The following is a 57427-nucleotide window of genomic DNA, read 5'->3' on the forward strand; positions in this document are numbered from 1 at the left end:
TGATAAAGGAACTCCGAAAATACGGTGGCGAAGTTTATAAGCATCGTGAAGTTACCGGTTTTGGTTTTGAAGAGGATAAACTCATTTCTGTGAAAACCCATAACGGAGAGGAGTATTTCGGCGATTTGTTTATTTCTAATATCGAGCCGAAGACCACTTTGAAAATGATTGGTGAAGATAGATTCCGGAAATCCTATTTTAGTAGGATACAGAGTTTGGAAGTGTTGCCATCGGCATTCAGCCTGTATCTGGTTTTTAAACCTAAATCGTTCAAGTATCTCAACCACAATTATTATCATTTTAGGGATAGCACAAGGGTTTGGAATGCAAATGATTATACCGAAGAGTCTTGGCCGGAGGCCTATATGGCGTCTATGAATATTTCCGAAGAAAATCAAGTGTGGGCCGAAAGTTTAACAGCCATTACATATTTGAAATTTGAGGAATTCAAAGAATGGGAAAACACTCATAACACAGTTTCGGATAAAAACGAAAGAGGTGACTCGTATGAAAAATACAAGGCGGAAAAGGCAGAACTGTTTTTAAAGGAAATCGAGAAGAAATTCCCGGGAATCCGCAATAGCATCCAATCCATACATTCTTCAACTCCATTATCCTACCGTGATTACATTGGCGGACATGAAGGAAACCTGTATGGATATATAAAGGATTCTAACAACCCAATGAAAACTTTTATTTCACCAAAAACGAAATTAGATAACCTTTATCTAACTGGACAAAGTATCAACATGCACGGTGTTTTAGGTGTAACAATTGGGGCCGTAGTAACCTGTTCTGAAATTTTGGGAAAGGACTATCTTATCAATAAAATTAACAGAGAACTAGCCGAATAATGATGAAAGCGAATGTCAAAATACTATTTTTCATAGGGATTTTATTTTTGATATTCTCTTGCGGAACTTCCAAATCCATTCATCATCAACCTAAAATCGATGGATACAATCAGACGAAACCGGTTGTTGTCAAACATTCGGACACTCTATTTTCTTCGGGTTCTAATTATCTCATCAAAAACAAGCAGCAACTTTGGGAGCTTTATATTTCAGGAGATGCATTCCAGATGGGATTATTGGCCGGAAGCCTTTCTGAGCATTTAGTTCAAAAGCAGGAAAGGGTTTTCTTTTCGAAAATTCAGGAAATTGTTCCTTCCAAATTCAAACAAAAACTGCTTAGGCAATTCCTAAAATGGTACAACCGTAAGATGTATCTTCATGTCCCAGATGAATATAAAACCGAGATATATGGCATTTCTCAGTATACTTCGGATAATTATAATAATCTGGCTCCTAAGTATTTACGAACTTTATACCTTCACGGCGCTCATGATATTGGGCATGCATTGCAAGATTTGGCCATGGTAGGTTGCTCATCAGTGGCGGCTTGGGGTGATAAAACCGAAGATGGTGAATTGTTGATAGGAAGGAACTTCGATTTTTATGCAGGCGATGAATTTGCCGAAGACAAGATTATGGCTTTTATAACTCCAAACGACGGACATCCATTTATGACCGTTACATGGGGAGGAATGATTGGAGCTGTTTCCGGAATGAACAACGAAGGTTTGACGGTAACTATAAATGCAGGAAAATCAAAAATTCCTTTAGTAGCCAAAACACCCATTTCCGTCTTGGCCAGAGAAATATTGCAGTATGCCTCAAATGTTGAACAAGCAATTGCGATAGCAAAAAAACGCGAAGTATTTGTTTCAGAATCTATTATGATAGGCAGTGCAAAGGATAAAAAGGCTATATTGATAGAGGTTTCCCCTGAAAACTTTGGTGTTTTCGAGGTTCAAAACAGCAATCAGTTGGTCTGCACCAATCACTTTCAAAGTGAAGTATATAAAACAGATAAAAGAAACAGCAATCACATTGAAGAGAGTCATAGTAAATACCGTTTCGATAGGATGAACGAGCTTTTGGCAGAAAGCCAAAGATTAAATCCGCTGAAGATGGCAGAAATCCTGCGGAACAAGAAAGGTTTGAATGATAAGGAAATCGGCTATGGAAATGAGAAAGCCTTAAATCAATTGTTGGCACATCACGGCGTTATTTTTAAACCCGAGAGCAAAATCGTCTGGGTTTCTTCAAATCCTTATCAATTAGGTGAATTTGTTGCTTATGATTTGAATAAAATTTTCAATAAGAAGAGTCAAGATTTAAAAGTGCAAAGTTCAGATTCTATGAATATTCCAAAAGATAAATTTCTTGAAGCTAAAGCTTTTAAGGATTATGAGCAATATCGAATCAACGATCGCATTATAGATGAGGCAATTTCAAAAAATAAGAACCTAACGGTTGCATTAATAAAAAACTACCAAAACCTAAATCCAAACCATTGGATGGTATATTATAAAGCAGGAAAATATTACTATGATAAAGGTTGGTACAAAGCATCAGAATTGGAGTTTCAAAAAGCTCTGACCAAAGAAATTACAACCGTTCCAGATAAAATTCAGATAGAGAAATACCTTAAAAAAATAAAACGAAGAAGATGATGATACCAGCGATAGAAAAAGCATCCGTACAGGAAATCAAACAATTTCAGGAACAAAAACTGAAAGAATTGCTGGTCTATTTATCGGAGCATTCCCCATATTACAAGGACATGTTCGCAAAACAGAACATCGAAATACAAACCATCACTTCACTCGAACATTTACGCCAGTTTCCTGTCACCACCAAAACCGATATCCAAGAAAACAACGATGCGTTTTTCTGTGTACCGATGCATAAAATCATCGATTATGCCACTACTTCCGGAACATTGGGCGATCCTGTAACATTTGGATTGACCGACAAAGACTTAGATCGATTGGCCTATAACGAAGCCGTTTCATTTGTTTGTTCCAATATAAAAGAAGGCGATGTAGTACAGCTGATGACAACGATGGACCGGAGATTCATGGCCGGATTGGCCTATTTCCTCGGACTCCGAAAACTTGGCGCAGGTGTAATACGCGTGGGTGCCGGAATTCCTGAATTGCAGTGGGATTCCATTTTAAAATACAAACCCAAACACCTCATAGCCGTTCCTTCTTTTCTTTTGAAAATGATCGAATACGCTGAGGGTAACAATATTGATTACAATGCTTCGAGTGTCGAAAGCGTCATCTGTATCGGCGAAGCCTTGCGTAATCAGGATTTTTCGCCTTCCATCTTGGCAAAAAGAATCACCGATAAATGGGACATTAAGCTTTTTTCCACCTATGCTTCTACAGAAATGAGTACGGCTTTCAACGAATGCGAACATTTTCAGGGCGGCCATCAACATCCCGAATTGATCATCACAGAAATCCTAGACGAGCAGAACCAGCCCGTAAAAGAAGGCGAAAGCGGCGAGCTCACCATCACTACACTGGGAGTTGAGGCAGTGCCGTTGTTGCGTTTCAAGACAGGCGATATCGTAAAGTTGCATTCAGAACCATGTCCTTGCGGAAGAAATACTGTCCGGGTAGGACCAGTCGTTGGCCGAAAACAACACATGATAAAATATAAAGGAACCACGCTCTATCCGCCGGCCATGCACGATTTATTGCGCTATTTTGAAGGCATACAAAGCCATCTGATCGAAATTTCTACAAATGATTTAGGCACGGATGAAATCCTGATCAAAATTGCTTCTCAACAGCCATCCGAAGAATTGATGAACCAAATCAAGGACCATTTCAGGGCAAAACTTAGAGTTACTCCAAAAGTTGAATTTGTTGCTCAAGACCTGCTGAACAAAATTATTTTTCCGCCTATGAGTAGAAAGCCGATTACTTTTTTGGATAAGCGATAAATAATAAATCTAGTTTTGTATGTATCGGGTTGCTAAAGAAATCAAATTAGCGTTTCCAAATATCCTGATAATCATCCGGACGTCTTTTAAATTGAGCATGAACATAGGGACAAAGTGGAAGAACCATCATTTTGTTACTGCGTGCATAGCTTGTCATTTCCTCCAATAGTTTTTTAGCATATCCTTTTCCTTCGCCTTCGGCTTCAACTCCCGTATGATAGACGGTAAGGAGATCTTGCTTTAAACTGACAGTCATTTCACCAAGTTTTTTTCCATCAACATAAAGATTGAAAGCTCCATGTTGCTTTTCGTCTAATTCTAATTTTATAGTTTCCATATTGTTTGTGTTGGTTATGTTTTATCTTCAGGACAAAATTAGCAATCAATTTAAAAGCTGGCATTGAACTAAGACAAGAAAAACAATCTAGCATTTTCTAAGCCTATCTTATCAGATTAAATTTATACTTTTACGGTTCACAAAAAAAACAAAATATGGCATCAGGATTTTTTGCAATTTTAGACGATATAGCTGCTTTGATGGATGATATCGCTGTTACAAGTAAGCTGGCAACTCAAAAAACAGCTGGAATATTAGGCGATGATTTGGCAGTTAATGCAGAGAAAGCCACAGGATTTTTAGCCTCTAGAGAAATACCTGTACTATGGGCCATTACCAAGGGATCCTTTATAAACAAGTTAATTATTTTGCCAGCTGTATTTCTACTCAATTATTTCTTTCCGGTTGTAATTACCATTATTTTGGTTCTAGGAGGAATGTATTTAGCCTATGAAGGTGCTGAAAAAATTGTCGAATTCCTTTTCCACCGTGCGAAAAAAGGGCATGAAGTGGTTTTGGAAAGTGGTCTGCCCGAATCGGATGAAAATTCCGAAAAGTCAAAAATCAGTTCGGCAATTAAAACTGATTTTATTCTTTCCCTGGAAATTGTTATCATCGCATTGGCCACAGTTATTGAACATGAGCATCCTTTACTCACGCAAATACTTTCAGTAAGTTTTGTTGCTATCATTGCAACCGTGGGAGTTTACGGTATCGTTGCATTGATTGTTCGAATGGACGATGCTGGTTTTTTTCTTATCAAAAAATCAGGCGATAAGGGATTTCTATCCGTGGTTGGGCAAATATTAGTAAAAGCATTGCCAATAATCATCAAGATACTTTCAGTAGTTGGAACGATTGCCCTGATATTGGTTTCGGGTGGGATATTTGTTCACAATATTGAATTTTTCCATCATCTATTGCCAAGTTTGCCTTCTATAATCAAAGAATTTGCGATAGGATTAATCGTAGGATTGATTGTGGTAGGATTGGTAACATTGGTAAAAAAGTTAGTTCCTTCTAGGCAAAAATAGATAGTAAATACACTTTTCAGAATAAAAACTTTCAGAAAGCATAATTGTACCTCCGTGGACAATTATGCTTTTTGCATTAAGCGAGTTCATATTGATCAAGGTATTTTTGATGCCAAGATTCTACATCAAAATGATATTTTAGTACAACTAAGAAGCCTCACAATTGATAACTTTACAAAATCTATCCAATAAAATTATGCAATTCATTAAAAAAGTACTTTGTTTTTTATTATTAACCACTTCGTTTATTTCTTTTTCACAGATAAAAGAAGCTGATAATCAGTTTTATAATACGCAAGGAAGAATTGAAAAGACAGTTGATAATGGTATTGTATTAATAAGTTCGGCTTCTTCGGTAATCTTCAGTTTTACAGGAAAGTCATGCCAAATCGCCCTTCAATCAATCAACGAGTACGGACACCATGCTTATGTTTCCCTTGAATTGGATGGCAAATATATCGGAAGGCTCAGGGTAGAAAAAGAGCTTAAAGAGTATCCAATAAAAGTGAATACCAATAAAAAGCATACACTCAAAATCTTCAAGGCAACAGAAGCTTCAACAGGTGGCATCTTGTTTAACGGAGCCATTGCAAAGCTGATTCCAACACAGTTAAAAGAAAAGAAAAAGATAGAATTCATCGGAAACTCAATTACCTGCGGAATGGGAGCCGATGTAATTGAAATTCCTTGCGGACAAGGTGAGTGGTTTGATCAGCACAATGCCTATCTGGCCTACGGACCGTTATTGTCAAGAAACCTGGATGTGGATTTTCAGCTGAGCTCGGTTTCAGGGATGGGAATGTACAGGAATTGGAACGACGAAACAGAACCCGTTATGCCAAACGTATATGAAAATCTATACCTGAACAATGATGCATCAAAACCTTACGGATTCAATTTCAAGCCGGACATCATCAGTATCGCCCTTGGAACAAATGATTTTTCGGAAGGTGACGGAACAAAAGAAAGAAAGCCTTTTAATGCTGAGAAATTTGTCTCCAATTATGTGAATTTCCTGAAGATGCTTTACAGCCACAACCCTGATGTGCAGATTGTATTGGCCAACAGTCCGATGGTAAATGGCGAAAAAGCGAAGGTGTTTACAGATTGTCTCGAAAAAATCAAGGATTCTTTTAAGGATGAAAACGTCAAGCCGATACAAATCTTTCAATTCACTGCCGTTACCCCGCACGGTTGCACCACGCATCCAGATGCAGACGATCATAAAATCATGGCAAGTCAATACCAACCGTTCCTGAAAAAACTATTGAAATAATGAAAAGAGTCCTTTTATTATTTTTATTTATAACCAACCTAGCTTCGGCAAATGTGGTGTTACCTAGTGTCTTTTCAGATAATATGGTGCTCCAGCGAAATTCCGAAGTGAAGATCTGGGGATGGGGAAGCCCGAAGGAGGAAATAACAATCATCACAGGTTGGAACAATCAGCAATACAATGTAATTCCAAGCAACGAGGCCAAGTGGGATATAATGGTAAAAACACCTGAAGCAGGCGGTCCTTTTGAAATCATTATAAAAGGCTACAACCAAATTACTTTGAAAAATATATTGATTGGCGAAGTGTGGCTGTGTTCCGGGCAATCAAATATGGAAATGAGCGTCTCGTGGGGAATTGAAAATGGGGAGGCTGAAGCAAAACTCGCCAACCATCACAATATCAGATTTTTCAATGTTCCAAAACTGACATCCACTACGCCACAGGACAATCTTCCTGCAAATTGGGAGGTATGTACGCCCGAAACAATGAAATATTTCAGTGCGGTGGCCTATTTTTTTGCACTGCATTTACAGGAAGATCTCAAAAATGTTCCCATCGGACTTATCAATTCTTCTTGGGGCGGAACACCTGCAGAAATCTGGATTCCCGAAGCAACTATCGCCAACGACAAAGTGCTCACGGCATCTGCAAATAAATTGAGCATTACCGAATACGGACCAAATCAACCGGGTCGCACTTACAACGCCATGATCAATCCTTTGGCTGGATTTAAAATTGCTGGTACAATTTGGTACCAAGGCGAAAGCAATGTTGGAGCTAATAATTACGAGAAAACCCTTTCTGCACTGATAACTTCGTGGAGAAAAGAATGGAAACAGGACTTTCCGTTTTATTTTGTTCAAATTGCACCATATCAATATGGAGACAATCATTTTGGAGGTGTTGAAATTCAAAATGCTCAACGAAAAACGCTTGAACTTGTTGATAATACAGGAATGGCAATGACTTCTGATATTTCTACTACAGATGATATTCATCCGAAGGATAAAAAATCAGTTGGAAATCGCTTGGCAGAAATCGCCTTAAAAAACCATTACAAAACCAAAAATACAATTGTTGATGGCCCACTTTTTAAAGCGATTGAAATTAAAAAAAGCACCATATCTGTTTCTTTTAAAAATGCGAATGGATTGTATTTTAAAAATAAAAAAAGTTCCCTTTTTGAAGTAGCTGGCGATGATAATGTTTTTCATCCAGCAGAAGCAAAAATAAAAAACGAAAAAATAGAAGTCACATCAAAATTTGTAAAAGATCCCAAGAAGGTTCGATTTGCTTGGAAAAATACAGCACAATCTGATGTTTTCAATGTTGTAAATCTTCCAGCTTCGGCTTTTATAAGTGAATAAGAATAAAAAATGGTTCAACCATTTCTGAATAACCAAAACACATGAAAAACAAAAAAATCATAGCGGGTATATTTTCCCTTTTTACTATCACAGCAATGAATGCACAAAGCAAAGCACATCTCGACAAGAAAAAACCAATCGAAGAAAGAATTACCCTCCTGATGAAGGAAATGACCTTGGAGGAAAAAGTAGGACAAATGAACCAATACAATGGTTTTTGGGACGTTACAGGACCCGCTCCAAAAGGAGGAAACGCTGAACTCAAATACGAGCATCTTCGTAAAGGATGGGTAGGTTCGATGCTTACCGTTCGTGGTGTAAAAGAAGTTCGTGCTGTTCAAAAAATTGCAGTTGAAGAAACCCGTTTGGGAATTCCGCTCATCATTGGTTTCGATGTGATCCATGGATACAAGACCTTAAGTCCGATTCCACTAGCTGAAGCGGCAAGTTGGGATATGGAAGCCATTAAAAAATCGGCACAAATTGCCGCTGATGAAGCTTCTGCTTCCGGAATCAACTGGACTTTTGGTCCGAATATGGATATTTCGCGTGATGCGAGATGGGGACGCGTGATGGAAGGAGCAGGAGAGGATCCGTATTTGGGAAGCAAGGTTGCCGTTGCAAGGGTGAAAGGTTTTCAAGGCGATTTGAAAAATAACAACAACATTGCAGCTTGTGCCAAACACTTCGCAGCTTACGGATTTGCAGAAGCAGGATTGGATTACAATACCGTTGATATAAGCAATTCGACACTCTACAATACGGTTCTGCCACCGTTCAAGGCGGCATCGGAAGCAGGGGTTAGAACGATGATGAACTCCTTTAATATCCTGAACGGCGTTCCAGCAACAGGCAGCAGTTTTCTTCAAAGGGACATCCTTAAGGGAAAATGGAACTTCAACGGATTTGTAATTTCCGATTGGGCTTCTGTCCGTGAAATGATTACCCATGGTTTTGCAAAAGACGGGGCAGAAGCTGCTTTGAAAGCCGTTGAAGCAGGTTCAGATATGGACATGGAATCGCATATTTATGTAGCAGAACTGGCAAAATTGGTTAAGGATAAAAAGGTAGATATTGCTCTAGTGGATGATGCTGTTAGAAGAATTCTTCGAGTAAAATTCGAATTGGGTCTTTTTGATGATCCGTATAAGTATTGCGATGAAAAACGTGAGAAAGCAATTATCGGTAACAAATCCAATAACGATGGTGTTTTGGATATGGCTAAAAAATCGATTGTATTGCTTAAGAATGAAGGAAATTTACTTCCATTAAAGAAAACAGGCCAAAAAATTGCACTTATCGGAGCTTTGGCAAACGATAAAACAAGTCCGCTTGGCAGCTGGAGAATTGCTTCCGATGACAATACTGCCGTTTCAGTCCTGGAAGGAATGCAGCAGTACAAAGGCAATCAATTGACTTTTGAAAAAGGAGCTGATTTAACTGTTGGAGCTACGACTTTTACAGCTGAATTGGTTTTCAATACTACGGATACTTCAGGTTTCGAAGCCGCTAAAAAAGTAGCTTCAAGTGCAGATGTTGTGGTAATGGTTTTGGGAGAGCACGGTTTCCAAAGTGGGGAAGGAAGAAGCAGAACCAACCTTGATTTGCCAGGTGTTCAACAGCAATTGTTAGAGGAAATTTACAAGGTAAATAAGAATATTGTGTTGGTTTTAAACAACGGAAGACCTTTGGCATTGCCGTGGGCCGCCGAACATATTCCTACAATTGTTGAAGCCTGGCACTTGGGAACACAAACAGGAAATGCCGTTGCGCAGGTTTTATACGGAGACTATAATCCGAGTGGAAAATTACCGATGTCTTTCCCGAGAAATGTGGGGCAATGTCCAATCTACTACAACCATTTCAGTACGGGAAGACCTGTTGATAGTGATAAAAACGTATTCTGGTCGCATTATTCAGACGTAGAGAAAACACCATTATTTGCTTTCGGACACGGATTGAGCTATACGACTTTCGGTTATAAGAATCTGAAAATAGACAAAGTAAATCCGGTAAAGGGTGAAACAATTAAAGTTTCTGTTGAGGTTACCAATACAGGAAATGTTGATGGGAAAGAAGTGGTACAGCTTTACATCAGGGATATAAGTGCAAGCCTTTCCAGACCGGTTAAGGAATTGAAAGGTTTTGAATTGGTGTCCCTAAAGAAAGGCGAAACGAAAACTATTTCTTTCAGTTTGACAGATGCAGAGCTTGGTTTTTACAATAATAATGGAGCGTATGTTGTAGAGCCAGGAAAGTTTAAAATATTTGTAGGAAGCAGTTCTACCGAAGTTTTGGAAGGTGAATTGGAATTAAAATAAAAAGAAAATTGAGCTTATAAAAGTAGTTTAATTAGCTTCGAGTTTTGTGAAAGAAAAGGCTGCGGGATTTTTTCCAGCAGCCTTTTTGATTTTTATCGAGTAAACTTAATCCAAAAGAACATCCAAAATTGTAATTGCCGCTTCGCTGATTTTGGTTCCAGGCCCAAAAACAGCAACCGCTCCAGCATCAAACAAATACTGATAATCCTGTGCTGGGATAACACCTCCTACAATTACCATAATGTCTTCGCGTCCGTAATTTTTGAGTTCTTGAATTACTTGTGGGACCAGCGTTTTATGTCCGGCAGCAAGGGAAGAAACGCCTAAAATATGCACGTCGTTTTCGACGGCCTGCTTGGCGGCTTCTGCAGGTGTTTGAAATAGCGGACCTATGTCCACGTCGAAACCTACATCGGCATAACCGGTTGCGACAACCTTTGCACCACGATCATGGCCATCCTGCCCCATTTTTGCAATCATGATCCTTGGTCGGCGGCCTTCCTGTTTAGCGAATTCGTCGGCTTTTTGTTTGGCCAATTCAAAACTCTTGTCGTCTTTAATTTCTTTGCTGTACACGCCACTAAATGATTTAATTTGTGCTTTGTATCTTCCAAAAACAGCTTCCAATGCATCACTTATTTCACCCAAGGTGGCTCTTTCGCGTGCTGCATTTACTGCCAATTCCAATAAATTTCCTTCGCCAGTCTTGGCGGATTCGGTTAATTTATTTAAAAGTTCTTTTACCTTCTCTGTGTTTCTCGAAGCTTTAATTTTGTCCAATTGTTCCAATTGCTGTCTGCGGACCATCTGGTTGTCGACATCCAAGATATGCAATGGATCTTCCTTCTCCAAGCGGTATTTGTTAACACCCACGATAATGTCCTGCGTACTGTCGATTCTTGCTTGTTTTCTGGCTGCGGCTTCCTCGATTCTCATCTTCGGAATTCCTGCTTCGATAGCCTTGGTCATACCGCCCAATTCTTCCACTTCAAGAATCAGTTCCCATGCCTTATCTGCAATTTCAGCAGTCAGCTTCTCAACATAATAGCTTCCAGCCCAAGGATCAACTGTTTTGGTAATCTTGGTTTCTTCCTGTATGAAAATTTGTGTGTTTCGTGCAATCCTTGCAGAAAAATCGGTAGGCAAGGCAATTGCTTCATCCAAGGCATTGGTGTGAAGTGATTGTGTTCCTCCGAATGCGGCAGCCATTGCTTCGATAGCTGTCCGTGCTACATTATTGAAAGGATCCTGTTCTGTCAAGCTCCATCCGGAAGTTTGACAATGTGTTCTTAAAGCTAAAGATTTATCGTCTTTTGGGTTGAATTGCTTTACCAATTTTGCCCAAATCATTCTTCCTGCTCTCATTTTGGCAATCTCCATAAAATGGTTCATTCCTATAGCCCAAAAGAAGGATAAACGGGGAGCAAATTCATCTATTTTCATTCCGGCGGCCAAACCTGTTCGGATATATTCCAAACCATCGGCTAAAGTATAAGCCAATTCAATATCGGCAGTTGCTCCGGCTTCCTGCATGTGATAGCCTGAAATAGAAATTGAATTGAATTTGGGCATTTTCTTGCTGGTAAAATCAAAAATATCAGCAATGATTTTCATCGAAGGAGTAGGAGGATAGATGTAGGTATTACGCACCATAAATTCCTTCAAGATGTCATTTTGGATGGTTCCCGAAAGCAATTCGGGTTTTACGCCCTGTTCTTCGGCAGCGACAATGTAAAACGCCATGATAGGTAAAACCGCACCATTCATGGTCATTGAAACCGACATCTCATCCAAAGGAATCTGATCGAAAAGCACTTTCATATCTTCGACCGAATCGATTGCCACTCCAGCTTTTCCTACATCACCTACAACGCGCTCGTGATCAGAATCATAACCACGATGAGTTGGCAGATCGAATGCAATAGAAAGGCCTTTTTGTCCTGCAGCAAGATTTCTTCTGTAGAAAGCATTACTTTCCTCAGCCGTTGAAAATCCGGCATATTGGCGTACAGTCCAAGGACGACGAACGTACATCGTTGAATATGGACCGCGAAGATTGGGCGCAAAACCTGCTCCAAATTCTAAATGTTCCAAACCTTCAAGATTTTCTTTGGAATAGGTTTTCTTTACTTCAATCCCTTCTGCAGAAACGAAACTATCAGATGAAATATTTTCTGTCTGGCTTTTAGCTTCAGGATTTAATTTTATATGTTGGATGTTTTTTCTTTTCATTTTAAATAGAAAATCTATTTTGGATATTTTTTTGTGCTTCTGGAAGTATTAAAACAAGAAAGGATTTTGATCATTTTGGTTTTTTCGTCTATTGTGAAAAATAAAAGAAAAGGAAATTTTCGAAGAGGTATGGCTTTGAAATTTTTATATCTGGTTTGAAATTGCGGGTTGAATTTTAAAATAGTGTACGCATTTTCTAATTCGCTGTAAAATTTGTTCAATACCGAGAAACTTATTTTAGAATAATATTCTGCGATGCCTTCAATTTCGAACTGCGCTCTTGGCGAAACAATGATTCTATAATCCATGCTTTTTCTTAAGCCTCAACAATGATTCTTCGGCTGTCAAATAATCTTCGGTTGGTTCATTTGCTCGATAATCTAGAATTTCTTTCATTTCTTCGGTCAATTCAAAATCATCTTGTTTTGGCAAAATAATCACTTCTACTTCATCGGCATTAAAATCTTCTGGAAGTGTAATGTTTATTTGATGGTTCCTGACCTTTATAAATTGTCTGATTGCTTCCATAGTCTTCTTTCTTTCAAATATACTAAATTACTGCGGTTCTTTCTCCGTTTCCAAACGTTCCTGCTCCATTTTCTCGGCCAATCTTTTCTCTATAATTGGAGAAATAAGAGTTTTTCTTGACTTTATTTTTACAAAAGGAAAGAGTTCCAAATCATGGCTCATCCGATCGTTCTTGTTTGGATACTTATTGGTTCCTAAAAGGATTTCCTTTCCCGAATCAAACAATTCCTGCTCTTTTGCAGCACTTTCTTGGATCTTTCGTTGGATGGTTCCTTCCATTAATTGAGTAATAAAACCGCCATTCGCTTCGATATCTTTGAATAAATTCAGTGCTTTTTCAGTTAATTGCGTGGTAAGTTCTTCAATATAATAAGAGCCATCGGAAGGATTGCTCACCTTGTCAAAATAGCTTTCGTGTTTCAAAACAAGCAATTGGTTTCTAGAAATCCTGTCGCCAAACTCATTGTCTTTGTGGTATAATGTGTCGTAAGCCAAATTGGAAACGGCATCAGCTCCGCCTAAAATCGCACTCATGCACTCCGTTGTAGTACGGAGCATGTTGACATTGTAGTCGTATAAAGTTTTATTGCGTTTTGTTGGAATTGCAAGGATGTGGCATTCAAAATCATGGTCGTATTCCTTTGCTAAAAGGTTAAACAACAATCGGATGGAACGCAATTTTGCAATCTCAAAAAAGTAATTCGTCCCCACTGCAACCTGAATCGTTATGGGTTTTGAAATTGTCGCAACTCGGTTGAAATATTCATTTGCATGTGCCAAAATATAGGCAATTTGCTGTACTGCATTTGCGCCAGCATTTTGATACAAACCTCCATCAACACTTATCAAATGAATATTTTGGCAAGCAATGGAAAGTGTGTTTAAACTATCAAGATCACTTTCAAGGTTGGTGTGCCAATTTCCTTCTTTAGCCAATCTTCCAACAGGATCGATTTGAACAAAAATAGTTGCGTTTTTTTCTTTTGCAATAGTGTCAATCTTCTTTACGAAATCGATTGAAAGGAAAAGCAAATTGAAGTAAACCGTTGTATGCTCTAAAGGAAGTTTTGCCACCAATTTGGCCACATCAATCGTTTCGTCTTCAATCGTAAAACGAATGCTTTCAGCTCCACGATTTAACGTTTCCAATGCCCTATCTGCAGATTTTTCTAAATCAAACACAAATATATTCTGGCAGATTTTAAACTCAGGAGTATGATCCGAAGCTAGGAAACCCTTTTGCTCATCGATATGGTAGAATGGCTTTACTTTGATGCCTTCAGGACTTTCCCAAACCAAGGTTTCATTGTAATCAGCTCCTTTTAGGTCATATTGGATCTGCTGTTTCCATTGCTTGGAAGAAACGGGTTGAAATTCGCTGAATAAATCGTTTGACATTTGCTTTTAGTTTTTATTGGATACTAATTACTTTAAAGAATCGCCTTCGTATTCAATGATATAGATATCCTCGCTGTCCTTTTTCATATAGTATTTTTCGCGGGCGAATTTCTCTACCTGATGCGGATTTTTAAGGATCTTGATGTTTTTTTTGTCTTGCTTAATTTCTTCAAGATAATATTCCTTGTTGTCTTCGAGTTCATCAATTTCTTTGTCGAGCAAGCGATGATCAAGATAAGAATAATTATCTAAAAAGAGCATCCATACACTAAAGAAAACCAGTACAATAACATACTTGTTGCTCAAAAAACGAAGCAAGGGATGTTTGTCGGTAAGCTTTTTTATAGGATTCTTCATTTAATAAAAATAAGCAATTTATTATAGGATTCGCTGATTGATTACGGCACGAACCACATCAATGGCAACTGTATTGTATTTGTCGTTCGGAATAATAATATCTGCGAAAGCTTTTGTAGGTTCGATAAACTGTTCGTGCATAGGTTTCAAGGTGTTTTGATAACGGTTTAAAACTTCTTGCATGTCACGTCCTCTTTCGGCAATATCACGCTTCAATCTTCGGATTAATCGCTCGTCAGAATCAGCATGAACGTAGATTTTAATGTCAAACATATCGCGAAGTTCGGGATTGGCAAGGATAAGAATTCCTTCGATGATCATTACTTTTCTAGGATGTGTACTAACCGTATCTTCTGTTCTGTTGTGTGTTACAAAGGAATAAACAGGCTGGTCGATTGTATTTCCGGCTTTTAATTCCTTCAAATGTTTTACCAATAATTCGAAATCAATTGCTCTTGGATGATCAAAATTGATAAGGGCTCTTTCGTCAAAGGATAGGTTGTGATTTTCCCTATAATATGAGTCCTGAGAGATGATGCCCACTTCTGCCTGAGGCAATTCGTTCATAATTTGTTGTACAACGGTGGTTTTTCCACTTCCAGTTCCTCCGGCAATTCCGATAATCAGCATATATGTTTAGTTATGTTTTGACTTGGCAAAAATAGCAATTTAATTGGGAGTGGTTTTTGTTTTGAGGTGAAATGTTTTGGGCAACTTTTAAACAGTGGGTTCTATTTTGATGTTAAGTAATTGTGTTCATTTTCAGTAGTATAATAGCCGATGGCTTAAAATTCTTATTTTTGTGTAAAATTCCCCCTTATGAAAAAATACTACTTTTCTATTGTATTGATGTTGTTTTGTATGTTTTCCAATGCTCAAATTGTCATAAACGAAATTGATTCGGATACTCCAAGTATCGACGATAAAGAGTTTGTGGAACTGAAATCGGAAGTGCCCAATTTTTCGCTTGACGGATATATTATGGTTTGTTTCAACGGAAACGCAACTTCAAGTACAGGAAACAGAAGCTATTTCACACTTGATTTGAACGGATTGACTACAGATGTAAACGGTTTGATTCTAATAGGAAATAAGTTGGTTTCTCCGGTTCCAGAAAAGGTTTTTGCAGACAATGTACTTCAAAATGGAGCCGATGCCATTGCAATTTATTTTACAGGAGTTGAAAATTTTCCTGATGGGACTTTGGCCACAACAACTAACCTGATTGATGCCGTAGCGTATGATACGAGTGATCCCGATGCGACCGAATTGATGACGCTATTGGGAATTACGGTTCAATATAACGAAGACGAAAATGGGCAAGGGGCAACACAATCCATTCAAAGAAAAGCAGACGGTACTTTTGAAGCCAAAGCACCAACTCCAGGTGTTCATAACGACGGAAGTGGTTTTATTTTTAACGGAATAACAATCAGTGTTCCGGCATTTCAATACAATGAAGGAGATAACTTTGATATTACGTTTACTACTCAAACAGCCGTAACAAGTGATTTGACTTTCAATTTTACCTTGAGCAACGGCACTTTCAATACTTCAGATTTTACAGGCAATACAACCGTTTTTATTCCAACAGGATCGACAACTTTTACCACAAATATTCAAATTATTGATAATGAAATTGATGAAGGCGATGAAATTGCAAGGATAAAATTTGGGACTTTGCCTGCCGGATTCAATCGTTTGAATGATAATATCGAAATTGAGATAATAGACGATGATTACCAAGTTGCACCATGGGGGACGCCATTGAATCCTACTTATGGAATCGTAGAAAGTACCGCGCCAGCAGGTTATTATGATAGTTTGGAAGGAAAATCGGGAGCTATCCTCAAGCAGGCCATCCAAGATATAATTGCAAATCCAGAAGTAGTCCGCGCTCATAATTATGGAGATGTGAATACGATTTTGAGGATTGCCGATCAAAATCCATTGAACAGCAACGAAATTTGGATGATGTATAAGGAACAACCACGCTCTAAATTATTGATTCAAACCACCGGAAGCGGAACAGGCAGATGGAACCGCGAACATATTTATCCACAATCGAGAGGAAATTTTGCTAATGCCACTTCTGAAATACCTGATGGAATGGATATTTGGGAAGCAACAAATGCTGATATGTATTTGCACGGACATTCGGACGCGCATCATATCCGTGCTGAGGATGGACAAGAAAACAGTTCACGGAACAATAAGGATTTTGGTTTGACGGATTACAATGGCTTCGCAGGTAATCAGGGAAGTTGGAAAGGCGATGTTGCAAGGGCGGTTTTTTATATGGCAATCCGTTACAATGCCTTGGATGTTGTGAACGGAAATCCGCCTGATACAACAGTTGGACAATTGGGCGATTTGGCAACCTTGATGACTTGGAATACGGCAGATCCTTCTGATGATTTTGAGATGAACCGCAATAATTACATCTATACATGGCAATTCAACCGAAATCCGTTTATTGATTATCCCAATCTTGCCGATTATATCTGGGGCGCAAACGCAGGACAGACCTGGTTTTCGAATTTATCGGTTGATGAAAGTATTGATTTAAAAGTGGTTCTTTATCCAAATCCTGCAAAGAATTTTATAACCGTTTCCGGAATTGAAAACGAAGCAACGATTGAAATCCATACTGTTTCTGGGCAAAGGCTATTGAACAATAATTTTAAGGGTACCGCAACTTTTTCAATTGATTTTGCAAAAGGAATTTATCTTGCAAAGATAACTTCTGAAGGAAAGACTGCGGTAAAGAAGATTGTTGTCAATTAATAATTACGGTGTTCGTTTTGCCAATTTTGATGCAATAATGCTCACAATAAATATTTGTGAAGCGTGAAAAAGCATTAGCGGAAGCAATATTATTCCCGTAGGCATTGAGGCCGGAAAAAGTATTTTTGAAAAAACCGTTCCGTGAACCAATGATTTCTTTGTACCACAAAATTGTGCCGTAATCTGATCTTCAAGACTGAATTTTAGTTTCTTGGATAAGATTCCTGTCAAATAGTAAATGGCATAGAAAAGGGCGGTCGTTGTGATGCCTATAAAAAGCAAATCCAGAATATCCACAGAAGTGAATACATTTTCTTCGAACGATTCGGCAAAACTTTTGTAGATGATCAATAGGATGATCGACTTGTCGAAAGTGGAAAGCTCTTTGGTATAGCGTTGCGCATATTTTGATCCGTATTTTTGCAAGGCAATCCCGATTACTACAGGAGCAAGAATTTCAGTAAGCAATTTCAGATAGATGCTTCCCAATTCAAATTCAGAAGAGGTATTATTCAGAAAGAATCCCATCCATAACGGTGTAATTCCAATCCCAATCAATCCAGAAATACTGGCGTTGAATATGGCGGCCGGAACATTTCCTTTTGCCATCGAAACCATCACTACCGATGAAGAAACCGTTGATGGCAGTGCGGCAAGGAATAAAAAGGAAAGCCAAATGAATTCGCCATTTTCAGATTGTATGAAAGGTCGGAAAAGTAATATCGTTAACGGAAAAATGATGAAGGTTGTAGATTGTACCAAGGCGTGAAGCTTCCAATTTTTTAAGCCCAACTTGATTTTTTCCGGACTCAATTTTAATCCATAAAAGAAAAAAATCAATGAAATTCCGATGCTTCCAATTAAATCAAGAGGAATCGGACTGTCCTTGCTTCCCCATGCAGGAAAAAGGTATGCGATAAGGATTGTAGCAATTATGGCGAGAACAAAAGTATCTATTTTCAGTTTCATTGTGTATGGATTTAGGGTTGGATACAAATGAAAAAGCCGAACATTGCTGTTCGGCTTTTGTCGGGGTGGCAGGATTCGAACCTGCGGCCTTCCCGTTTCACGGGACGCAAAAACCTTTCGCGCTTAATTTATAAAAAATTGCAAATGAAAAAGCCGAACATTGCTGTTCGGCTTTTGTCGGGGTGGCAGGATTCGAACCTGCGGCCTCCTGCTCCCAAAGCAGGCGCGATAACCGGGCTACGCTACACCCCGAAAGCGGATGCAAATATAGAACTTAAATTAGTTTTACCAAATCAAAAGCAGAATAAAATTAAGCTATTTGAGAATTATTAAAACTAATCAACAAATGGGAATTATTTTTCATTAAAAACATACATTTGCAATCGTAAAGAACAAAAACAATACTATTATTATGTCAGATACAATTGAAAAAATAAAATGCCTTATCATAGGTTCGGGTCCTGCAGGTTATACTGCGGCGATTTATGCGGCCAGAGCCAATATGAATCCTGTTTTGTACCAAGGAACGCAACCGGGCGGACAATTAACCACTACAAATGAAGTTGAAAATTTCCCAGGCTATGTTGACGGTGTTACGGGACCAGAAATGATGATCCAATTGCAAGAACAGTCAAAACGTTTCGGAACAGATGTCCGTGACGGATGGGTTACCAAAGTAGATTTTTCTGGTCCAATCCATAAGGTTTGGGTAAACGAAACCAAAGAAATCCATTGCGAAACGGTAATTATTTCTACCGGAGCTTCGGCTAAATACTTAGGATTGCCTTCAGAACAGCATTATTTGCAAATGGGCGGAGGTGTTTCGGCTTGTGCGGTTTGCGACGGATTTTTCTACAGAAATCAAGAAGTTGTAATCGTTGGAGCGGGAGATTCTGCTTGCGAAGAAGCACATTATCTTTCTAAGCTCTGCAAGAAAGTGACGATGTTGGTGAGAAGTGAAAACTTCAGGGCTTCAAAAATTATGGCTGAAAGAGTTAGAAAAACAGAAAACATCGAGATACTTTTAAACACTGAAACAGTTGAAGTTATTGGCGATGGACAAGTTGTAACTTCTGTGAAAGTGTTGGATAAGACAACAAAAGAAGAAAAAACAATTCCAGCAACAGGTTTCTTCGTAGCAATTGGACACAAGCCAAACACGGATATCTTTAAAGAATATATCGATTTGGATGAAACAGGCTATATCAAGAATATTCCGGGAACTTCTAAAACAAATGTAGCCGGAGTTTTTGTAGGTGGAGATGCTGCCGATCATGTTTATCGTCAGGCAATTACTGCAGCGGGAACAGGATGTATGGCTGCACTGGATGCCGAAAGATATTTGGCTTCTTTGGAGTAATTCAAGAAGAATAATCAAAAAAAAATCCCAACCGTCAAGTTGGGATTTTTTTATTTTTGTTTCTTTTTGTAAAGCGTCGAGTTGTCTGCAAATCGTTTCATTTCTATTTTCGGCTCTCCGTAAAGATAGACTTCCGAACTTCCAGAAACGTCCAAACTTAAAGAAGTTTCCACCATGAGTGTTGCACTTGAATAGCCTTCTGCAAATAGCTCACAGTTTTTCGAGTTAAGATTGTTTCCTGCAAAATTGATATTATTGTCAAAGCGAAGTTTCAAGTCGATAACATCTCCCTCAATTGTGGCTTTTGCTTTTTGATACAAGTCTAATTTCATTTCTGTTGATGAAATCAAGGCTTTTATATAGGCATTTTTACTTAATTGAATATTTGTAGATTCTGATTTGGAATTCAATTGAATTTCAGATTTATCATTACCAACAACAGTTAAAGCCTTTGCATTCACGTATAGAAATAATTTCGAATTTTCGATACTTTTAAAAGTAATGTCTTCTAGTTTAATTTCTTCAATACCTTGAACAATGGCTTTCCCTTTGGCTTCAACCGATTTCAATTCATCGGTATAAATTACTCGGATTGTGAATTTTTTGAAACCAGAAACTTCTTTTGCTGACGAAATGATCAAAGTTCCCCCGTTGTGTTTAAAGTCTACTGCGTCGTGAAGGTTGTCATCTGCTTCAAGCTCTACACTATTTTTATCTCCTTTGATTAGAAAAATTTCTAGATCGTCAAGAACTTCAATTGCTGAAAAGCTTTCCACTTCTTTCTTTTCGATTATGACAATTTTAGAACCTTTTACTTTTTCTTTTTTCTGGCTAAAAGCCAAAGTAGAAATCAAAACGGCGATGATTAGAAAAGTAATTTTTTTCATGCTTTGTATAGTATTTGGCTACAAATATAAAAAAAAACACCAGCCAAGGCCGATGTTTTATATTTAATTATTCTTTGGAAACACTGCCTCCAGAACTTTCTTCCTTGGTTAGTGTTTTCGGTACATTTTTATATCCAACAGAACTACCGCTAGAGGCTTTTCCGTCAAGGCTTAAAATTGGATGAACGGTTGTACTGCTTCCACTTGTTGATTGTGAGATAACGTCATTTGCCAATAAATCTGATGCATCCAAACTGCTACCGCTAGAAGAAGAAGACTCAAGTTTTAGTGCTTTTCCTGAAACTTCGGCAGTACTGCCGCTGGTGGTTTCAACTGTGATGTGGTCTGCTTCAACTTCTACATCAATTTCACTCCCACTACTGGCTTTAACAGCAATATTTTCAGTTACTAATTTATTTAGGCTTTTTAGAGTTGAACCACTGGTTGTAGTAAGTCCAGAAATGATAGGCATTTTTACAGTGACTGTTGGCGTATGATCAGTATTAAAACTATCAGTTGATTTTATGTATAAAACGCCATTTTCTACTTTTGCTACAATCAATTCTTGCAAATTGTCATCGGCTTCAACCACTACAGATTTACTATCAGATTGTTCTACATGAACTTCAACACCTGTGCTTACTTCGATAAATTTAAAATCTTCAGTAATGCTTCTGGTTTGTTCAACAATGTTTCCGCTGCCTTTTTTTCCTTCTCCCAGATTGATATGGCAAGAAGTCAGCAACAAGAAAGTTGCAAAAAGAAAAACGGTTTTGGTTAAAGAGGCAATGCTTTGTTTCATAATTATTGATTTTTAATGATTACACCATCTTTATCTACTGTCAAACCTTTTTTGGTTGAAGTTGTGGTTTCGGTTCTGATGATTTCTTTTCCGTTTACTTCAAGGATTACTTTTTTTATAGTATCTGTACTTGTCTCCAAGTTCTCATTTTCTACATCGCCTTGTTCGTTTTCATAAGCTGGACAAGTCAAGCATTTTACTCTTGAACTTTGAACATGATAAACATAATCAGCAGAACTATAGTGCAGATTAAAGAACATATCGTCAGAATTATCTCTGTCTCTGAAAGCTTCATCTGCTTTAAACTTTATGCCTTCTGGCAAATACAAGTTGATTTCCACTTCTTGGTTGCGGAATTTGTTTACGGCTTCGGTCAATAGATAATTATCCAAAATTAACTGATTTCCTTCTAATTTATAAACGTAATTGATTTTTTCTGCCGTTCTTTTTGCTGCAGACAATGATTCTCCATCGGCTTCTTTAATAATTTGAATGTAAGCCTGCTTGTCATCCGATTTTAAAATCCTAATGTGCACATCACTTGAAAAAATCATTTCTGTATCGGTAGAATCCTGAACTAATCTGTAATTGTCATAATCATAGATGTCGTTGGCAAAGCTCTCGTTGTATCTGAATTTTATCTGCAAGGTATCGTTCGGATTCAATTGCAGAAGCTCTTTCTTCACGCTTTTTCCTTCAAATGCAAATTGTGTAGCTTGCTTGATAGACAAAGATATAACCAAGGCGATAGAGATGATCCACAATGCTAAAAAGGTATAATTGAATACGTTCCCTAAAGATTTCATTTCTGGAAGCAATAGTTTGAAGCCTAGAACCATCAGGTAGAAGAATGGAATTCCAACAGAAAAAAGCATTAATAATCCAAATGTCCAAACAGGATAATCGGTGTAGTTTCCAGCTTCAATATAACCACTCCAAGGAAACTCAATGAAAGCAGTTGTGCCAAGTGTAAAGATTCCTACCAATAAAAAGAATAAAGTTGTAGCTCCTGACAGTATCAACATCACTCCTAGAATCTTAGCAAAAACTTTGAAAATGCTCATAAAAACATTCCCGATATTCGATACTACTTTATCGGCTCCGGTTTTTACCTGGTTTCCCATTTTGTCGTAGTTCACGTTCTTGAATTTCTCCGAAACGTTGTCAAATTCTTCCCGAACTTTTTTTTCGATGTTCGAAATGTTTACCGGCTCTCCTGTCATTTCTAGCTTTTCAGAAGTGGTAACGGCTTCCGGCATCACAATCCAAAGGATGATATAGGCTAAAAATCCAGTTCCATAAGCAAAAACTAAAATCAATAGTAATATTCTTAACCAAACTTTATCGATCCCGAAGTAGTGGCCTAAACCTGCCAAAACCCCACCAATCATTCCGCCATCTTTGTCACGGTATAATTTTTTTGTTGGTTTTGAAGCGTATTCGAAAGAAGTGTTTTTTTGTTGAAATTCCGCTTCTTCGTTGTCAATTCTATAGTCTTCCGGTTGTCCCATCACGGCAATAACCTCGTCCAATTCTCTCAAGTTAATGACTTGCTTGTCGCTTGTATGTTTTTCAGAAAAAAGCTCCGCGATACGCATTTCAATATCCTTGATAATTTCGTCCTGCCCATTAGAGTTAGATAATGAACGTTTTATTGCTTCAAAATAGCGTGTCAATTTTTGGTATGCATCTTCATCGATGTGAAAAAACATTCCTCCTAAGTTAATATTTACGGTTTTGTTCATGACTATGAGTTTTGGTTTGTTATGATGTTTACAGCGTCAGACAATTCGGTCCATGTGCCGTTTAATTCGTTTAAAAATGTTTGTCCGATTTCGGTTAATCCGTAATATTTTCTAGGCGGTCCCGAAGTTGATTCTTCCCAACGATAGTTGAGCAATCCGTCGTTTTTTAGTCTTGTAAGCAAAGGATATACTGTTCCCTCCACCACAAGCAGTTTTGCGTTTTTCAAGGTATCTAAAATTTCAGAAGTGTAGGCATCTTTTTCTTTTAACACAGATAAGATACAGAACTCTAAAACACCTTTACGCATCTGGGCTTTTGTGTTTTCTATGTTCATAGTGTGTTTTTGAATTTAATTAAAATTTTCATTTTGTGGATGTGATGTTGTTATTCCATTGCAATCAGCAATGGCCTTTTATATTTTTTTGTACTTGTTAGATAAGCTTCTTCTACAGTTACTTTCTTTGGTGAACCGAAATAGGTAACACTCGCATTATCAGTTGCATTTACATTGATAGTATTCTTGCTTGTAATCGAAACAATTGAGTTATCCGAATCTATTTCGGCATTTTCCGTCAAGAAATTCTTGGCATTGCAATACGCTTTTGAAGCCGATTTGATGTTTGCATTTTTAGCCTTTCCAGAAATATTCACTTTTGAATGATTCTTGAAATTTCCTTCGAAAGAAGCTGTTTCAATTCTTCCATTAAACGCTGAATTCGCATCCGTTGCTATATTTGTCAGTTGATTCGATTTGAAATACCCTTGAAAATAAGCTCCCGATTCCAATACGATTGAAATGTTTTCAGCGTGAATGGTGTTTTCAAATACAATTCTCGATTTTGAACTGGCTTTGAACGATTCAACATCTTTTGCTGATACATAAACCTTTACTTTTTTTGCTTTTCCTTTTGCAGATATCTTCAGCGTTTCTCCGTCAACTTCTGTAATAATATCCGTTAGGATTCCGTCATTCGCTTCCACTTTTATAGAAGCCTCTTCCTGTGTTTCCGTGTAACTTAGCTCAATTCCCGAAGCAACTTCAATTCTAGAAAAGTGATTGGTTTTTCTCATTTCAGAAACTTGGGCTTGGCATAACAATGTTGTGATAAACATTGTGGCAGTGATGATTAATTTTAACATGATAGTTCGTTTTTGATTGATGATTGCTTCGCCAGTTCGCTGAAGCTCGTGTGATGATTTTTTGATGATTGAAACTCAAGGGTGATTACTCCTTTTGCTGATTTAAGTTTTTTTATTTCATAGATTTTATTTTAGAAAATTGATGGTCAATGGATATTTAAAATTGTGTCCTTCGGATGTCTTTACCGCCGCATAGATGATAAGGAAGAATTCAAGGATTTTTAGTAAACCAAATAAGAGCACGATTACAATTCCTGTTACCAAATAGCCTGAAACTTCTGCAAAGTTGAAATCATTAAATACTAAGTCGTCATAACCAACAGAATAATGTGCTTGGCTGAAAACAGTTATTAAAAAAAGTGGTACGGCAATGGCAATCATGATTAGTGAATAGGTCAATAAACTCAAATGAAAGTTGATGGTGTGTTTTCCTTGCGCATCTACATATTCCGATTTATCTTTTGAGGAACTCCAAATGATGATTGGAAAAATAAAATTTCCAAACGGGATAAAGTACTGTGAAAGAGCACTTAAATGTAATAACGTTGCGGTGTTTTTGTTGCTATTTGTTTCCGTGATAAAAAGTATATAGTAATTTCTTATGCAAATATATGGCTAAAAGAAGCTACCTTGTTTCGCATAGTACTAATATTTAACACAAAATTAACAAATTGAATTTCCGAAAATAATTCCTATTTTTACTTAAAATCCAATGATTATGAACTTCACAGCCGGAAATCTCAATAAATTTTTATTTTTCAAATTACCATCTGCTTTTTGGAGTGGAGTGAGAGCGAAACAAATAGATGCCAACCAATGTACGGTTACAGTAAAACATCGGTGGTTCAATCAAAATCCATTTAACTCGATGTATTTTGCAGTTCAGGCAATGGGTGCGGAGCTTACAACTGGTGCTTTGGTGATGTATCACATAAAAAAAAGTGGAAGAAAAATTTCAATGCTGGTGGCGAATAACAAAGGTAATTTTACGAAAAAAGCAACTGGAAGAATAACTTTTATATGTAAGGATGGTCATCTGATAGAAGAAGCCATCCAAAGAACTATTGCCACAGGCGAAGGTCAAACGTTCTGGATGAAATCCATCGGAACAAACCAAGAAGGTGTTCAAGTTTCTGAAATGGATTTCGAGTGGAGCATTCGGGTGAAGTAACAAAAAGTTGTAGGTTGTACGTTATAAGTTGTCAAGAAAACATACAACATACAACCTAGAACCTACACCTTCATCACAAGTTAAACATACCCTAATTAACATTTATTTTCTTTCTCTTGGTTGTATTTTTGAAGTAACACAACTAAAAGCAAAATGAAAATATTAATCACGGGAGCGACAGGTTTGATAGGGAATGAGTTGGTTTCGCTTTTGTTGCAAAACGGCGAAACAGTCCATTATCTCACTACCAACAAGAAAAAAATCGAAAGCCAGTCCAACTACAAAGGCTTTTATTGGAACCCCCAGCAAGGCACCATCGATGAAAATTGTTTCATTGGTGTCGATGCCATTATCCATTTGGCTGGAGCCAATATCGGAAAGCGGTGGACTCCAAAATACAAGCAAGAAATTATCGAAAGCAGGATATTATCTTCCAACTTGCTTTTCAAATCCTTAAAAGATTTCCCACACGAAGTAAAACAAATCGTATCGGCTTCCGCAGTCGGAATTTATCCCGACGATTTAAAGAAATTATATTCAGAAAGCGAAAAAGAAATTGACAATTCATTCCTAGGAAACGTAGTTTTAAAATGGGAGGAAAGTGTCGATAAATTCAAACTTCTCAATATAAAAGTCTGCAAACTGCGAACCGGATTAGTGCTTTCCAGCAAAGGCGGAGCGTTAATGGAAATGCTAAAACCAATAAAATACGGAGCAGGAGCGCCATTCGGTTCAGGAAAACAAATGCAATCTTGGATTCACATTCACGATTTGGTCGAGATGTATTATTTTGCCGTGAAAAATTCTTGGCAAGGTGTTTTCAATGCAGTCGCTCCAAACCCGGTAACCAATAAACAACTTACGGAAGAAATCGCAACTGTAATCAAGCGACCAATCATTTTCCCAACCATTCCAAAATTCCTGATGCGTTTGGTTTTGGGCGAAATGTACATCATGCTTTTCACCAGCCAAAATGTAAGTTCTCAAAAAGCATCCGACAATGGCTTTGTCTTCAAATACAAATTCATCGATAAAGCACTGAATCACCTTTTGACTTTGGCATAAAAAAAACTCCGCGAACGGAGTTTTCTAAATATAGTAAGATGAATTAATAACTATTTTGTAGCTTTTACAGTAACTTTAAGCTCAATATCATCGTTAATGAATTTATCTTTCAAATCATCTTGCAATGATTTCGAAGCATAATTCACACCCCATTCCGTTCTGTTGATTGTGAAAACATCACTTGTAATACTCACACCGTTTGCATCGGCAACAACAGTAGCAGGGAATTTTACATTTTTAGTAATACCTTTAATAGTCAAGTTGCCTTCAATGTTTGTTTTACCGTCAGCCTCAGTCGCTTTTGTAATTTCAAAAGTACCTGTAGGGAATTTCGCAGTGTTAAAGAAGTGATCTTCACCCGCTTTATCTCCAGTTCCTTTCAAGTGCGCTTCCAAATCACCTTTACCATCAGCTTCCTTAAGATCAGTAACCACAATACTTGTCATGTCAATTGTGAATTTTCCGCTCTCGATAACATTACCTTTTGCAGTAACTTCACCTTCAGAAATCGCAATCGTTCCCGTGTGTTGTCCAGCCGGTTTTTTACCAGTCCAGTCAATAATAGAAGTTGCTTTGTCAACTTTAAAAACCGTAGAAGAATCGGTCGCAACCGCAACAGTTTCAGCATCAGTAGCCGAAGCTTCTTTTTTACAAGAAGTCAATGAAAGTGTGGCCAAAACCATTACACTTAAAATACTTTTTTTCATATAAAGATTGTTTTTTTAGTAACACAAACATATCAAAACAAGAGCAAAATCTTCTTAAAAAAATATTAAAAAATCATTGTCAATTAGTAGCGAATCAAAAGGCATTTTCGGAATCTACGTTCCCGCCTTCCACAAAGTTTTTGTTCTGAACCCCAGAACAAAAAGCTATTTGTTCCAGTCGGGGCTAGAGGGAATCTGTCTTTTATAAAATCAAGCCATAAAAAAAGCGTGACAATTTGACATTTTCAAACAAATGGCAATACTTTTGCAAGACAAGAATCCGAGATGAAATTTAAAAACATATTCAAAAATACAAAGAAAATGACTACTGAAAACACTGAAAAAGATCAGGAATTAGATGATGCTACATTAGAAACAAATGCAAACGGAGAGCAACTCATCATCGAGGAATTAAGTGTTGAAGAACAACTGACAAAAGATTTAGCATCAGAAAAAGACAAGTTCTTACGTCTTTTCGCTGAATTCGAAAACTATAAAAGACGTACTTCTAAAGAACGTATGGATTTATTCAAGACGGCAAACCAAGAAGTATTGCAAGCCATGTTGCCAGTCCTTGACGATTTTGACAGAGGTATGGCAGAAATCAACAAATCCGAAGACAAAGCACTTGTAAAAGGTGTAGAATTGATCCACGACAAACTGAAAAGCACTTTGGTTTCAAAAGGATTGGAAGAAGTAGAAGTTCGTTCAGGCGATGCCTTCAATGCCGATTTTGCAGAAGCTATCACACAAATTCCAGCACCTTCAGACAAGTTGAAAGGAAAGATTGTTGACGTAATCGAAAAAGGATACAAATTAGGAGACAAGATTATCCGTTTCCCAAAAGTGGTTATCGGACAATAATGATGTTTGTTTTAAGATTATGATTAGACAAAGTCTTAAATCTTAATACTTAAATCTTATATACTAAAAGATGAAAAAAGATTTTTACGAAATATTAGGTATCACCAAAAGCGCCGATGCGGCAGCCATAAAAAAGGCATACCGTAAAAAGGCAATCGAGTTCCACCCTGACAAAAATCCGGGAAACAAGGAAGCCGAGGAAAACTTTAAACTAGCTGCTGAAGCTTATGAAGTTTTAAGCGATCCGCAAAAGAAAGCGAAGTACGATCAGTATGGTCATCAAGCTTTTGACGGAGCAGGTGGTTTTGGCGGAGGTCACGGAGGTATGAACATGGACGACATTTTCAGCCAGTTCGGTGATATTTTCGGAGGTGCTTTTGGCGGAGGCGGAGGATTCTCTGGTTTCGGTGGAGGCGGAGGCGGTCAGCGTCGAGTGAAAGGAAGCAACCTGCGTATCAAAGTAAAACTTACTTTGGAAGAAGTTGCCAATGGTGTAGAGAAGAAAGTTAAAGTAAAGCGTAAGATCCAGGCTTCAGGCGTAACTTATAAAACGTGTTCGACTTGTAATGGTCAAGGACAGGTAATGCGAGTAACAAACACGATTCTGGGTAGAATGCAATCTGCGTCAACTTGTCCGGCTTGTGGAGGTTCTGGTCAGATTTTGGATAAAAAACCAAACAATGCCGATGCTCAAGGAATGATTCTGGAAGACGAAACGGTTTCCATCAAAATTCCGGCAGGTGTTGTAGACGGAATGCAATTAAAAGTGGCCAACAAAGGGAACGATGCTCCAGGAAACAACAGCTTACCAGGAGATTTGATTGTTGCGATCGAAGAAATCGAGCACGAAACATTAAAAAGAGAAGGAGAAAATCTTCACCTAGACTTATATATTAGTTTTGCCGAAGCAGTACTTGGTGTTTCAAAAGACATTGATGCGGTTAATGGAAAAGTGAGAATCAAATTGGAAGAAGGAATTCAATCCGGTAAGATTCTTCGACTAAAAGGAAAAGGAATTCCAAGTGTAAACGGCTACGGAAACGGTGATTTATTGGTTCATGTAAATGTGTGGACGCCGAAAACTTTATCAAAAGAACAGAAGCAATTTTTCGAGAAATCGCTTACAGATGAGAACTTTATCCCTCATCCGGAAAAGAGTGATAAATCTTTTTTCGAAAAAGTTAAAGATATGTTTTCATAATTAAAAAAATATTTTTACATTTGGACTTTACTAGTTTACTAGTAAATTCTTTTTCATAGCAATTTTTCCCATCCTTGTGCAAATAAGGGTGGGTTTTTTTTTGTAACACTATTTCCTATTCGCTACTAATTGGCTACATTTACACTTTAGAGACTGTTGAAGTCCAATAAAATCAATCCAACTTATAAAATGAGCAATATACTTGAAGTCAAGAAAGTTGTCAAAAAATACGGCGACTATACCGCACTTAACGAAGTTTCAATAACAGTGCCAAAGGGAAGCATCTACGGACTTTTAGGGCCAAACGGAGCTGGAAAAACTTCCCTAATCCGAATCATCAACCAAATTACTTTGCCCGATGGCGGAGAAATTCTACTCGACGGAGAAAAATTGAGCCCAAACCACGTTCAATCCATCGGATATCTGCCAGAAGAAAGAGGTTTGTATAAATCGATGAAAGTAGGGGAGCAATGTCTGTATCTTGCCCAGATGAAGGGACTTTCAAAATCCGAAGCCAAAAAGCAATTGGATTATTGGTTCGAGAAATTCGAAATCCAAAGCTGGTGGAACAAGAAAATTGAAGAGCTCTCAAAAGGAATGGCACAGAAAATCCAATTTGTCGTAACCGTTCTTCATAAACCAAAACTACTAATCTTGGACGAACCGTTTTCAGGTTTCGACCCAGTAAACGCCAATTTGATCAAAGACGAAATCATCGAACTGAATCGCCAAGGAACTTCCGTAATCTTTTCGACACACCGAATGGAAAGCGTGGAAGAAATGTGCGATTACATCGGTTTGATTCATAAATCGAATAAATTAATCGAAGGAAAACTAAACGACGTCAAGAGAGAATACCGTTCCAATACTTTTGAAGTGGGGGTTCTAACCAATAATGTTGAAGGTTTGATGTTCGATCTATCACAAAAATTCACGCTTGGTCAGGCAAATTTCAAATCATTAAATGATGATCTGAAACTCGAAATTCAATTAGGAAATGCCACTTCAAACGAATTACTCCACATCTTGACGCAACGTGGTCAAGTAACACATTTCGTCGAGAAAATCCCAAGCGTAAACGATATTTTTATTCAAACTGTAAGCAATAAATAAGATGAGCATTTTATCCCTAATCATAAAAAGAGAGTTCATCGCCAAAGTGCGAAACAAATCTTTCATCGTCATGACGTTCCTGAGTCCGTTGCTTTTCGTCGGATTGGCCGCTTTCGTTGGCTATCTGAGCACGATGAAATCAGACGTAAAGGAAATCGTAATCCACGACGAATCGAATCTCTTTGTCAAGGATTTCAAGAATTCCGAGGAATACCATTACCTCAATCTGACCAATGTCGACTTGAAAACCTTGAAGGACAGTATCGTTTCAGAACGTTACGAAGGCTTGCTTTATATCCCTAAAATCGAAGACAACAAGGCACTTTCAAGCAAGATTCAATACATTTCAAACGAAAGTCCGAGTATGTCTTTTATTGAAGATGTAGAAGAAATCATCGCCCAAAAACTTACGACATCCAATTTCCAAAAAGCAGGCTTGGATACGTTGGCCATCAAAAATGCCGAAGCAAAAGTCAGCATCAACCTCACGAAAGCCACCGGAGAAGAAACCGTAAAAGGACTCAACGAAATAAAAGTCGGAATCGGAGCCGCTTTTGGTTATCTGATCATGATGTTTATCGTCATCTACGGAAACATGGTCATGCGAAGCGTCATCGAAGAAAAAACAAACCGCATCATCGAAATTATCATTTCATCCGTAAAACCATTCCAATTGATGATGGGAAAAATCATCGGGACATCATTGGCGGGAGTATTGCAGTTTGCAATTTGGGCGGTAATCGGAGGAACATTATTTCTCGTTGCCTCTTCACTTTTAGGAATCGAAATGGGTTCCGCCGCTTCAACAGCGCCACAAATGATGCCAGGTTCAGATGTAGAATTTGCAAACAAGGCACAACTCTATGTAAATGAGTTTCTTAACTTGCCATTATTGACATTAATTCTCTCATTCATCGTTTATTTCATCGGAGGTTATTTCCTCTACAGTTCCATCTATGCCGCAATCGGCGCCGCTGTCGATAACGAAACTGATTCACAGCAATTCCTTTTACCAATCATATTGCCTTTAATGTTAGGAGTTTACGTTGGATTTTTCAGTGTCTTGAGCGAACCTCATGGAACCGTAGCCACCGTATTTTCAATGATACCGCTAACCTCTCCAATCGTAATGCTGATGCGAATTCCATTTGGCGTGCCATGGTGGCAATTACTGATTTCCGTACTATTATTGTTTGGAACCTTCTTTTTCGTGGTTTGGTTTGCTTCAAAAATCTACCGCGTCGGAATCCTGATGTACGGTAAAAAACCAACCTGGAAGGAATTATACAGATGGTTGAAATATTAGGAGCGAAAGGCTCGGGCTAAGAATAAAACCATTTTCCTGCCTTCCTTCCAATCTTTTTATTTTTAAAGAAAAAATAAAAAGGATTTTCCCTCCAGTCAGGGCTAGATGGAATCCATTTAACTCGAGAAACTTAGAAACTCAGTATCTCAGAACCAGCAACAAAAAAAAATGAGCAAAATACTAATCATAGAAGACGAAGCCGCCATCAGAAGGGTATTAACCAAAATACTTTCAGAAGAAAACGACAGCTATCAGGTAGAAGAAGCCGAAGACGGCGTTTCTGGCTTCGAAAAAATAAAGAACAACGATTACGACCTCGTTCTGTGCGACATCAAGATGCCAAAAATGGACGGTGTCGAACTTCTCGAAGCCGTAAAAAAAATAAAACCCGAAATTCCAATGGTCATGATTTCTGGACACGGAGATATGGAAACCGCCATCAACACGATGCGTCTCGGCGCTTTCGATTATATTTCAAAACCACCCGATTTGAACCGGCTTTTGAATACCGTTCGAAATGCATTGGACAAAAAACAGCTCGTAGTTGAAAATAAGATACTCAAGAAAAAAGTCAGCAAGCAATATGAAATGATAGGAAATTCAGAGCCTATCAATCTTATAAAGGAAATGATCGAGAAAGTTTCCAAAACCGACGCCAGGGTTTTAATAACCGGACCAAACGGAACCGGTAAAGAATTGGTTGCGCATCAATTGCACGAAAGGAGCGAGCGTTCAAATGCACCGCTAATTGAGGTGAACTGTGCCGCCATTCCATCAGAATTAATCGAAAGCGAATTGTTTGGTCACGTAAAAGGAGCCTTTACATCAGCAGTAAAAGATAGGGCTGGAAAATTCGAAGCAGCCGACAAAGGAACCATCTTCTTGGACGAAATTGGCGACATGAGTCTTTCAGCACAAGCAAAAGTGCTTCGAGCCTTGCAGGAAAGTATGATTACAAGAGTAGGAGCCGACAAGGATATAAAAGTAGATGTTCGTGTGGTTGCGGCAACCAACAAGGATCTGAAAAAGGAAATCGAAGAAGGACGTTTCCGCGAAGATTTGTACCACCGACTTGCCGTGATTTTAATTAAAGTTCCGGCTTTGAATGACCGTCGGGATGATATACCTTTACTGATCGAACATTTTACAAGCAAGATTGCCGAAGAGCAAGGAAATGCAACCAAGGTTTTCTCTAAGGAAGCCATCAAATTGTTGCAGGAATACGACTGGACAGGAAACATCCGTGAATTAAGAAACGTAATCGAAAGGCTGATCATTTTAGGTGGAAACGAAATCTCCGAAAACGATGTGAAGCTTTTTGCGAGCAAGTAATAAGCCAATAATTATGTGCTATTTTCGAGCACCAGAAAACTTAATCTAAAGCTTTGTAAATGAATAAAATATTATCAATTATTGTCATTTTAATCGTCACATTGAGTTGTAATAATATTCAAAAAGGAAAAGTAGAAAGAGAAAACGAACGTGACATAATTGGAGTTGAAAGTAATGATTCAGAAATGAATTTAGCTACAGAAAAAGCGAAACTAAATATTGAAAAATTTGATTCAGCATTAAAAAGCAATAATCCGAGATTTATAAATTTTTCTGTAAAAAAACCATATAAAACTGAAAGTGGAAATGAACATATTTGGATAAGCGATGTTGTTTTGAATGGAAATAAATATTTAGGTATAATTGGGAATACCCCCGAATACACAAGTGAAATAAAATTAGGAGATACGGTTTTTGTAGAGAAAAGCGAAATTTCAGATTGGATGTATATTGACGAAAATAAATTAAGAGGAGGATATACTATTCGAGCATTGAGAAATAAAATGTCGGAATCTGAAAAGAAACAATTTGACAATGAAAACGGAATGATAATAGAAGACGAAAAATAAAAACAGCACATAGCATCCGTTTGGCGTAATTGGGGTTTTAGGCTGAATTTAAAGACAGTTTTGTATTTGATAAATTTGTGTTTAATCGAAAAATCTCACATCTTTATTCCCTAACCACGCCAAGCGTCAGGACAAAATAGCCAAAAGGCAATAGTGCTTGGCTAATGGCTTTTGCCTAATAACTAAAAAAAATGCAATTAAAAAAAATAAATCCAAATCTTCAAAAGGCATTAATAGAAAATGGTCTTGAGGAAGCCAATGAAATACAACAGGAAACTTTTTCAACCATAAAAAGTGGTGCCGATTGTGTGATCATCGCTCCCAAAGGTTCAGGAAAAACAACTACTTTGGTGATTAATGTCATTCAAAGATTGGAGAAAGAATTTCAGGAATCGCCAAGAGCCTTGATTATTGTGCAGACAAAGGAAAAGATGCACGAAATGAGAGAACTTTTTGCAAAGTTTGGAAATTATACGAACCTTCGTGTTTATGGTGTTAACGACAAAGGCGATATCGATTTTGACAAGAATCATATCTCGTTGGGAATTGACGTTTTGATTGGAACGCCAAACCGCCTGAGCGATTTGTTTGCTTCAGCAGGTTATGACATCAACCAACTTAAAATGTTTATCATTGAAGATACGGATGAACTGTTGCGACTTCGTTTTGATACCAAGATTGCCCGAATTGCCGAAGCCAGAAAAACACAATGCATCTTCTTTTCTGAGAACGCAACGGAGCGTATCGAAAGTTTTGCCGACCGTATTATGATTGAACCGTTATGGTTTGAAATGGACGATGAGGAAGAAGTTGAAGATGAAGAAGAAACGGAACAATAAAAAATAATAATTAGCAATAAAACTGCGCTATGGGATTAATTAAAATATTTTCGGGAAGTGAAATCTTGGCTAAGAATTTACAACAAAGAATCGAAGGGGCCGGAATCGATACGGTAATTAAAGACAATATCCAATCCGCAAGACTAGGCGGTTTTGGTAACTCCGATTTGGCTGTTGAGGTCTTTATCCAGGAAGTCGATTTTGGAAAAGCCAACCCAATTATCGAAGAATTTAGAATGAGCATCTAAGTCATGAGCAAGTACATCGAAACGAAAAGATTATTGCTTCGCGAGCTTTATCCTTCCGATGATGAGAAAATGTTTGAGCTTGATTCAAATCCAGAAGTACATCGTTATGTAGGTAAAGAACCGGTGGAGGAAATAGAACAAGTTCGTAGTGTAATTGCTAATATCCGCCAACAATATCTTGATAACGGAATTGGTCGTTGGGCAGTAATCTTAAAAGAAACCAATCAATTCATAGGTTGGGCCGGATTGAAATTGGAAAAAAATGTCAACGGACATGAGCAGTTCTACGATTTGGGTTACCGTTTTATTCAAGAGCATTGGGGAAAAGGCTATGCTACCGAAGCCGCAAAAGCATTTCTAGATTATGGATTCAACAGATTGCATCTAGAAACCATCAACGCTTGGGCGGATTCTGAAAATAAGGGTTCTCGAAATGTATTGGAAAAGTTAGGATTTACTTACGTGAATACTTTTCAGCATGATGGAGAAGAAGAAGTGTGGTATGAGATAAAAAATCCTAATAAATAATTTTTTAATAAGTAAGCATAAAAAAAACCAGTGAATATAATTTCACTGGTTTTTTTATTGAACAAGTATCAGTTATACTTAATTGATTAATTGTTGATTTTCAGTAACTCAACTTCAAAAATCAAGTCGCTTTTAGCAGGAATAACGTTCCCCATCGCTCTGTCGCCATAAGCCAAATTGTATGGGATGTAAAATTTATATTTAGATCCTTCGGACATTAGTTGAAGACCTTCGGTCCAACCTTTAATCACTTGATTTAAATTGAAATCAATTGGTTCTCCTCTTTCCACACTACTGTCAAAAACTTTTCCGTCTACAAGTTTCCCGGTATAATGAACTTTTACATTATTTGTAGCAACTGGCTTTGTACCAGTACCCTCTTGTAGAACGATATATTTCAAGCCACTAGCAGTAGTTTTTCCGTTAGCAAACTCTTTCAAAGCGGCAGCATTTGCAACAGCTCTTAATTCAGCTTCTTTTTGAGCTTCTGCTTTTTCTACTGCGTCTTTATTACTGAAGTAGTCAGAAAAAACTTTTGCAGCATCAAATTTTTTAGCCAATGCACCTTTTCTAACAATAGAAATTTTAGTGATTACATCGTTTTGCTCAATTGCATTCACAACATCTTGCCCACTTGTTACATGCCCAAAAACTGTGTGCTTTCCATCTAAATGAGGAGTTGCTTTGTGGGTGATAAAAAACTGGCTTCCGTTTGTAGCTGGACCAGAATTTGCCATAGAAAGGATTCCTGCTGAGCTGTGTTTCAAACTTGGAACAATCTCATCTTTAAATCTATATCCTGGGCTTCCAGAACCATTTCCTAATGGATCTCCACCTTGAATCATGAAATCTTTGATAACGCGGTGAAATTTCAAGAAATCATAAAATGGTTTTCCTTTTAATTTTGGATCCGTAACAAATGGATTAGTTCCTTCTGCCAAAGACACAAAGTTTGCTACCGTGATAGGTGTTTTTTGATATTCTAATTCTAATGTTATCTTGCCTTTTGTAGTTTCAATTTCTGCGAAAAGTCCATCTCCCGGAGCTGGTGCTTGAGTAGCTTTTTTTGTAGAAGTTGTAGCTTTTTTGGTAGTAATAGCTTTCTTGGTAGTCGTAGCTTTTTTAGGAGCTGTTTGTGCAAAAATTCCAGTTGTCATACTTAAAAACAACAACGCTATAAATTTCATTTTCATTTTTTATAATTTTAAATTAATGCTGATTATTTCTCTATTAATTCGATTTCAAAGATAAGATTTGAGTTTGGAGGTATGATTCCACCGCCAGCACCAGCTTCTCCATAACCTAAGTTTGAGGGGATGAAGATAGTTGCTTTGTCTCCATAAGAAAGCTGTTCAATACCTTCAATAAAACCAGGAATCATACCACTTTTTCTTCCCGCTTGAAAAGGTAGTGGTGCATATCCGCCTTGAGCGGCTCTCATTTCGTCGTATTTTCCAAACTGCTTTGCCACTTCTTCAATACTGCTGTCAAACAAAGTTCCATCTTCAAAAAAGCCTGCATAGTGGATTAGTACATTTGTTCCGTTTGCTGGTTTTTTTCCACTTCCTTTTTTAGTGATGATGTATTGCAAGCCAGAAGCCGTCTTGGTTGAAGCGGCTTTGTTTTTTGCAAAAGTGGCTACTTTTTCGTCGATTATCGCTTTGAATTTTTCGTTGTATAATCTTTTTTCTTCGGCATCAACTACTGCTTGTTTTTTTAGATTTTCTTCTTCTGTAGCGAAATAATCACTGAAAACTTTTACAGCATCAAATTTCTTTGCCGCTTCTCCTTTTCTTACAATCTTAACTGAAGTGATGATGTCGTCTTGAACGATTTTATTTACGGTTTCCATTCCGTTTCCTACAACATGACCAAAAACGGTATGTTTTCCGTCCAGCCAGCCTGTTTCAACGTGCGTGATGAAAAACTGACTGCTGTTGGTTGCAGGACCTGAATTTGCCATAGAAAGAACTCCTGGTCCGTCGTGTTTCAAATCGGTAATTTCGTCTTTGAATTTGTATCCAGTATCGCCAGAACCATTTCCTAACGGATCACCACCTTGAATCATGAAGTTATCCAAAACACGGTGGAATTTTAAACCATCATAAAAAGGTTTTCCTTTGAATTTTTCATTTACGAAAGTGTTTTTGCCTTCTGCCAATGTTACAAAATTGGCTACAGTAACTGGTGTTTTTTCGTATTCAAGTTCCAGGATGATATCTCCTTTTGTAGTTGCAATTTCAGCATATAAGCCGTCCGGTAGTTCGCTGTATTTGTCGTTGCACGAAAAAAGCGTGGTAGCTATGATCAATAACAGTAATACTCTTTTTTTCATTGTTTTAAATTATTATTCTGGTTTAGTTTCTGTTTGTATGTTTTCTTCAACTTTAGACTTTGCTTGTGTTTTTGGTCGATCGTCTGGTTTGAAATCCCTTAACGTAACCGTGCAAACAATCGGCAAGTTTGGTCCAATTCGGTCATTATCGCCTCTGTATCCAAATCCCAAATGCGATGGGAAAAGAAATGTAACTTTTTCATTTTTCTTCATCAATTTGATTCCATCGCGCAAGCCCATCAGGATGTTTTGCTTGTCAACCAAATAGGTTTGCGGTTTCAATTCAATCTGTGAATAAATCACATTATCATTTAAATCCTTAATTTCATAATCAAAATAAGCAATATCGCCTCTTTTCGGAGTGGCTGTATCGGTTGTGTTTTTTATTTCATAAGTGTACCAGTATCCTTTTGGCGTAGCTAAATACTGCACTTTCGGATTATTTTTCATAACCGAATCAATCAAAGCTTCTTCACCGGCAATCAGCTTTTTATTTCGCTCTACAGATTCCTTCATGAAACTTCCAGAAGTCTGAGAAATCGGTTTTCTTGCTTGTTGCTTGGTACAGCTTACTAAAAGTGTGCCAATCGCCAACATCATTATTTTTTTACTTAGATTCATCGTTCTTAATCGTAATAGTTTTGATAATATTTTCGAACTTATTTACAGTTTCTCTCAAGGATAAATACGATTTTCCTCCCGCAGCATTGATGTGTCCACCACCGCTAAAATGTTCTCTTGCAAATTGATTGACATCAAAATTCCCTTGCGAACGGAACGAAATCTTGATGATATTCTCGTCTCTGTGTTCGATAAAAATAGCAGTAAAAATAATTCCTTTTATCGTTAATCCATAATTTACAATCCCTTCGGTATCACCTTTAACATAATTATATGTGTCGAGTTCTTTTTGCGAAAGCGTGATATATGAAGTGTTGTATTCCGGGAAAAGTTTCAAATTTTGAAGTGCCTGACCAAGAAGACGCAATCTGTCGTACGAATTATTATCGAAAAGCGAATTGTGCACTTCTCCATTTTCAATTCCGATGTCAATCAAATCCGCTACAACTCTGTGTGTCGTACTTGTTGTCGATGGAAAACGGAAAGAACCAGAATCAGTTACAATTCCTGTATAAATACAAGTTGCAACGGTTTTATCAATCAGGTTTTTATGTCCGAGGAAAACAATAAAATGATACAACATTTCGCAAGTTGAACCATACGAGGTGTCCGAATACATATATCTTGCGTAATCATCCGGTTTTTGGTGGTGGTCAATCATTATAAACGGAGCTTCAAGCTTGTTCAGAATATTCTCCATCTCGCCAACACGGTGCAAGGCATTAAAATCTAGGGTAAAAATTAGATCAGCTTCTTGAAGCACTTTTGTTGAATTTTCCCTGTCTTTTTCAAAAATCAATACGGTTTCCGAAGAAGGAAGCCAAGCCAGAAATTCAGGGAATTCATTTGGAGCAATCACCACAGGTTCGTGGTTTAACTGCAAAAGAAAATGATACAATCCAAGTGTAGAGCCCATCGCGTCACCATCGGGACTTCTGTGGGGTATGATAGCAATTTTTTTCGGTGTCGACAGCAATTCTTTAATTGCTTCTATATCTTCGTTTTTCATAGTCTGCGAAAATACGGTTTTTTGAAATAGTGTTTACATTTTTGCTACAAAAAGTCCAAACCATACCGCCATCAAACCAATAATGACGCTCGAAGCAATATAGGCAAAAGCAATTCCCATATTTTGATTCTGAAGCAAATTGAAGTTTTCATATCCAAAAGTAGAAAAAGTAGTGTAGCCACCACAAAAGCCCGTTATTAAAAACCACTTCAAGTCACTGTTGGCCAGTTGTTGTTTCTCTAAAAAACCGATAAAAAGGCCAATCAAGAAACATCCAATAACATTCGTTATAAAAGTGGCCAACGGAAAATGATTCTCCCAAAATCGGGCTACAAATACTGAAGTCAAATACCGAAGCATACTCCCAATCGCACCGCCAAGTCCTATGATTAATAACGTTTTTAGCATCCTGTTTCTTTTTTGCTAAAATACATTATTCTTTTGCAACCAAATAATTTGGCAGAATATAAACTTGCGATTTCATTAAACCTAAACCGTTTTTTGTATTTTAGCACAACATTTAAATAACGCTATGATTTCGGAAACTCAATTTCAAAACGAATTAAAATTAATCATCGAAAACGCAATCAGGGAAGATGTTGGTGCTGGAGATTACAGTTCATTGGCTTGTATTCCAGCTTCTGCAACAGGAAAAGCAAAATTATTGGTCAAGGAAGACGGCATCATTGCAGGAGTTGAATTTGCCAAAATGATTTTCAATTATGTCGACCCAAATTTAAAAATCGAAACCTTTATACAAGACGGAACGCCTGTAAAATACGGTGATATCGTTTTTCATGTCGAGGGAAGTTCACAATCAATATTAAAATCTGAAAGAGTTGTGCTGAATTCCATGCAACGAATGAGTGCCATTGCAACCAAGACCAATAAATATGTTCAGTTGCTTGACGGAACCAAAACAAAAATTCTCGATACTCGAAAAACAACGCCAGGTTTCAGAGCTCCCGAAAAATGGGCCGTGAAAATCGGTGGAGGCGAAAACCATCGCTTTGCCTTGTACGATATGGTGATGCTAAAAGACAATCATAACGATTTTGCTGGCGGAATTACAAAAGCCATCGAAAAGACGAAAGATTATCTCAAACAAAACAATCTCGATTTAAAAATAATTGTAGAAGCCAGAAACCTCGATGAAATAAAGGAAATCCTTCAATCCGAAGGTATTTTCAGAATTCTGATAGATAATTTTAATTTTGACGATACCAAAACAGCAGTTGCCTTAATCGGCGACAAATGCCTGACCGAATCTTCAGGAAACATCAACGAAAATACCATTCGAAATTATGCCGAATGCGGAGTAGATTACATTTCTTCTGGAGCATTGACGCATTCCATTTACAATATGGATTTGAGTTTAAAAGCCATTTAAAAATAAGCAATGAGCCAAGAAATCGAAAGCAAAATCAAGAAAATACCGGTTGTAAGAAACCTGATGTATTTTACCAAGAAGATAAAACTTCCTTGGCTGGAAGGGCTTTCCCTATACGATTTGCTCGAGATTTATATTATTGGTGTTGCACAAGGTGCTATTTCCTATCGAGCTGGAGCCATTGCCTTCAGTTTTTTTATGGCACTTTTTCCGTTTGCACTTTTCATACTGAACTTGATTCCTATAATTCCAATCGAGGGATTCAAGCAAGATTTCCTTCGATTTGTAGAGGAAAGCGTTCCGCCAAATACCTTTGAAGCTATTTCCTCGATTATTCAAGATATTACCAATAATAGTTATGGAAACTTGCTTTCTTCGGGTTTTATATTGTCTAGCTTCTTGATGGCAAATGGCTTGAACGCCATTCTCGGAGGATTTGAAAACTCACATCACGTTATTTTAAAGCGTGGTTTTTTCAGGCAGTATCTTGTAGCACTTGGAATGTCATTATTACTCACGTTTTTGCTGATTTTTACGGTCGCAACCATCGTAATCTTTGAAATTTTTATTCAAAAAATAAAAATTCAAGACGTTCTCAACGAAAACATCCAAATTATGGTCATCGGTCGTTACATCTTCTTCATGCTGATGATTTTGGTCACCACTTCCATACTTTTTAAATTCGGAACACGAGAAACAAAAAAGAATTCCTTCATCTCGATAGGCTCTGTATTTACTACGATTCTCATCATTTTATCGTCCTACGCATTCGGAATTTGGGTCGTGCGATTCTCAAAATACAACGAACTTTATGGTTCAATCGGAACTCTTTTGATCATGATGTTCTATATTTGGTTAAATTGCATGATTCTTTTATTAGGTTTCGAACTCAACGCCACCATCAACAAGCTAAAAAGAAGGAATTTGTTTACTTAGGAGCTATTTCCCGCTATCCGTTCCAATCTTTTCTTTTTTTAAAGAAAAAAAGAAAAGGATTTCCACTACAAACACGTAGTGTTCATCGAACTCTTATGAAAATAAGAGTATTGTGAGATAATCGGGGCTAAAACATCGCAGTTATGAAGAACGTTTTTATATTCATTTTCACATTTTTCCTCACAGCAACGTATGCTCAAAAATCCGTTCTCGGAAAGTGGAAGTCCATCGACGACGAAACAGGAAAGGCTCTCGGAGTAGTAGAAATCTATGAAGAAAACGGAATGATTTACGGAAAAATAATCGACATCCTGATTCCAAAAGACCGCAACAAAACCTGTGAAAAATGTCCAGGCGAAGACAAGGACAAGCCCATTTTAGGTTTAACCGTTATAAAAGATTTGAAAAAGGACGGAGACGAATACAACGGCGGTCACATCCTCGACCCGAAGCACGGTAAGCTTTATAAATGCTACATCAATCTTGAAGGAGAAGATAAACTTAAAATCAGAGGCTATATCGGTATTTCCTTATTCGGGCGAACTCAATATTGGCATCGTTTAAAATAATTTGAAAGATTGAAAGATTTTCTAACTAAGTCACCAAAACCATACACCCAACACCCTATACCCAAAAATGCATTTCATCGAAGTAATTTTACCGCTTTCACTTTCCAAAACCTTTACCTATTCGGTTTCTGAAGCTGAATATAATTATCTCAAAAAAGGTTTTCGTGTTGCGGTTCCTTTCGGTAAAAACAAAATATACACCGCACTTGTTATTGACATTCACCAAAATGCACCCACTTTATACGAGGCAAAAGAAATCCATCAGATTTTAGATGAAAGCCCAATTGTAAACGAAATCCAGATTGCACATTGGCAATGGATTGCTTCCTATTATATGTGTGCCATCGGAGATGTGTACAGAGGTGCAATGCCATCGGCACTATTGCTGGAAAGCGAAACAATTATTTCTCAAAAAACAGAATCGTTTGTAGATGAAACCCAACTTACAAACGATGAATTTCTAATATACGAAGCTTTACAATATCAATCGTCGCTGAAGATTCAGGATATTATGGCAATTCTGGATAAGAAAAATGTGCTTCCGGTGATTCAAAAACTCATTGCAAAGAACATTCTTTTCTTGGAAGAGGAGTTGACAGAGGTTTACAAACCGAAACTCATTCGCTACGTTCGTTTGCATCAAAAGTTCAATTCAGATGAAGGTTTAGGACAATTGTTGGATACGCTGAAAAACGCCAACAAACAAAAGGAAATTGTACTGAGCTATTTTCAATTGACGGCTACAGAAAAAAACAAACCTGTTTCTGTAAAGATGTTGATGGAAGCTTCGGGTGCATCTTCAGCCGTCATAAAAGCGTTAGTAGAAAAAGAAATTTTCGAAGAATACCACATTCAAACCGACAGGGTCAATTTTGATGAAAATAAAAAAGAGAATAATTTAGCTTTAAGCGAAGCACAACAAAATGCTTTCAATTCGATTATTTCAAGTTTTGAAACCAAAGAAGTAACACTTTTACACGGCGTGACTTCCAGCGGAAAGACAGAAATATATATCAAGCTCATCGAAGATTACTTAAAAAAAGACCAACAGGTTTTATACTTACTTCCGGAAATAGCTTTAACAACACAATTAGTCAGCCGATTAACCGCTCATTTTGGAAACAAAGTCGCCGTTTATCATTCAAAATACAGCAATAACGAACGTGTGGAAGTTTGGAATCAATTGCTTCAAAATTCTGAAAAAGCACAAATTGTGATAGGAGCGAGGTCAGCGTTATTTTTACCGTTCAATAATCTGGGTTTGATAATTGTGGATGAAGAACACGAGCAAACTTTCAAACAACAAGACCCGGCACCACGTTATCATGCTCGGGATGCTTCAATTGTTTTGGCTAATTCGCATAAAGCAAAAGTAGTTTTGGGTTCGGCAACGCCAAGTATTGAAACCTATTTCAATGCACAGTCTGAAAAATATGGATTTGTAACAATTTCAGAACGATTCGGAAATGTGATGATGCCTGAAATTGAATTGGTAGATTTGAAAGACAAATATTTCCGTAAAAGAATGACGGGACATTTCAGCGATGTCTTGATTGAAAATATTACGGAAGCATTATCACTGGGCGAACAAATTATCTTGTTTCAAAATCGGCGTGGATTTTCGCCCGTTGTGGAATGCATGACGTGTGGACATGTTCCGCAATGCCAACAATGCGACGTCAGTTTGACCTATCATAAACATAAAAACCAATTGCGTTGTCATTATTGTGGCTACTCGATGGCGAATCCTACGAATTGTCATAATTGTTCAAGCGTCGATTTGACCACAAAAGGTTTCGGTACAGAGCAAATCCAGCAGGAATTGAACCAGCTTTTTCCCAATCATAAAATTGGAAGAATGGACCAAGACACAACGCGAGGAAAATTTGGTTTCGAACGAATCATCGACAGTTTTAAAAACCGTGAAATTGATATTTTAGTCGGAACGCAAATGTTGGCCAAAGGCTTGGATTTTGATAATGTCTCACTCGTTGGTATTATGAACGCCGATAACATGTTGTATCATCCCGATTTTCGTGCTTTTGAAAGAAGTTATCAAATGATGACGCAGGTTTCGGGTAGAGCAGGACGTTCGGAAAAACGTGGGAAAGTTATCATTCAAACCTATAATCCCGATCATAATACGATTCAGCAGGTGACCAATAACGATTATGTTGGAATGTATAAGGAACAATTATATGAACGACAGATTTATAAATACCCGCCTTTTTTCCGTTTGATAAAGCTGACGTTAAAGCACCGTGATTTCGATAAGTTGAAAGAAGGTTCGATGTGGCTGTATCAGGTTTTGAATCAGAATTTGGATATGCCTGTTTTGGGGCCAGAAGAACCACCTATCAGTAGAATCCGAAATGAATATATAAGGACGATTATGGTCAAGATTCCGCAACAATCGTCAATTGGGGCTACCAAAAAAAATGTCCAGAAGATTCTGAACAGTTTTGAAGCGGTTGCCCAATACAGGGCTATAAAAGTGGTGGTGAATGTCGATTTTTATTGAGAAACTTCAATCGCTTTTTTGAGCTCTTCCTTTTTATTACGGCTTAACGGAATTTTTGAAGCGCCAATTTCTGCAAATTTGCTGTTGAACTTGTCAATCTTATCAATGTTGACAATAAACGATTTGTGAACACGTAGAAATTTTTCCTTCGGTAAATCATTTTCAAAAGCTTTCATGGTTGATAAAACCAAGTGGTTTTCATCGTCGGTAATTACTTTTACATAATCTCCGTAAGCTTCGACCCATTTTATTTTGGAAGTGAAAACTTTAAGTTTTTTAAGTTTGCTTTTGATGAAGATATGATCGCCGTCTTCTTCTAAACTTTCGTTGATGAGCGCCTGCATGTTTAGAGCCCGTTTCACAGATGCTTCAAAACGAACGGCTGTTATGGGTTTTTGTAAATAATCAGTCGCGTCATAATCAAATGCTTTTACCGCATATTCGGGTTTTGAAGTAATAAAAATAACCTGGGGCTTTACTTTTAAGTGGTCTAGAAAATCAAATCCGCTGAGAATGGGCATTTCTATATCAAGAAATAGCAGATCAACATCTGTATATGACATAAAGTTTTTTGCCTCAATAGCATTCGAAAATTCGCCGACGAGCTTAAGGTTGGGATGGTTACTAGCTAATTTGCTAACAATCATCCTTTGAATGGAGCTGTCATCAACAACAATGCAACTTAATTTCATATAAAATAAAAGGTCATGTTCAGGGAAAAAATAAAAGTATACTATTTTTTTTACACAACCATTATGTTTCTGAAAAAAAAACGTAATTCATCGAATAAATATACTGGATACTTGTAGAATAGAAATAAATGATTACTTTTGCACCCAATTTTATAACAAATAAAATACATTATTATGAATCATTATGAGACTGTTTTCATCTTGAATCCCGTTTTATCTGAAGTACAGGTAAAGGAAACAGTAAGCAAATTCGAAGATTTTCTTACTTCCAGAGGTGCAGAGATTGTAGCAAAAGAGGATTGGGGACTAAAAAAATTAGCCTATGAAATCCAAAACAAAAAAAGTGGTTTTTACCATTTAGTTGAGTTCAAAGTATCTGCTGAAGTATTGATTGCTTTTGAAACTGAATTTAGACGTGACGAAAGAGTAATGCGTTTCTTGACTGTAAGTCTTGACAAACATGCAATCTCTTGGGCAGAAAGAAGAAGAGCAAAACTAAAAGCAGCTAAAGCATAATTATTATGGCAACATTACAACAATCAGCTTCAGGAAAAAAAGACGGAGATATCAGATATTTAACGCCTTTGAACATAGAAACTAACAAAACTAAAAAGTATTGTCGTTTCAAAAAATCTGGAATCAAATACATTGATTATAAAGATGCAGATTTCTTATTGAAATTCGTTAACGAACAAGGAAAAATTCTTCCACGTCGTTTAACTGGAACTTCATTGAAATACCAAAGAAAAGTGTCAGTAGCTGTAAAAAGAGCACGTCACTTGGCTTTGATGCCATACGTGGCCGATTTATTAAAATAATTAAAAACAACAGTTGTTGGTTTCTCCCAAAAGAGAACCTAACTTCTATAATAAGGACAACAACATGGAACTTATATTAAAACAAGACGTAGCAAATTTAGGATTTAAAGAAGATATCGTAACGGTAAAACCAGGATACGGTCGTAACTTTTTGATTCCTCAAGGTTTTGCAACTTTGGCTACTCCTTCTGCAAAGAAAATTTTGGCAGAAAACCTTAAACAAAGAGCTCACAAAGAAGCAAAAGTTATTGCTGATGCAAAAGCTTTGGCTGAAACTTTGAAAGCGATTGAAATTAAAATTTCTGCAAAAGCAGGTGGTGAAAAATTATTTGGTTCTGTAACCAATATCGACATCGCTGAAGCTTTGGCAAAAGGTGGTCAAGAAATCGATAGAAAATTCATCACTTCTGGAATCGTTAAACGTACAGGTAAATATACTGCTACTGTTAGATTGCACAGAGATGTTTTCGTTGAATTGCCATACGAAATCGTAGCTGAAAAATAATATTTTTCAACTTGAAATATCAAATCCCGTCTCGCTAATGAGTTCGGGATTTTTTTATTATTTATTTCCTGAACCTAGAACCCAGAAACTAGTACCGAATAATGAAATACACAAGATTAACAAAAGAACAATTCGAAGAATTACACCCAGAATTTGTGAATTTTCTGGCAACCCAATCGATTGACAAAACTGAATGGGACAAAATTAAAGAAGAACAGCCTCAGGTTGCAGAGCAAGAATTGGATGTTTTTTCAGATCTAATCTGGGAAGGTGTTCTGACAAGGGCTGAATATTTGGAACATTTTTCTAAGAATTATATCTTCCTTTTTCATTGTAAGGAAACCCATGTGCATTCAATCGTATTGAAAGCATTGAATCCAGAAATTGATTTTCTGACGAAAGACGGCTTGCAATGGTTGAGCGACAATATGTTTACCGAAAACGTGGAGATGAAAGTGGGAAATAAGGAATTTACAGAAGAACGAAATGCTTCCATTTTCCAACTGATTCAGCAAGGCGCTTTCTTGAGCGACGGACAATTATACAAGCAGATTATTTCGATTATTGAGGCTTAATTTTTCGAGATATTTACCATAAATTGGTTATTTTAGTACTCTGTTTACAGGAACTAAAATAGCCAATTTCTTTTTTATGGACATTCAAGAAACCATCCAATCTTTACGCGACGAGCTCAATCTGCACAATTATAATTATTATGTTTTGGACAATCCAACCATTTCCGATTATGATTTTGATGTTAAATTAAAAGAGCTTCAAGAGTTGGAAAACAAAAATCCTGAGTTTTTTGATGAACATTCTCCAACGCAAAGAGTTGGTGGTATGATTACCAAAAACTTCAATACGATTACCCATAAAATCAGAATGTATTCCCTTGATAATTCCTATTCAAAGGAAGATGTTTTGGATTGGGAAAAGCGAATCCAAAAAATATTGGGAGATGTTCCGTTGGAATATACATGTGAATTAAAATATGATGGTGCTTCAATTTCAATGACCTACGAGCATGGAAAATTAAAGCGTGCCGTTACTCGTGGAGATGGTTTTCAAGGCGATGAAGTGACGAATAATATCAAGACGATTCGTTCTGTTCCATTGCAATTGAAAGGTGATTATCCAGATAGTTTTGAAATTCGTGGAGAAATTATTTTGCCATTAGAAGGTTTTGCCAAAATGAATCAAGAATTGATTGAAAGTGGCGAGACACCTTATTCAAACCCAAGAAATACAGCTTCCGGAAGTTTGAAATTGCAAGACAGTGCTGAAGTTGCCAAACGTCCACTAGATTGTTTGTTGTATACTTTTATAGGAAATGATGTGAAGTTTGCTACTCATTTTGAAAGTCTGGAAAAGGCGAGAAGCTTCGGTTTCAAGGTGCCAAAGGAAGCAAAATTGGTGAAAAGTATCGATGAGGTTTTTGAATTCATCGATTATTGGAACATTCATCGTCATGATTTGCCTTATGAAACTGATGGAGTTGTGGTGAAAGTAAATAATCTGCATTACCAAGACGAATTGGGTTATACTGCAAAATCACCACGTTGGGCAGTTGCCTACAAGTTTAAGGCTGAACAAGTTTCAACTAAATTAAATTCGATTTCGTATCAGGTTGGACGAACTGGAGCCATCACGCCTGTTGCAAATCTGGAACCAGTTCAATTGGCAGGAACTATTGTAAAACGTGCTTCTTTGCACAATGCAGATCAGATTGAAAAATTAGACATTCGTGTTGGAGACGAAGTTTTTGTAGAAAAAGGTGGAGAAATCATTCCGAAAATTATCGGAGTTGATTTTACAAAACGTTCTTTGGATTTGGAACCTACAATTTACATCACAAAATGTCCAGAATGCCAAACCGAATTGATTAGAAAAGAAGGCGAAGCACAGCATTATTGTCCGAATTTCTATGGATGTCCGCCTCAGATAATTGGTAGGATCCAGCATTATATTTCAAGGAAAGCAATGGATATTGAAGGTTTGGGTGGCGAAACAGTTGCCTTGCTTTTCAATAATAATCTGGTGCATAATTATGCCGATTTATACGATTTGACGATTGCTGATGTAATTCCTTTGGAGCGTATGGCCCAAAAATCTGCCGAAAACTTGGTTAATGGGATTGAAAAATCGAAAGAGGTTCCGTTTGAAAGAGTTTTGTTTGCGCTAGGAATCCGTTATGTCGGAGAAACCGTTGCTAAGAAATTAGCGAAGCATTATCAAAACATCGATAATTTGAGTAACGCCAGTTTGATGGATTTGATTTTAGTCGATGAAATTGGAGAGCGAATTGCACAAAGTGTCGTAGAATTTTTCGAAAATACCGAAAATAAAATTATAATCAACCGACTTAAAGGTTATGGTGTTCAATTGGAAATAAAAACGGTTTTCAATCCGGATGCGACTGATAAATTAGCTGGAAAAACCTTTGTAGTTTCTGGGGTTTTTACAAAATTCAACCGTGATGATTTGAAAAAGGCTATCGAAGTTAATGGCGGAAAAGTAGGAAGTTCCATCTCAGCAAAAACCGATTTTGTAATCGCAGGAGACAATATGGGACCGGCAAAATTAGAAAAAGCAAACAAATTGAATGTTTCAATAATTTCTGAAGATGATTTTATTGCAATGCTTTCCCAATAAGCTAATTATATTGATTAGCGAATTAGCGGATTTCAAAATTCGCTAATTCGCTAATTTTTCAAACAATAATCGTTCTCCCTTGATTGGTCTTGTTTTTATCAGCATCAAAATAAAAATCAATTCGACCAAGATTGATTCCGTAACAGCCTACTTGGTTTACTAAAACCTCTTTTCCGTCCAAATTCTTTACAATTGTAGGCTTGTCCAGAAAAGTATGGGTGTGTCCGCCAATAATCAAATCAATGTCTTTTGTGCTTTTTGCCAGATTCAAATCCGAAATTTTATTCGGTTCGTTTTTGTAATTGTAACCTAGATGCGAAAGACAAATAATCAGATCACATCGTTTTTCATCCTTTAAAATACGGGTCATTTCTTGAGCCGTTTCGATTGGATCTTTGTAAACAGTTTCCTTGTAATTCTTCTTGTCAACCAAGCCATCAAGCTGAATTCCAAGTCCAAAAACACCAATCTTGATGCCATCTTTCGTGAAAATCTTATACGGTTTTACGATGTCATTCAAGATCGTATTCTTAAAATCATAATTAGCAGAAACAAACTCAAAATTGGCATTGGGCAATTGCGAATAAAAACCATCAATTCCGTTGTCAAAATCGTGATTTCCCATCGTAGCCAAATCATATTTCATCATGCTCATCAGCTTGAATTCCAGTTCTCCACCGTAATAATTAAAATACGGCGTTCCTTGAAAAATATCACCAGCATCCAACAGCAACACATTTGGATTTTCTTTTCGGATGCTTTCTACCAACGCCGAACGTCTCGAAACGCCACCCATATTTGGATTTTTAGCATCACTTGCTGGAAAAGAATCTATGTGGCTGTGAACATCATTCGTGTGTAAAATCGTCAAATGTTTCACTTTTGCAGGCGAATCAAATGCCATCAAGGGCACACTCGGCAAAGCCAAAAGAGCGGAACTCGCAACCGTTTTTTGTATAAAATCTCTTCTTTTCATTATTGTTTTTTTAGGAGCAAATCGCTTGGTTCCTTTTTAATCCATTTTCCTGCTTTCCGTTTCTGCCGAAGAAAAATCGGCATCCTCTTCAATCAGGGCTAGTCATTTGGCAATATGTCTTTTTAAATTTCTGGCTTTTTTGAGCGACTAAATCGTTACTCTTTCTTTATTCTAACGTCCTTGATTACTGGAATCGTATCGACTTCTTTAAAATAATCAATCCATACATTACGTAGTTTATAGTCCAAATCATAAACCTGAACGCCTTTCTTAAAGAAGTTCATGCTATCGCCACCATTGTATAAATAATCATTGGTAGCAACATAATATATTTGCCCAACATCAACTGGATTCCCTTTAATCCAAATGTTTTTTGCGTTATTGTTTTGGTCAATCACAAAACTCAATCCCGCCAAAGGATGTGGTTTTTTCTCGTTAATGATGTAATCGACCATTTCGATAATCTGTTCTCCTTTCAAGGCGACAACAACCAGGCTGTTTTCAAAAGGCATCAACTCAAAAGCAGTACGAGTCGTTACATTGCCTTTGCTGATGACTGAACGGATTCCGCCATGATTCAATAAGCAGACATCCACGGATTTGTTTTCTCTCGTCTTGAAAATTTTATTAGCACTAGCCAAAGTAATATCAGCTTGTAGGCTTCCAATTGTGGTTTGCCATTCACCCTTGCTTTTTTCCAATGTTTCCGGTGCATAAGCCAAGACTTCATTCATATCCTTGTCGATTTTTTCTCGATATGGTTTGATAAAAGCATCAACTTGCGAAACCTCAGGAATTGTATTGGTAATCGCAATTTGCTTGCCTTCAATTTTATTGACAAATATTTTCTTTTCTCCACAAGAAATAAGGAAAATAAATGTTAAGAATAAAACAAAAATAGGCGATAAGAAGTTAGACTTTTTTAGATTTACCATCTGAAATGCGACTTAGTTTAAGTAATTTTGTAACTCAAGTAAAAGTAGTATGTTTTTAAATTTTTTAAAGAATTTTTTCTTAAAAAGAAAGTTAAAAAATAACACAGTTAATGTTAACAGTAGTTTCTCAAATGAAAAAATAAACACTGTTGGGATTATAGTTGACGAGAGTTATTTCAATGAAAAAGAGAACTTGATTAAGGAGTTGATTAAGAATGATGTAAATCAGAATAATATAAAATTGCTGGTTTATAAAGATAAATTCAAAAAGAATGATGTGGTTGGATTCCCGTCTTTCAGTATGAAGGATGTGAGTTGGAATGGCGAAATTCAACAGCAAGAAGCAGTGGATTTTTTGGTAAAACCGTTTGATATGTTGATCAGCTATTATGATGTTACGAAAGCACCTTTGTTATTGGCTACACAACAATCAAAAGCGGTTTTTAAAGTTGGTTTTTCAACAATTGATAAAAGATTGAACCATTTTATGATCAATACCAATGCTGAAAATTTCAAAGTTTTTAGCGATGAATTATTCAAGTATCTCAGAATTTTAAACAAAATATAATTATGCAATCATTTGTTGGAACAGGCGTTGCACTTGTTACTCCGTTCAAAAAAGATTTTTCGGTAGATACCGAAGCGTTGGTAAAACTTGTCAATTTTGTAATTGATGGAGGTGTTGAATATCTTGTTGTTTTAGGAACAACGGGAGAGCCAGCAACCTTGACCAATGACGAAAAGGAACTGGTAATAAAGACAATTGTTGGTGCAAATAACGGAAGATTGCCTTTGGTGCTTGGTGTTGGTGGGAATAATACCGCTCAAGTTGTTGAGGAATTAAAAACTAGAGATTTTACGGATTTTTCTGCGATTCTATCGGTTTCTCCTTATTACAACAAACCTACACAAGAAGGAATTTATCAGCATTTCAGTGCTATTGCGAAGGCTTCTCCGGTTCCTGTAATCTTATATAATGTTCCAGGGAGAACTGCTAGTAACGTTTTGCCTTCAACGGTTGTTCGTTTGGCAAATGAATTCAAAAACATTATAGCAATAAAAGAAGCGGCAGGAGATATAGTTCAGGCGATGAAATTAATCCAGACAGCTCCAAAAGATTTTCTTGTAATTTCCGGTGATGATATGGTGACTTTGCCGATGGTTTTGGCGGGTGGAGCAGGAGTGATTTCGGTAATTGGAGAAGGTTTTCCAAGACTGTTTTCAGATATGGTTCGTTTAGGTCTTGAAAGAAAAGTAGACGAAGCATACAAATTACATTATCAAGTTGCAGATGCAATTGACATGATTTTTGAGCAAGGAAATCCAGCTGGAATCAAGGAAGTGCACAAGGCTTTAGGATTGTCTGAAAATACTGTAAGATTACCGTTGGTTTCAGTAAACGAAGATTTATCAGATAGAATTACAAAATTCACAAAGAATATTACAACAGCTGTTACGGCTTAAATTTAAATAAGAAATTATGTTATCACAAGTTATACAAGACGCATTAAACAAGCAGATTAAAGTTGAAGGAGATTCATCTCAAATTTATTTAGCCATGGCTTCTTGGGCAGAAGTGCAAGGTTTTGAAGGAATTTCTACTTTTATGTTTGCACAATCTGAAGAAGAAAGATTGCACATGTTGAAATTGGTGAAATACATCAACCAAAGAGGCGGACAGGCTAAAATTTCGGGAACAGTAGAGCCAACTTTGGATTTGTCGAGCTACAAAGTGTTGTTCAAGCAATTATTGGAGCACGAAATCAAAGTTTCGGAAAGCATCAACGATTTAGTAGGAATCAGTCTAGATGAAAGAGATTATGCTACTCACAATTTTCTTCAATGGTATGTTGCTGAACAGATAGAAGAAGAAGCAAATGCCCGTTATATCTTGGATAAGATCAATCTTATTGGAGATGATAAAGGAGGTTTGTATTTGTTTGACAATGAAATGAAGAATTTCACAAGCCCGGTTCCAACTCCGAAATAATATTTGAAGAAGATTATTTCAAATCTGATTTTTCGCCTTGTTTTAAGACAAAAACCACTATAAAAAAAAATGTTTTGTAGTCTGCAATTAATCACTAAATTTGCAGTTGGTTTTAAAGAAAGGTGGAGAACCCTTATTGAATAATAAAACCTAACTTTTATAATGAAGAAATTTATTTCTATTTTGCTTATTCTTATTGTCTTCACTTCTTGTAGTGAATTTCAAAAAGCATTAAAATCTGAAGATATTGGTGTTAAGTTTGATGTAGCGACCAGACAATATGAAAAGGGCAAATATGCAAAAGCAATTCGATTGTTTGAGCAAATTGCACCTTCCTATAGAGGAAAACCTCAGGCAGAAAAGATGTTTTATATGTATGCACAGTCGTTTTATAAAACAAAACAGTATTATTCTGCAGGTTATCAGTTTGAGAGTTTTGTATCAAGCTATCCTAAAAGTGAAAAGAAAGAAGAAGCGGCATATTTAGCGGCCCATAGTTTCTCAAAATTATCACCAAGATATAGTTTAGATCAAATCGATACTTACAAAGCAATCGATAAATTACAAGCTTTTATCAATGAATATCCTGATTCTCAGTATTTGCCTGAAGCGAATGTTATTGTTAAAGATTTAAGAGAGAAGTTAGAAAAAAAATCCTTCGAGATTGCAAAACAATACAATACAATTTCAGATCATAAAGCAGCTCTTGTCGTTTTGGATAATTTTATTATAGATTTCCCAGGAACACAATATAAAGAGAAAGCGTTGTATTATAAATTGGATTCAGCCTATCAATTGGCTATTAATAGTATTGAAAGTAAAAAAGTAGAGCGATTGAACGTTGCTAAAACAGCTTACCTGAACTTGGTAAAATTCAATGCTAATACTGAATTCAAATCAAAGGCCGATGATATGTTGGCAAGAATAGAAACAGATTTAAAACAATTTTCAAAATAAAAAGAAGTCATGGATTTAAAAAAGACGAATGCTCCAGTTAACACAATCACTTACAACAAGACTGTAATTGAAGAGCCAACTGGTAATGTGTATGAAGCAATCACAATTATGGCTAAAAGAGCAAACCAAATCAACTCTGAAATCAAAAAAGAATTGACAGAGAAATTGGAAGAGTTTGCAACTTATAACGACAGTTTGGAAGAAATCTTCGAAAACAAAGAACAAATCGAAGTTTCTAAATTCTACGAAAAATTGCCTAAGCCACACGCTTTAGCAGTTCAAGAATGGTTAGACAATAAGATCTACCATAGAGATTCTACAAAATAATAAAGTATGTCGGTTTTAAGCGGAAAAAAAATAGTACTGGGAGTTTCTGGTGGAATTGCCGCATATAAAACTGCAACTTTAGTTAGACTTTTCATAAAAGCAGGAGCACATGTCCAAGTGATAATGACTCCTGCTTCTAAGGATTTTGTAACGCCACTTACGCTTTCTACACTTTCAAAAAATCCTGTACATTCTACATTTTATAATGAAGAAGATGAGAATGCGGTTTGGAACAATCATGTTGAATTAGGTCTTTGGGCAGATTTGATTGTCATTGCTCCAGCAACGGCCAATACGTTGTCTAAAATGGCTACAGGTAATTGTGATAACCTTCTTATTGCAACCTATTTGTCTGCCAAATGTCCGGTTTATTTTGCGCCGGCAATGGATTTGGATATGTACAAGCATCCATCAACTATATCGAGTTTTGATTCTCTGAAAAAGTTTGGGAATATCATGATTCCAGCCGAAACCGGTGAACTGGCAAGCGGTCTTTCAGGAGAAGGAAGAATGGCAGAACCTGAAAATATCATTGCTTTTCTTGAAAATGATTTAAGTTCTAAATTGCCTTTAAAAGGAAAAAAAATCCTCATTACGGCCGGACCAACTTACGAAGCTATAGATCCTGTTCGTTTTATAGGAAATCATTCTTCTGGTAAGATGGGGTTTGATATTGCTAAAAGAGCTTCAGATCTAGGTGCTGAAGTTGTTTTGATAACAGGTCCTACGCATTTAAATCTTTCAGATAATTCCATCAAGATTGTTAGAGTTGTTTCTGCGCAGGAAATGTATGATGCTTGCCATTCGTTTTACAGCGATATCGATGTTGCTATTTCTGCTGCGGCAGTTGCAGATTACCGACCAAAAAATGTTGCCGTTCAGAAAATAAAAAAGACAGAAAACAGTTTTAATATAGAACTGGAAAAGACCAAAGATATATTGGCTTCCTTGGGTGAAGTTAAGAAGAATCAGTTTTTAATAGGTTTTGCATTGGAGACGGAAAACGAAATTGAAAATGCAAAGCTGAAAATTCAGAAAAAAAACCTAGATTTGATTGTTCTGAATTCGCTTCAGGATGATGGTGCTGGTTTTGGAAAGCCAACTAATAAAGTAACTTTCATTGATAAGGATTTTAATGTGGAGCCAATGGAATTGAAATCAAAAGAAGCGGTTGCAGATGATATTTTAAATAAAGTAATAGCACATTATCATGCGTAAAATAATTTATCTTTTTCTATTGTTTTCTGGATTTGTAGAAGCTCAGGAGTTGAATTGTACCGTTCAAATTAATACCCAGACCTTAACAAATTCAAATCAGCCTATCTTCAAAACATTGGAAAGATCGCTTAATGAATTTGTGAACAATACCAAATGGACAAATAAAGCGTACAAGCAAGGCGAAAAGATTGACTGTGCAATGGTTATTAATGTAACAAGTTATGGCTCCGACCAATTTGCTGCAACCATTCAAGTTAGTTCATCTCGTCCAATTTATAATTCTACTTATTCTTCGCCTGTCTTTAATTTTAATGATAAGGATTTCAGTTTTCGATACATCGAATACGAGAATTTGATTTTTAATCCAAATAGTTTCGATTCAAATCTCGTTTCAATTATGGCTTTCTATTCGTATGTTATAATAGGAATTGATGCCGATACATTCTCTCCGCTTGGTGGTTCAGAGTATTTTAGGACTGCACAAGAAATTGGAAGTTTAGCACAAAGCGGAAATTATAAAGGATGGAGCCAGTCTGATGGAAACCAAACAAGATTTATGCTGACGAATGAATTGATGTCGGGAACTTTTGAAGCTATCAGGACTGCAATGTACAATTATCATTCTAAAGGATTGGATAGTATGAATCAAGACTTAAAAGGTGGTAAAGAAAAGGTCAAGGATGCCATAATGTCGCTAAGTAAAGTGTATTCATCACGCCCAAATGCATTTTTAACGAGAGTTTTTTTTGATGCTAAATCGGATGAAATTCAATCTATTTTTTCGGGAGGGCCTCAAATTGCCATAGCGGATTTGATGGATAATTTAAATAAGTTCTCTCCAATAAATTCATCCAAATGGGCATCCATTAAGTTTTAAAAAGCTATTTTTGATATCAATTAAAAAGCTGTTTTAATATTTAATTTCTTCGGATGCTAGCCTCATTATCAATTAAAAATTTTGCCTTAATAGAAAAATTATCAATCGATTTTTCTAAAGGCTTTTCTATTATTACTGGTGAAACCGGAGCTGGAAAGTCTATACTTCTTGGTGCGTTAGGCTTGGTTTTGGGTAGGAGGGCAGATTTAACTTCTTTAAAGGATAAAGAAGAAAAATGCATCATCGAAGCGCAATTCGATATTTCAAAATACAACCTAAAATCTTTTTTTGAAGCCAATGATTTGGATTATGAAGACCAAACCATTATCCGTAGGGAAATATTGCCTTCGGGAAAATCTAGAGCTTTTATCAATGATAGTCCGGTAAATTTAAATGAGTTGCAGGAACTCGGTATTTTTTTGATTGATATTCATTCACAACACCAAACACAGGAACTGTCCGATGAAAACATCCAATTTCAAATCATCGATGCTATTGCTGGAAATCTTGATTTGGTTGCAGAATATGCATCACTTTTAAAATATTATAAGCAAGATAAAAACAGACTATCTAATTTGTTTTCTGAATTAAAAGAAGCGCAAAAAGAGCAGGATTATAATGCTTTTCTCTTAGATGAATTGCTTTCTGCGAAATTGATTTCCGGTCAGCAGGAAGAATTTGAATCCACTTTTGAACAGTTGAATAATGTTGAATTCATCAAAGAGAACCTGGATAAATCGCTGGCTTTTGCTAATGAAGAACAGTTTGGAGTTCTTCAAAATTTAAAGGAAATCAAGACTTCTTTGCA

At 37.0% G+C, this 57427-nt stretch carries 59 protein-coding genes and 1 tRNA gene (2 of these 60 only partly in view); 37 read left to right on the plus strand and 23 right to left on the minus strand.

Features of this window, described 5'->3' with window-relative positions; translation table 11 throughout:
- The 3 genes in view from ACI6PS_RS04630 to ACI6PS_RS04640 are tightly spaced (at most 2 nt apart) and all read left to right on the plus strand, a layout consistent with a single transcriptional unit that may run on beyond the window.
- Positions 1-854, plus strand: the 3' portion of a protein-coding gene (locus tag ACI6PS_RS04630) for a phytoene desaturase family protein (protein ID WP_421011385.1). The gene continues 667 nt to the left of window position 1, outside the view; 854 of the gene's 1521 nt are visible here — the last part of the coding sequence; its start codon lies off the left edge, out of view; it ends in the stop codon at positions 852-854.
- Between the two features lie 2 nt (positions 855-856).
- Positions 857-2518 (plus strand): C45 family autoproteolytic acyltransferase/hydolase, encoded by a 1662-nt coding sequence (locus ACI6PS_RS04635; protein WP_421011476.1) that lies wholly within the window; start codon positions 857-859, stop codon positions 2516-2518.
- Positions 2518-3804: a phenylacetate--CoA ligase family protein gene (locus ACI6PS_RS04640; RefSeq protein WP_421011477.1), complete on the plus strand. Its 1287-nt coding sequence runs from the start codon at positions 2518-2520 to the stop codon at positions 3802-3804. The genes ACI6PS_RS04635 and ACI6PS_RS04640 overlap by 1 nt, the downstream gene beginning before the upstream one ends.
- Positions 3805-3850: 46 nt before the next feature.
- On the opposite strand, the gene ACI6PS_RS04645 is transcribed toward ACI6PS_RS04640, so the two are convergent.
- Positions 3851-4141, minus strand: a complete 291-nt coding sequence (locus tag ACI6PS_RS04645) for a GNAT family N-acetyltransferase (RefSeq protein ID WP_421011386.1) — start codon at positions 4139-4141, stop codon at positions 3851-3853.
- Between the two features lie 155 nt (positions 4142-4296).
- Between ACI6PS_RS04645 and ACI6PS_RS04650 the strand changes: the two genes are divergently transcribed.
- The 4 genes from ACI6PS_RS04650 to bglX all read left to right on the plus strand — a co-directional run bounded on the left by ACI6PS_RS04650 (position 4297) and on the right by bglX (position 10142).
- On the plus strand, positions 4297-5175 hold the full coding sequence (locus ACI6PS_RS04650; protein ID WP_421011387.1) for a DUF808 domain-containing protein: 879 nt from the start codon (positions 4297-4299) through the stop codon (positions 5173-5175).
- A 196-nt stretch (positions 5176-5371) separates the two neighbouring features.
- Positions 5372-6451, plus strand: coding sequence for a GDSL-type esterase/lipase family protein (locus ACI6PS_RS04655; RefSeq protein WP_421011388.1), 1080 nt, complete (start codon positions 5372-5374; stop codon positions 6449-6451).
- Positions 6451-7821: a sialate O-acetylesterase gene (locus ACI6PS_RS04660; protein ID WP_421011389.1), complete on the plus strand. Its 1371-nt coding sequence runs from the start codon at positions 6451-6453 to the stop codon at positions 7819-7821. Before ACI6PS_RS04655 ends, ACI6PS_RS04660 begins: the two co-directional genes overlap by 1 nt.
- A 41-nt stretch (positions 7822-7862) precedes the next feature.
- Positions 7863-10142 carry a beta-glucosidase BglX gene (gene bglX, locus ACI6PS_RS04665; RefSeq protein WP_421011390.1) on the plus strand — a complete coding sequence of 760 codons (2280 nt, stop codon included), beginning with the start codon at positions 7863-7865 and terminating at the stop codon, positions 10140-10142.
- A 105-nt stretch (positions 10143-10247) separates the two neighbouring features.
- Here bglX and scpA read toward each other — a convergent pair whose 3' ends face one another.
- The 5 genes from scpA to udk form a co-directional block, all read right to left on the minus strand.
- On the minus strand, positions 10248-12374 hold the full coding sequence (gene scpA / locus ACI6PS_RS04670; RefSeq protein WP_421011391.1) for a methylmalonyl-CoA mutase: 2127 nt from the start codon (positions 12372-12374) through the stop codon (positions 10248-10250).
- 297 nt (positions 12375-12671) lie between these two features.
- Entirely contained in the window at positions 12672-12902 is a 231-nt protein-coding gene (locus tag ACI6PS_RS04675) for a hypothetical protein (RefSeq protein WP_421011392.1), read from the minus strand.
- Between the two features lie 27 nt (positions 12903-12929).
- Entirely contained in the window at positions 12930-14300 is a 1371-nt protein-coding gene (locus ACI6PS_RS04680) for a methylmalonyl-CoA mutase subunit beta (protein WP_421011393.1), read from the minus strand.
- A gap of 27 nt (positions 14301-14327) precedes the next feature.
- A complete protein-coding gene (locus tag ACI6PS_RS04685) occupies positions 14328-14657 on the minus strand; it encodes an FtsB family cell division protein (RefSeq protein ID WP_421011394.1) in 330 nt (109 codons plus the stop codon).
- Between the two features lie 21 nt (positions 14658-14678).
- Entirely contained in the window at positions 14679-15287 is a 609-nt protein-coding gene (udk, locus tag ACI6PS_RS04690) for a uridine kinase (protein WP_421011395.1), read from the minus strand.
- Between the two features lie 189 nt (positions 15288-15476).
- Here udk and ACI6PS_RS04695 point away from each other — a divergent pair, with 189 nt between their 5' ends.
- Positions 15477-17444: an endonuclease gene (locus ACI6PS_RS04695; protein WP_421011396.1), complete on the plus strand. Its 1968-nt coding sequence runs from the start codon at positions 15477-15479 to the stop codon at positions 17442-17444.
- Between the two features lie 3 nt (positions 17445-17447).
- On the opposite strand, the gene ACI6PS_RS04700 is transcribed toward ACI6PS_RS04695, so the two are convergent.
- Positions 17448-18413, minus strand: a complete 966-nt coding sequence (locus tag ACI6PS_RS04700; RefSeq protein ID WP_421011397.1) for a bile acid:sodium symporter family protein — start codon at positions 18411-18413, stop codon at positions 17448-17450.
- A gap of 177 nt (positions 18414-18590) precedes the next feature.
- Positions 18591-18665 (minus strand) — tRNA-Pro (locus tag ACI6PS_RS04705).
- A gap of 160 nt (positions 18666-18825) precedes the next feature.
- Here ACI6PS_RS04705 and trxB point away from each other — a divergent pair.
- Positions 18826-19773, plus strand: a complete 948-nt coding sequence (trxB, locus tag ACI6PS_RS04710) for a thioredoxin-disulfide reductase (protein WP_421011398.1) — start codon at positions 18826-18828, stop codon at positions 19771-19773.
- 50 nt (positions 19774-19823) lie between these two features.
- On the opposite strand, the gene ACI6PS_RS04715 is transcribed toward trxB, so the two are convergent.
- The 6 genes from ACI6PS_RS04715 to ACI6PS_RS04740 all read right to left on the minus strand — a co-directional run bounded on the left by ACI6PS_RS04715 (position 19824) and on the right by ACI6PS_RS04740 (position 24957).
- Positions 19824-20660 (minus strand): GIN domain-containing protein, encoded by an 837-nt coding sequence (locus ACI6PS_RS04715; protein ID WP_421011399.1) that lies wholly within the window; start codon positions 20658-20660, stop codon positions 19824-19826.
- Positions 20661-20727: 67 nt separating this feature from the next.
- The gene (locus ACI6PS_RS04720; RefSeq protein ID WP_421011400.1) at positions 20728-21462 is read right to left on the minus strand and encodes a head GIN domain-containing protein; all 735 of its coding nucleotides are present in this window, start codon (positions 21460-21462) and stop codon (positions 20728-20730) included.
- Positions 21463-21464: 2 nt separating this feature from the next.
- The gene (locus ACI6PS_RS04725) at positions 21465-23207 is read right to left on the minus strand and encodes a PspC domain-containing protein (protein ID WP_421011401.1); all 1743 of its coding nucleotides are present in this window, start codon (positions 23205-23207) and stop codon (positions 21465-21467) included.
- Positions 23208-23209: 2 nt separating this feature from the next.
- Positions 23210-23542, minus strand: coding sequence for a PadR family transcriptional regulator (locus ACI6PS_RS04730; RefSeq protein ID WP_421011402.1), 333 nt, complete (start codon positions 23540-23542; stop codon positions 23210-23212).
- A gap of 50 nt (positions 23543-23592) precedes the next feature.
- Positions 23593-24348, minus strand: coding sequence for a GIN domain-containing protein (locus ACI6PS_RS04735; RefSeq protein WP_421011403.1), 756 nt, complete (start codon positions 24346-24348; stop codon positions 23593-23595).
- 126 nt (positions 24349-24474) lie between these two features.
- Positions 24475-24957: a DUF4870 domain-containing protein gene (locus ACI6PS_RS04740; RefSeq protein ID WP_421011478.1), complete on the minus strand. Its 483-nt coding sequence runs from the start codon at positions 24955-24957 to the stop codon at positions 24475-24477.
- A gap of 109 nt (positions 24958-25066) precedes the next feature.
- On the opposite strand from ACI6PS_RS04740, the gene ACI6PS_RS04745 reads away from it, so the two are divergent.
- Positions 25067-25519, plus strand: a complete 453-nt coding sequence (locus tag ACI6PS_RS04745) for a DUF4442 domain-containing protein (RefSeq protein WP_421011404.1) — start codon at positions 25067-25069, stop codon at positions 25517-25519.
- 153 nt (positions 25520-25672) lie between these two features.
- Positions 25673-26584, plus strand: a complete 912-nt coding sequence (locus tag ACI6PS_RS04750; protein WP_421011405.1) for a TIGR01777 family oxidoreductase — start codon at positions 25673-25675, stop codon at positions 26582-26584.
- A 50-nt stretch (positions 26585-26634) separates the two neighbouring features.
- Here ACI6PS_RS04750 and ACI6PS_RS04755 read toward each other — a convergent pair whose 3' ends face one another.
- Positions 26635-27291, minus strand: a complete 657-nt coding sequence (locus ACI6PS_RS04755) for a YceI family protein (RefSeq protein ID WP_421011406.1) — start codon at positions 27289-27291, stop codon at positions 26635-26637.
- A 285-nt stretch (positions 27292-27576) separates the two neighbouring features.
- On the opposite strand from ACI6PS_RS04755, the gene ACI6PS_RS04760 reads away from it, so the two are divergent.
- From ACI6PS_RS04760 to ACI6PS_RS04800, 9 genes are all read left to right on the plus strand, one after another.
- Complete coding sequence (locus ACI6PS_RS04760) at positions 27577-28155, plus strand: nucleotide exchange factor GrpE (protein WP_421011407.1); 579 nt, start codon at positions 27577-27579, stop codon at positions 28153-28155.
- A gap of 70 nt (positions 28156-28225) precedes the next feature.
- Complete coding sequence (dnaJ, locus tag ACI6PS_RS04765) at positions 28226-29356, plus strand: molecular chaperone DnaJ (RefSeq protein WP_421011408.1); 1131 nt, start codon at positions 28226-28228, stop codon at positions 29354-29356.
- Between the two features lie 189 nt (positions 29357-29545).
- Positions 29546-30469 (plus strand): ABC transporter ATP-binding protein, encoded by a 924-nt coding sequence (locus ACI6PS_RS04770; RefSeq protein WP_421011409.1) that lies wholly within the window; start codon positions 29546-29548, stop codon positions 30467-30469.
- Position 30470: 1 nt separating this feature from the next.
- On the plus strand, positions 30471-31775 hold the full coding sequence (locus ACI6PS_RS04775; protein ID WP_421011410.1) for an ABC transporter permease: 1305 nt from the start codon (positions 30471-30473) through the stop codon (positions 31773-31775).
- A 168-nt stretch (positions 31776-31943) separates the two neighbouring features.
- Positions 31944-33107, plus strand: coding sequence for a sigma-54-dependent transcriptional regulator (locus ACI6PS_RS04780; RefSeq protein WP_421011411.1), 1164 nt, complete (start codon positions 31944-31946; stop codon positions 33105-33107).
- Positions 33108-33166: 59 nt separating this feature from the next.
- A complete protein-coding gene (locus ACI6PS_RS04785) occupies positions 33167-33676 on the plus strand; it encodes a DUF2314 domain-containing protein (protein WP_421011412.1) in 510 nt (169 codons plus the stop codon).
- A gap of 191 nt (positions 33677-33867) precedes the next feature.
- Positions 33868-34515, plus strand: coding sequence for a DEAD/DEAH box helicase (locus tag ACI6PS_RS04790; protein WP_421011413.1), 648 nt, complete (start codon positions 33868-33870; stop codon positions 34513-34515).
- A gap of 29 nt (positions 34516-34544) precedes the next feature.
- The gene (locus ACI6PS_RS04795) at positions 34545-34763 is read left to right on the plus strand and encodes a putative signal transducing protein (RefSeq protein WP_421011414.1); all 219 of its coding nucleotides are present in this window, start codon (positions 34545-34547) and stop codon (positions 34761-34763) included.
- A gap of 3 nt (positions 34764-34766) precedes the next feature.
- Positions 34767-35291, plus strand: a complete 525-nt coding sequence (locus tag ACI6PS_RS04800) for a GNAT family N-acetyltransferase (RefSeq protein ID WP_421011415.1) — start codon at positions 34767-34769, stop codon at positions 35289-35291.
- Between the two features lie 86 nt (positions 35292-35377).
- Here ACI6PS_RS04800 and ACI6PS_RS04805 read toward each other — a convergent pair whose 3' ends face one another.
- The 5 genes from ACI6PS_RS04805 to crcB are packed head-to-tail and all read right to left on the minus strand — an operon-like array spanning position 35378 to position 39664.
- Positions 35378-36484, minus strand: a complete 1107-nt coding sequence (locus tag ACI6PS_RS04805; RefSeq protein ID WP_421011416.1) for a peptidylprolyl isomerase — start codon at positions 36482-36484, stop codon at positions 35378-35380.
- Positions 36485-36510: 26 nt separating this feature from the next.
- Positions 36511-37626: a peptidylprolyl isomerase gene (locus ACI6PS_RS04810; protein WP_421011417.1), complete on the minus strand. Its 1116-nt coding sequence runs from the start codon at positions 37624-37626 to the stop codon at positions 36511-36513.
- Positions 37627-37638: 12 nt separating this feature from the next.
- Positions 37639-38247 (minus strand): gliding motility-associated peptidyl-prolyl isomerase GldI, encoded by a 609-nt coding sequence (gene gldI, locus ACI6PS_RS04815; protein WP_421011418.1) that lies wholly within the window; start codon positions 38245-38247, stop codon positions 37639-37641.
- Positions 38234-39256: a DHH family phosphoesterase gene (locus tag ACI6PS_RS04820; protein ID WP_421011419.1), complete on the minus strand. Its 1023-nt coding sequence runs from the start codon at positions 39254-39256 to the stop codon at positions 38234-38236. Before ACI6PS_RS04820 ends, gldI begins: the two co-directional genes overlap by 14 nt.
- A 33-nt stretch (positions 39257-39289) precedes the next feature.
- Positions 39290-39664 carry a fluoride efflux transporter CrcB gene (gene crcB, locus ACI6PS_RS04825; RefSeq protein WP_421011420.1) on the minus strand — a complete coding sequence of 125 codons (375 nt, stop codon included), beginning with the start codon at positions 39662-39664 and terminating at the stop codon, positions 39290-39292.
- A gap of 124 nt (positions 39665-39788) precedes the next feature.
- On the opposite strand from crcB, the gene nadC reads away from it, so the two are divergent.
- The 4 genes from nadC (at position 39789) to priA (ending at position 44672) form a co-directional block, all read left to right on the plus strand.
- Complete coding sequence (nadC, locus tag ACI6PS_RS04830; protein ID WP_421011421.1) at positions 39789-40646, plus strand: carboxylating nicotinate-nucleotide diphosphorylase; 858 nt, start codon at positions 39789-39791, stop codon at positions 40644-40646.
- Between the two features lie 9 nt (positions 40647-40655).
- Positions 40656-41582 carry a YihY/virulence factor BrkB family protein gene (locus ACI6PS_RS04835; protein ID WP_421011422.1) on the plus strand — a complete coding sequence of 309 codons (927 nt, stop codon included), beginning with the start codon at positions 40656-40658 and terminating at the stop codon, positions 41580-41582.
- Between the two features lie 143 nt (positions 41583-41725).
- A complete protein-coding gene (locus ACI6PS_RS04840; RefSeq protein WP_421011423.1) occupies positions 41726-42151 on the plus strand; it encodes a DUF2147 domain-containing protein in 426 nt (141 codons plus the stop codon).
- Between the two features lie 67 nt (positions 42152-42218).
- Positions 42219-44672, plus strand: coding sequence for a replication restart helicase PriA (gene priA, locus ACI6PS_RS04845; protein WP_421011424.1), 2454 nt, complete (start codon positions 42219-42221; stop codon positions 44670-44672).
- Here the strand turns inward: priA and ACI6PS_RS04850 are convergent.
- A complete protein-coding gene (locus ACI6PS_RS04850; protein WP_421011425.1) occupies positions 44666-45364 on the minus strand; it encodes a LytR/AlgR family response regulator transcription factor in 699 nt (232 codons plus the stop codon). The two genes, priA and ACI6PS_RS04850, sit on opposite strands and share 7 nt — an antisense overlap.
- Positions 45365-45538: 174 nt before the next feature.
- Between ACI6PS_RS04850 and rpsF the strand changes: the two genes are divergently transcribed.
- From rpsF to ligA, 5 genes are all read left to right on the plus strand, one after another.
- Entirely contained in the window at positions 45539-45880 is a 342-nt protein-coding gene (gene rpsF / locus ACI6PS_RS04855) for a 30S ribosomal protein S6 (RefSeq protein ID WP_421011426.1), read from the plus strand.
- A gap of 5 nt (positions 45881-45885) precedes the next feature.
- Entirely contained in the window at positions 45886-46182 is a 297-nt protein-coding gene (gene rpsR / locus ACI6PS_RS04860) for a 30S ribosomal protein S18 (protein ID WP_007138295.1), read from the plus strand.
- Between the two features lie 64 nt (positions 46183-46246).
- Positions 46247-46687 carry a 50S ribosomal protein L9 gene (rplI, locus tag ACI6PS_RS04865; RefSeq protein WP_421011427.1) on the plus strand — a complete coding sequence of 147 codons (441 nt, stop codon included), beginning with the start codon at positions 46247-46249 and terminating at the stop codon, positions 46685-46687.
- A 101-nt stretch (positions 46688-46788) separates the two neighbouring features.
- A complete protein-coding gene (locus tag ACI6PS_RS04870; protein WP_421011428.1) occupies positions 46789-47262 on the plus strand; it encodes a DUF6495 family protein in 474 nt (157 codons plus the stop codon).
- 76 nt (positions 47263-47338) lie between these two features.
- Complete coding sequence (gene ligA, locus ACI6PS_RS04875) at positions 47339-49339, plus strand: NAD-dependent DNA ligase LigA (RefSeq protein WP_421011429.1); 2001 nt, start codon at positions 47339-47341, stop codon at positions 49337-49339.
- Between the two features lie 58 nt (positions 49340-49397).
- Here the strand turns inward: ligA and ACI6PS_RS04880 are convergent, their stop codons facing one another.
- Complete coding sequence (locus tag ACI6PS_RS04880; protein WP_421011430.1) at positions 49398-50315, minus strand: bifunctional metallophosphatase/5'-nucleotidase; 918 nt, start codon at positions 50313-50315, stop codon at positions 49398-49400.
- A gap of 155 nt (positions 50316-50470) precedes the next feature.
- Entirely contained in the window at positions 50471-51250 is a 780-nt protein-coding gene (locus ACI6PS_RS04885) for a 5'-nucleotidase C-terminal domain-containing protein (protein ID WP_421011431.1), read from the minus strand.
- Between the two features lie 49 nt (positions 51251-51299).
- Here ACI6PS_RS04885 and ACI6PS_RS04890 point away from each other — a divergent pair, with 49 nt between their 5' ends.
- From ACI6PS_RS04890 to recN, 8 genes are all read left to right on the plus strand, one after another.
- On the plus strand, positions 51300-51818 hold the full coding sequence (locus ACI6PS_RS04890; protein WP_421011432.1) for a DUF6913 domain-containing protein: 519 nt from the start codon (positions 51300-51302) through the stop codon (positions 51816-51818).
- Positions 51819-51820: 2 nt separating this feature from the next.
- The gene (gene dapA, locus ACI6PS_RS04895; protein WP_421011433.1) at positions 51821-52714 is read left to right on the plus strand and encodes a 4-hydroxy-tetrahydrodipicolinate synthase; all 894 of its coding nucleotides are present in this window, start codon (positions 51821-51823) and stop codon (positions 52712-52714) included.
- 16 nt (positions 52715-52730) lie between these two features.
- The gene (locus ACI6PS_RS04900) at positions 52731-53240 is read left to right on the plus strand and encodes a ferritin (RefSeq protein WP_421011434.1); all 510 of its coding nucleotides are present in this window, start codon (positions 52731-52733) and stop codon (positions 53238-53240) included.
- Positions 53241-53402: 162 nt separating this feature from the next.
- Positions 53403-54197: an outer membrane protein assembly factor BamD gene (locus tag ACI6PS_RS04905; protein ID WP_421011435.1), complete on the plus strand. Its 795-nt coding sequence runs from the start codon at positions 53403-53405 to the stop codon at positions 54195-54197.
- Between the two features lie 9 nt (positions 54198-54206).
- Positions 54207-54524, plus strand: a complete 318-nt coding sequence (locus ACI6PS_RS04910) for a DNA-directed RNA polymerase subunit omega (protein WP_026706405.1) — start codon at positions 54207-54209, stop codon at positions 54522-54524.
- Positions 54525-54530: 6 nt separating this feature from the next.
- Positions 54531-55742, plus strand: coding sequence for a bifunctional phosphopantothenoylcysteine decarboxylase/phosphopantothenate--cysteine ligase CoaBC (gene coaBC / locus ACI6PS_RS04915; protein WP_421011436.1), 1212 nt, complete (start codon positions 54531-54533; stop codon positions 55740-55742).
- Complete coding sequence (locus tag ACI6PS_RS04920) at positions 55735-56619, plus strand: DUF4835 family protein (RefSeq protein WP_421011437.1); 885 nt, start codon at positions 55735-55737, stop codon at positions 56617-56619. The genes coaBC and ACI6PS_RS04920 overlap by 8 nt, the downstream gene beginning before the upstream one ends.
- A gap of 53 nt (positions 56620-56672) precedes the next feature.
- Positions 56673-57427 carry the beginning of a DNA repair protein RecN gene (gene recN / locus ACI6PS_RS04925; protein ID WP_421011438.1) on the plus strand. Its footprint extends 898 nt past the window's final position, so 755 of the gene's 1653 nt are visible here — the first part of the coding sequence; its start codon is at positions 56673-56675; its stop codon lies beyond the right edge, outside the window.

The organism is Flavobacterium sp. PLA-1-15 (assembly GCF_049060005.1).
Taxonomy (GTDB): Bacteria; Bacteroidota; Bacteroidia; order Flavobacteriales; family Flavobacteriaceae; genus Flavobacterium.

Bases quoted from the DNA above. Each gene is read 5' to 3' on its own strand.
- ACI6PS_RS04635 (WP_421011476.1), top strand. From the start codon at position 857: ATGAAAGCGAATGTCAAAATACTATTTTTCATAGGGATTTTATTTTTG.
- ACI6PS_RS04640 (WP_421011477.1), top strand. From the start codon at position 2,518: ATGATACCAGCGATAGAAAAAGCATCCGTACAGGAAATCAAACAATTT.
- ACI6PS_RS04645 (WP_421011386.1), bottom strand. From the start codon at position 4,141: ATGGAAACTATAAAATTAGAATTAGACGAAAAGCAACATGGAGCTTTC.
- ACI6PS_RS04650 (WP_421011387.1), top strand. From the start codon at position 4,297: ATGGCATCAGGATTTTTTGCAATTTTAGACGATATAGCTGCTTTGATG.
- ACI6PS_RS04655 (WP_421011388.1), top strand. From the start codon at position 5,372: ATGCAATTCATTAAAAAAGTACTTTGTTTTTTATTATTAACCACTTCG.
- ACI6PS_RS04660 (WP_421011389.1), top strand. From the start codon at position 6,451: ATGAAAAGAGTCCTTTTATTATTTTTATTTATAACCAACCTAGCTTCG.
- bglX (WP_421011390.1), top strand. From the start codon at position 7,863: ATGAAAAACAAAAAAATCATAGCGGGTATATTTTCCCTTTTTACTATC.
- scpA (WP_421011391.1), bottom strand. From the start codon at position 12,374: ATGAAAAGAAAAAACATCCAACATATAAAATTAAATCCTGAAGCTAAA.
- ACI6PS_RS04675 (WP_421011392.1), bottom strand. From the start codon at position 12,902: ATGGAAGCAATCAGACAATTTATAAAGGTCAGGAACCATCAAATAAAC.
- ACI6PS_RS04680 (WP_421011393.1), bottom strand. From the start codon at position 14,300: ATGTCAAACGATTTATTCAGCGAATTTCAACCCGTTTCTTCCAAGCAA.
- ACI6PS_RS04685 (WP_421011394.1), bottom strand. From the start codon at position 14,657: ATGAAGAATCCTATAAAAAAGCTTACCGACAAACATCCCTTGCTTCGT.
- udk (WP_421011395.1), bottom strand. From the start codon at position 15,287: ATGCTGATTATCGGAATTGCCGGAGGAACTGGAAGTGGAAAAACCACC.
- ACI6PS_RS04695 (WP_421011396.1), top strand. From the start codon at position 15,477: ATGAAAAAATACTACTTTTCTATTGTATTGATGTTGTTTTGTATGTTT.
- ACI6PS_RS04700 (WP_421011397.1), bottom strand. From the start codon at position 18,413: ATGAAACTGAAAATAGATACTTTTGTTCTCGCCATAATTGCTACAATC.
- trxB (WP_421011398.1), top strand. From the start codon at position 18,826: ATGTCAGATACAATTGAAAAAATAAAATGCCTTATCATAGGTTCGGGT.
- ACI6PS_RS04715 (WP_421011399.1), bottom strand. From the start codon at position 20,660: ATGAAAAAAATTACTTTTCTAATCATCGCCGTTTTGATTTCTACTTTG.
- ACI6PS_RS04720 (WP_421011400.1), bottom strand. From the start codon at position 21,462: ATGAAACAAAGCATTGCCTCTTTAACCAAAACCGTTTTTCTTTTTGCA.
- ACI6PS_RS04725 (WP_421011401.1), bottom strand. From the start codon at position 23,207: ATGAACAAAACCGTAAATATTAACTTAGGAGGAATGTTTTTTCACATC.
- ACI6PS_RS04730 (WP_421011402.1), bottom strand. From the start codon at position 23,542: ATGAACATAGAAAACACAAAAGCCCAGATGCGTAAAGGTGTTTTAGAG.
- ACI6PS_RS04735 (WP_421011403.1), bottom strand. From the start codon at position 24,348: ATGTTAAAATTAATCATCACTGCCACAATGTTTATCACAACATTGTTA.
- ACI6PS_RS04745 (WP_421011404.1), top strand. From the start codon at position 25,067: ATGAACTTCACAGCCGGAAATCTCAATAAATTTTTATTTTTCAAATTA.
- ACI6PS_RS04750 (WP_421011405.1), top strand. From the start codon at position 25,673: ATGAAAATATTAATCACGGGAGCGACAGGTTTGATAGGGAATGAGTTG.
- ACI6PS_RS04755 (WP_421011406.1), bottom strand. From the start codon at position 27,291: ATGAAAAAAAGTATTTTAAGTGTAATGGTTTTGGCCACACTTTCATTG.
- ACI6PS_RS04760 (WP_421011407.1), top strand. From the start codon at position 27,577: ATGAAATTTAAAAACATATTCAAAAATACAAAGAAAATGACTACTGAA.
- dnaJ (WP_421011408.1), top strand. From the start codon at position 28,226: ATGAAAAAAGATTTTTACGAAATATTAGGTATCACCAAAAGCGCCGAT.
- ACI6PS_RS04770 (WP_421011409.1), top strand. From the start codon at position 29,546: ATGAGCAATATACTTGAAGTCAAGAAAGTTGTCAAAAAATACGGCGAC.
- ACI6PS_RS04775 (WP_421011410.1), top strand. From the start codon at position 30,471: ATGAGCATTTTATCCCTAATCATAAAAAGAGAGTTCATCGCCAAAGTG.
- ACI6PS_RS04780 (WP_421011411.1), top strand. From the start codon at position 31,944: ATGAGCAAAATACTAATCATAGAAGACGAAGCCGCCATCAGAAGGGTA.
- ACI6PS_RS04785 (WP_421011412.1), top strand. From the start codon at position 33,167: ATGAATAAAATATTATCAATTATTGTCATTTTAATCGTCACATTGAGT.
- ACI6PS_RS04790 (WP_421011413.1), top strand. From the start codon at position 33,868: ATGCAATTAAAAAAAATAAATCCAAATCTTCAAAAGGCATTAATAGAA.
- ACI6PS_RS04795 (WP_421011414.1), top strand. From the start codon at position 34,545: ATGGGATTAATTAAAATATTTTCGGGAAGTGAAATCTTGGCTAAGAAT.
- ACI6PS_RS04800 (WP_421011415.1), top strand. From the start codon at position 34,767: ATGAGCAAGTACATCGAAACGAAAAGATTATTGCTTCGCGAGCTTTAT.
- ACI6PS_RS04805 (WP_421011416.1), bottom strand. From the start codon at position 36,484: ATGAAAATGAAATTTATAGCGTTGTTGTTTTTAAGTATGACAACTGGA.
- ACI6PS_RS04810 (WP_421011417.1), bottom strand. From the start codon at position 37,626: ATGAAAAAAAGAGTATTACTGTTATTGATCATAGCTACCACGCTTTTT.
- gldI (WP_421011418.1), bottom strand. From the start codon at position 38,247: ATGAATCTAAGTAAAAAAATAATGATGTTGGCGATTGGCACACTTTTA.
- ACI6PS_RS04820 (WP_421011419.1), bottom strand. From the start codon at position 39,256: ATGAAAAACGAAGATATAGAAGCAATTAAAGAATTGCTGTCGACACCG.
- crcB (WP_421011420.1), bottom strand. From the start codon at position 39,664: ATGCTAAAAACGTTATTAATCATAGGACTTGGCGGTGCGATTGGGAGT.
- nadC (WP_421011421.1), top strand. From the start codon at position 39,789: ATGATTTCGGAAACTCAATTTCAAAACGAATTAAAATTAATCATCGAA.
- ACI6PS_RS04835 (WP_421011422.1), top strand. From the start codon at position 40,656: ATGAGCCAAGAAATCGAAAGCAAAATCAAGAAAATACCGGTTGTAAGA.
- ACI6PS_RS04840 (WP_421011423.1), top strand. From the start codon at position 41,726: ATGAAGAACGTTTTTATATTCATTTTCACATTTTTCCTCACAGCAACG.
- priA (WP_421011424.1), top strand. From the start codon at position 42,219: ATGCATTTCATCGAAGTAATTTTACCGCTTTCACTTTCCAAAACCTTT.
- ACI6PS_RS04850 (WP_421011425.1), bottom strand. From the start codon at position 45,364: ATGAAATTAAGTTGCATTGTTGTTGATGACAGCTCCATTCAAAGGATG.
- rpsF (WP_421011426.1), top strand. From the start codon at position 45,539: ATGAATCATTATGAGACTGTTTTCATCTTGAATCCCGTTTTATCTGAA.
- rpsR (WP_007138295.1), top strand. From the start codon at position 45,886: ATGGCAACATTACAACAATCAGCTTCAGGAAAAAAAGACGGAGATATC.
- rplI (WP_421011427.1), top strand. From the start codon at position 46,247: ATGGAACTTATATTAAAACAAGACGTAGCAAATTTAGGATTTAAAGAA.
- ACI6PS_RS04870 (WP_421011428.1), top strand. From the start codon at position 46,789: ATGAAATACACAAGATTAACAAAAGAACAATTCGAAGAATTACACCCA.
- ligA (WP_421011429.1), top strand. From the start codon at position 47,339: ATGGACATTCAAGAAACCATCCAATCTTTACGCGACGAGCTCAATCTG.
- ACI6PS_RS04880 (WP_421011430.1), bottom strand. From the start codon at position 50,315: ATGAAAAGAAGAGATTTTATACAAAAAACGGTTGCGAGTTCCGCTCTT.
- ACI6PS_RS04885 (WP_421011431.1), bottom strand. From the start codon at position 51,250: ATGGTAAATCTAAAAAAGTCTAACTTCTTATCGCCTATTTTTGTTTTA.
- ACI6PS_RS04890 (WP_421011432.1), top strand. From the start codon at position 51,300: ATGTTTTTAAATTTTTTAAAGAATTTTTTCTTAAAAAGAAAGTTAAAA.
- dapA (WP_421011433.1), top strand. From the start codon at position 51,821: ATGCAATCATTTGTTGGAACAGGCGTTGCACTTGTTACTCCGTTCAAA.
- ACI6PS_RS04900 (WP_421011434.1), top strand. From the start codon at position 52,731: ATGTTATCACAAGTTATACAAGACGCATTAAACAAGCAGATTAAAGTT.
- ACI6PS_RS04905 (WP_421011435.1), top strand. From the start codon at position 53,403: ATGAAGAAATTTATTTCTATTTTGCTTATTCTTATTGTCTTCACTTCT.
- ACI6PS_RS04910 (WP_026706405.1), top strand. From the start codon at position 54,207: ATGGATTTAAAAAAGACGAATGCTCCAGTTAACACAATCACTTACAAC.
- coaBC (WP_421011436.1), top strand. From the start codon at position 54,531: ATGTCGGTTTTAAGCGGAAAAAAAATAGTACTGGGAGTTTCTGGTGGA.
- ACI6PS_RS04920 (WP_421011437.1), top strand. From the start codon at position 55,735: ATGCGTAAAATAATTTATCTTTTTCTATTGTTTTCTGGATTTGTAGAA.